This is a genomic window from Lachnoclostridium phytofermentans, from assembly GCF_000733755.1.
GTDB lineage: Bacteria > Bacillota > Clostridia > Lachnospirales > Lachnospiraceae > Lachnoclostridium > Lachnoclostridium phytofermentans_A.
Genome location: NZ_JPOF01000006.1, coordinates 1 through 57671, shown reverse-complemented (window position 1 = coordinate 57671; position 57671 = coordinate 1). Strand labels below are relative to the sequence as shown.

Annotated in this window: 51 protein-coding genes (1 of these 51 running past the window's edge); 10 read left to right on the top strand and 41 right to left on the bottom strand. The window is 35.0% G+C overall.

The genetic code is table 11. From position 1 onward, the window contains the following. On the top strand, window positions 1-107 hold the 3' end of the coding sequence (locus CC92_RS21755) for a hypothetical protein (RefSeq protein ID WP_029504704.1). It extends 424 nt beyond the left edge of the window; 107 of the gene's 531 nt are visible here — the last part of the coding sequence; its start codon lies off the left edge, out of view; it ends in the stop codon at window positions 105-107. 115 nt (window positions 108-222) lie between these two features. Here the strand turns inward: CC92_RS21755 and lepB are convergent, their stop codons facing one another. The 7 genes from lepB to CC92_RS0113590 all read right to left on the bottom strand — a co-directional run bounded on the left by lepB (window position 223) and on the right by CC92_RS0113590 (window position 5891). Further along, window positions 223-801, bottom strand: coding sequence for a signal peptidase I (gene lepB / locus CC92_RS0113620; RefSeq protein ID WP_029504703.1), 579 nt, complete (start codon window positions 799-801; stop codon window positions 223-225). 117 nt (window positions 802-918) lie between these two features. Continuing rightward, complete coding sequence (locus tag CC92_RS22800) at window positions 919-1068, bottom strand: hypothetical protein (protein WP_029504702.1); 150 nt, start codon at window positions 1066-1068, stop codon at window positions 919-921. A 231-nt stretch (window positions 1069-1299) separates the two neighbouring features. Further along, on the bottom strand, window positions 1300-1977 hold the full coding sequence (gene pyrE, locus CC92_RS0113610; protein ID WP_029504701.1) for an orotate phosphoribosyltransferase: 678 nt from the start codon (window positions 1975-1977) through the stop codon (window positions 1300-1302). Window positions 1978-2133: 156 nt separating this feature from the next. Then, window positions 2134-3036 carry a dihydroorotate dehydrogenase gene (locus CC92_RS0113605; protein WP_029504700.1) on the bottom strand — a complete coding sequence of 301 codons (903 nt, stop codon included), beginning with the start codon at window positions 3034-3036 and terminating at the stop codon, window positions 2134-2136. A 52-nt stretch (window positions 3037-3088) separates the two neighbouring features. Further along, on the bottom strand, window positions 3089-3859 hold the full coding sequence (locus tag CC92_RS0113600; RefSeq protein ID WP_029504699.1) for a dihydroorotate dehydrogenase electron transfer subunit: 771 nt from the start codon (window positions 3857-3859) through the stop codon (window positions 3089-3091). 53 nt (window positions 3860-3912) lie between these two features. Beyond that, a complete protein-coding gene (locus CC92_RS21750; protein ID WP_051650877.1) occupies window positions 3913-4506 on the bottom strand; it encodes a DUF3793 family protein in 594 nt (197 codons plus the stop codon). Window positions 4507-4610: 104 nt separating this feature from the next. Further along, on the bottom strand, window positions 4611-5891 hold the full coding sequence (locus CC92_RS0113590) for a M23 family metallopeptidase (RefSeq protein WP_029504697.1): 1281 nt from the start codon (window positions 5889-5891) through the stop codon (window positions 4611-4613). 165 nt (window positions 5892-6056) lie between these two features. Between CC92_RS0113590 and sigK the strand changes: the two genes are divergently transcribed. Continuing rightward, on the top strand, window positions 6057-6680 hold the full coding sequence (gene sigK, locus CC92_RS0113585) for an RNA polymerase sporulation sigma factor SigK (RefSeq protein WP_029504696.1): 624 nt from the start codon (window positions 6057-6059) through the stop codon (window positions 6678-6680). Between the two features lie 122 nt (window positions 6681-6802). Here sigK and CC92_RS0113580 read toward each other — a convergent pair whose 3' ends face one another. The 9 genes from CC92_RS0113580 to mtaB all read right to left on the bottom strand — a co-directional run bounded on the left by CC92_RS0113580 (window position 6803) and on the right by mtaB (window position 15410). Then, window positions 6803-8083 carry a peptidase U32 family protein gene (locus CC92_RS0113580; protein ID WP_031420409.1) on the bottom strand — a complete coding sequence of 427 codons (1281 nt, stop codon included), beginning with the start codon at window positions 8081-8083 and terminating at the stop codon, window positions 6803-6805. 203 nt (window positions 8084-8286) lie between these two features. After that, on the bottom strand, window positions 8287-9006 hold the full coding sequence (locus CC92_RS0113575; protein WP_029504694.1) for an O-methyltransferase: 720 nt from the start codon (window positions 9004-9006) through the stop codon (window positions 8287-8289). Between the two features lie 216 nt (window positions 9007-9222). Beyond that, window positions 9223-9678 carry an endolytic transglycosylase MltG gene (locus CC92_RS0113570; RefSeq protein WP_029504693.1) on the bottom strand — a complete coding sequence of 152 codons (456 nt, stop codon included), beginning with the start codon at window positions 9676-9678 and terminating at the stop codon, window positions 9223-9225. A gap of 24 nt (window positions 9679-9702) precedes the next feature. After that, window positions 9703-11502, bottom strand: coding sequence for a ribonuclease J (locus tag CC92_RS0113565; RefSeq protein ID WP_420323184.1), 1800 nt, complete (start codon window positions 11500-11502; stop codon window positions 9703-9705). A gap of 115 nt (window positions 11503-11617) precedes the next feature. Beyond that, window positions 11618-12097: a Fur family transcriptional regulator gene (locus tag CC92_RS0113560; RefSeq protein WP_029504691.1), complete on the bottom strand. Its 480-nt coding sequence runs from the start codon at window positions 12095-12097 to the stop codon at window positions 11618-11620. A gap of 560 nt (window positions 12098-12657) precedes the next feature. Then, complete coding sequence (locus CC92_RS0113555) at window positions 12658-12930, bottom strand: DUF1292 domain-containing protein (protein WP_029504690.1); 273 nt, start codon at window positions 12928-12930, stop codon at window positions 12658-12660. 104 nt (window positions 12931-13034) lie between these two features. Continuing rightward, window positions 13035-13487: a Holliday junction resolvase RuvX gene (gene ruvX / locus CC92_RS0113550; RefSeq protein ID WP_029504689.1), complete on the bottom strand. Its 453-nt coding sequence runs from the start codon at window positions 13485-13487 to the stop codon at window positions 13035-13037. A 113-nt stretch (window positions 13488-13600) separates the two neighbouring features. After that, window positions 13601-13867, bottom strand: a complete 267-nt coding sequence (locus CC92_RS0113545; RefSeq protein ID WP_029504688.1) for an IreB family regulatory phosphoprotein — start codon at window positions 13865-13867, stop codon at window positions 13601-13603. Between the two features lie 127 nt (window positions 13868-13994). Continuing rightward, complete coding sequence (mtaB, locus tag CC92_RS0113540) at window positions 13995-15410, bottom strand: tRNA (N(6)-L-threonylcarbamoyladenosine(37)-C(2))-methylthiotransferase MtaB (protein WP_081841942.1); 1416 nt, start codon at window positions 15408-15410, stop codon at window positions 13995-13997. Window positions 15411-15669: 259 nt separating this feature from the next. Between mtaB and CC92_RS0113535 the strand changes: the two genes are divergently transcribed. Next, on the top strand, window positions 15670-15903 hold the full coding sequence (locus tag CC92_RS0113535) for an HPr family phosphocarrier protein (RefSeq protein WP_029504686.1): 234 nt from the start codon (window positions 15670-15672) through the stop codon (window positions 15901-15903). Window positions 15904-16102: 199 nt separating this feature from the next. On the opposite strand, the gene thiI is transcribed toward CC92_RS0113535, so the two are convergent. From thiI to gpr, 12 genes are all read right to left on the bottom strand, one after another. Beyond that, on the bottom strand, window positions 16103-17278 hold the full coding sequence (gene thiI, locus CC92_RS0113530; protein ID WP_029504685.1) for a tRNA uracil 4-sulfurtransferase ThiI: 1176 nt from the start codon (window positions 17276-17278) through the stop codon (window positions 16103-16105). A gap of 36 nt (window positions 17279-17314) precedes the next feature. After that, a complete protein-coding gene (locus CC92_RS0113525) occupies window positions 17315-18502 on the bottom strand; it encodes a cysteine desulfurase family protein (RefSeq protein ID WP_029504684.1) in 1188 nt (395 codons plus the stop codon). A 192-nt stretch (window positions 18503-18694) separates the two neighbouring features. Continuing rightward, window positions 18695-19441 carry a 16S rRNA (uracil(1498)-N(3))-methyltransferase gene (locus CC92_RS0113520; RefSeq protein ID WP_029504683.1) on the bottom strand — a complete coding sequence of 249 codons (747 nt, stop codon included), beginning with the start codon at window positions 19439-19441 and terminating at the stop codon, window positions 18695-18697. 220 nt (window positions 19442-19661) lie between these two features. After that, the gene (prmA, locus tag CC92_RS0113515; protein ID WP_029504682.1) at window positions 19662-20660 is read right to left on the bottom strand and encodes a 50S ribosomal protein L11 methyltransferase; all 999 of its coding nucleotides are present in this window, start codon (window positions 20658-20660) and stop codon (window positions 19662-19664) included. 97 nt (window positions 20661-20757) lie between these two features. Next, a complete protein-coding gene (gene dnaJ, locus CC92_RS0113510) occupies window positions 20758-21900 on the bottom strand; it encodes a molecular chaperone DnaJ (protein ID WP_029504681.1) in 1143 nt (380 codons plus the stop codon). Between the two features lie 472 nt (window positions 21901-22372). Then, the gene (gene dnaK / locus CC92_RS0113505; RefSeq protein ID WP_029504680.1) at window positions 22373-24241 is read right to left on the bottom strand and encodes a molecular chaperone DnaK; all 1869 of its coding nucleotides are present in this window, start codon (window positions 24239-24241) and stop codon (window positions 22373-22375) included. Between the two features lie 182 nt (window positions 24242-24423). After that, on the bottom strand, window positions 24424-25080 hold the full coding sequence (gene grpE, locus CC92_RS0113500; protein ID WP_029504679.1) for a nucleotide exchange factor GrpE: 657 nt from the start codon (window positions 25078-25080) through the stop codon (window positions 24424-24426). A gap of 33 nt (window positions 25081-25113) precedes the next feature. Continuing rightward, window positions 25114-26151: a heat-inducible transcriptional repressor HrcA gene (gene hrcA, locus CC92_RS0113495; RefSeq protein WP_029504678.1), complete on the bottom strand. Its 1038-nt coding sequence runs from the start codon at window positions 26149-26151 to the stop codon at window positions 25114-25116. A gap of 285 nt (window positions 26152-26436) precedes the next feature. Then, window positions 26437-27603, bottom strand: coding sequence for a radical SAM family heme chaperone HemW (gene hemW / locus CC92_RS0113490; protein WP_029504677.1), 1167 nt, complete (start codon window positions 27601-27603; stop codon window positions 26437-26439). A gap of 183 nt (window positions 27604-27786) precedes the next feature. After that, complete coding sequence (gene lepA / locus CC92_RS0113485) at window positions 27787-29601, bottom strand: translation elongation factor 4 (protein ID WP_029504676.1); 1815 nt, start codon at window positions 29599-29601, stop codon at window positions 27787-27789. 412 nt (window positions 29602-30013) lie between these two features. Next, window positions 30014-31465, bottom strand: coding sequence for a stage II sporulation protein P (locus CC92_RS21745; protein ID WP_051650876.1), 1452 nt, complete (start codon window positions 31463-31465; stop codon window positions 30014-30016). Between the two features lie 6 nt (window positions 31466-31471). Beyond that, window positions 31472-32395: a GPR endopeptidase gene (gpr, locus tag CC92_RS0113475; protein WP_029504674.1), complete on the bottom strand. Its 924-nt coding sequence runs from the start codon at window positions 32393-32395 to the stop codon at window positions 31472-31474. Between the two features lie 233 nt (window positions 32396-32628). Here gpr and rpsT point away from each other — a divergent pair, with 233 nt between their 5' ends. The 4 genes from rpsT to CC92_RS0113455 all read left to right on the top strand — a co-directional run bounded on the left by rpsT (window position 32629) and on the right by CC92_RS0113455 (window position 36817). Then, complete coding sequence (gene rpsT, locus CC92_RS0113470) at window positions 32629-32892, top strand: 30S ribosomal protein S20 (protein WP_029504673.1); 264 nt, start codon at window positions 32629-32631, stop codon at window positions 32890-32892. Window positions 32893-33518: 626 nt separating this feature from the next. Then, complete coding sequence (locus tag CC92_RS0113465) at window positions 33519-33881, top strand: GntR family transcriptional regulator (RefSeq protein ID WP_029504672.1); 363 nt, start codon at window positions 33519-33521, stop codon at window positions 33879-33881. Then, on the top strand, window positions 33868-34767 hold the full coding sequence (locus CC92_RS0113460; RefSeq protein ID WP_029504671.1) for an ABC transporter ATP-binding protein: 900 nt from the start codon (window positions 33868-33870) through the stop codon (window positions 34765-34767). The genes CC92_RS0113465 and CC92_RS0113460 overlap by 14 nt, the downstream gene beginning before the upstream one ends. Continuing rightward, the gene (locus tag CC92_RS0113455; protein WP_029504670.1) at window positions 34742-36817 is read left to right on the top strand and encodes a hypothetical protein; all 2076 of its coding nucleotides are present in this window, start codon (window positions 34742-34744) and stop codon (window positions 36815-36817) included. Before CC92_RS0113460 ends, CC92_RS0113455 begins: the two co-directional genes overlap by 26 nt. A 195-nt stretch (window positions 36818-37012) precedes the next feature. On the opposite strand, the gene CC92_RS0113450 is transcribed toward CC92_RS0113455, so the two are convergent. From CC92_RS0113450 to CC92_RS0113440, 3 genes are all read right to left on the bottom strand, one after another. Beyond that, on the bottom strand, window positions 37013-37981 hold the full coding sequence (locus CC92_RS0113450; protein WP_031420407.1) for a Gfo/Idh/MocA family protein: 969 nt from the start codon (window positions 37979-37981) through the stop codon (window positions 37013-37015). 254 nt (window positions 37982-38235) lie between these two features. Beyond that, complete coding sequence (locus CC92_RS0113445) at window positions 38236-39492, bottom strand: HD-GYP domain-containing protein (RefSeq protein WP_029504668.1); 1257 nt, start codon at window positions 39490-39492, stop codon at window positions 38236-38238. Between the two features lie 267 nt (window positions 39493-39759). Further along, window positions 39760-40104 carry a DUF1801 domain-containing protein gene (locus CC92_RS0113440; RefSeq protein ID WP_029504667.1) on the bottom strand — a complete coding sequence of 115 codons (345 nt, stop codon included), beginning with the start codon at window positions 40102-40104 and terminating at the stop codon, window positions 39760-39762. 116 nt (window positions 40105-40220) lie between these two features. On the opposite strand from CC92_RS0113440, the gene CC92_RS0113435 reads away from it, so the two are divergent. Then, window positions 40221-40703, top strand: a complete 483-nt coding sequence (locus CC92_RS0113435) for an acyl-CoA thioesterase (RefSeq protein WP_034218494.1) — start codon at window positions 40221-40223, stop codon at window positions 40701-40703. Window positions 40704-40899: 196 nt separating this feature from the next. Here CC92_RS0113435 and CC92_RS0113430 read toward each other — a convergent pair whose 3' ends face one another. The 5 genes from CC92_RS0113430 to CC92_RS0113410 all read right to left on the bottom strand — a co-directional run bounded on the left by CC92_RS0113430 (window position 40900) and on the right by CC92_RS0113410 (window position 47880). Beyond that, complete coding sequence (locus CC92_RS0113430; protein ID WP_029504665.1) at window positions 40900-41556, bottom strand: deoxynucleoside kinase; 657 nt, start codon at window positions 41554-41556, stop codon at window positions 40900-40902. Between the two features lie 312 nt (window positions 41557-41868). After that, window positions 41869-43317 (bottom strand): hypothetical protein, encoded by a 1449-nt coding sequence (locus CC92_RS0113425; protein WP_029504664.1) that lies wholly within the window; start codon window positions 43315-43317, stop codon window positions 41869-41871. A gap of 347 nt (window positions 43318-43664) precedes the next feature. Further along, window positions 43665-45611 (bottom strand): type I pullulanase, encoded by a 1947-nt coding sequence (gene pulA, locus CC92_RS0113420; RefSeq protein WP_029504663.1) that lies wholly within the window; start codon window positions 45609-45611, stop codon window positions 43665-43667. 430 nt (window positions 45612-46041) lie between these two features. Beyond that, window positions 46042-47271 (bottom strand): glycoside hydrolase family 3 protein, encoded by a 1230-nt coding sequence (locus tag CC92_RS0113415; protein WP_029504662.1) that lies wholly within the window; start codon window positions 47269-47271, stop codon window positions 46042-46044. Between the two features lie 171 nt (window positions 47272-47442). Further along, on the bottom strand, window positions 47443-47880 hold the full coding sequence (locus CC92_RS0113410; RefSeq protein ID WP_029504661.1) for a GatB/YqeY domain-containing protein: 438 nt from the start codon (window positions 47878-47880) through the stop codon (window positions 47443-47445). A gap of 356 nt (window positions 47881-48236) precedes the next feature. Between CC92_RS0113410 and CC92_RS0113400 the strand changes: the two genes are divergently transcribed. Continuing rightward, window positions 48237-49025 (top strand): nucleotidyltransferase domain-containing protein, encoded by a 789-nt coding sequence (locus CC92_RS0113400; RefSeq protein WP_029504660.1) that lies wholly within the window; start codon window positions 48237-48239, stop codon window positions 49023-49025. Between the two features lie 310 nt (window positions 49026-49335). Here the strand turns inward: CC92_RS0113400 and CC92_RS0113395 are convergent, their stop codons facing one another. The 4 genes from CC92_RS0113395 to dapF form a co-directional block, all read right to left on the bottom strand. Beyond that, window positions 49336-50478: a polysaccharide pyruvyl transferase family protein gene (locus CC92_RS0113395; RefSeq protein ID WP_029504659.1), complete on the bottom strand. Its 1143-nt coding sequence runs from the start codon at window positions 50476-50478 to the stop codon at window positions 49336-49338. A gap of 65 nt (window positions 50479-50543) precedes the next feature. Next, window positions 50544-52964, bottom strand: coding sequence for a glycosyltransferase (locus tag CC92_RS0113390; RefSeq protein ID WP_029504658.1), 2421 nt, complete (start codon window positions 52962-52964; stop codon window positions 50544-50546). Window positions 52965-53088: 124 nt separating this feature from the next. Then, window positions 53089-54261 carry a serine hydrolase domain-containing protein gene (locus tag CC92_RS0113385; protein ID WP_029504657.1) on the bottom strand — a complete coding sequence of 391 codons (1173 nt, stop codon included), beginning with the start codon at window positions 54259-54261 and terminating at the stop codon, window positions 53089-53091. Window positions 54262-54750: 489 nt separating this feature from the next. Continuing rightward, window positions 54751-55599: a diaminopimelate epimerase gene (gene dapF, locus CC92_RS0113380; RefSeq protein ID WP_029504656.1), complete on the bottom strand. Its 849-nt coding sequence runs from the start codon at window positions 55597-55599 to the stop codon at window positions 54751-54753. Window positions 55600-55884: 285 nt separating this feature from the next. Between dapF and CC92_RS0113375 the strand changes: the two genes are divergently transcribed. Beyond that, the gene (locus CC92_RS0113375) at window positions 55885-56769 is read left to right on the top strand and encodes an AraC family transcriptional regulator (protein ID WP_029504655.1); all 885 of its coding nucleotides are present in this window, start codon (window positions 55885-55887) and stop codon (window positions 56767-56769) included. A gap of 356 nt (window positions 56770-57125) precedes the next feature. On the opposite strand, the gene CC92_RS0113370 is transcribed toward CC92_RS0113375, so the two are convergent. Then, window positions 57126-57671, bottom strand: a 546-nt coding sequence (locus CC92_RS0113370) for an ACT domain-containing protein (protein WP_031420404.1), incomplete at its 5' end; no start/stop codon positions are given.

Genomic DNA, 57671 nt, shown 5'->3' with positions numbered 1-57671 from the left:
TAAACAAATCTCAGATAAATCGTCTATCGATTTATTTAGCAATTATTACAGCACCATATATTACAATGATTCCAAGCGTTAGTTTATATAACTCTTTGCTGAAATAGACTGTCAATAAAATGAACACGTATAATAAATATTAAGTATAAGTTCAAGTATAACCTTAATTTTAAAAAAAGAGCTGCATTTCTATTTTGAGAAATGAGGCTCTTTTTTATCATACTATTTTACAAAACCAAAGGATGGTGAATATCGGAATAAAGGTTTTCCGATGATATCATCAAGCGGAACATACTTTGATTCCCAGTATCTCGCATCATCGGATAGATTTCTATTGTCACCCATCATAAAATAACAACCTTCAGGAACTAAAAATTCCATCTCTTCTTCTTGTTCCATAGGCTCTTTTAGATAAGCTTCTTCTAATGGAGTTTCCGAATGGTTAATGTAAACTTTACCATCTTTAATTGTCACAGTTTCATTCGGCAATCCAATGATACGTTTGATGTAATTTTGAGATCGATCATCTGGCCACTTAAATATTACGATATCTCCACGTTTCGGCTTTGAAATCATATAAGACAGCCTATTACCAATCAGACGGTCATCCGTCATTATAGTATTCTCCATGGAACAGGTAGGTATCTCCACCTTAATAATCACATATTTATTTACAATAAGCGCCATAATAAAACCAGCTGCAATGATTAAAATCCAACTAATAATCTCGTTACGTACTTTCTTACGTTTTTCCTCGGCTGTTAATTCTTTCTTTTCTAATTCTGGTGGATTTTTCGCCATGACAACACCTCATTTCAAGTGGAATCTATATTAAGTAAGTTACGTTCATCCTTTTAATAAGCTATTTCCTTATTTTTTAATGGGGAGTCGCAAAAACTTGTGACATCCCCACCTATTTTAGAATAATATTTCTTTTTTTCTGCTAAGTAAACGTGCTCCAGTTGTAATCAAAAATGCACCAGTTACACAACCAATGACTGTCACGCAAATTCCAACTACAAGACTACTGATACCGGCTGAATTCATTGTTTTATATACTTTCTCCATGCTAACCTCGTTTCTGGCATAAACGCCTTTTATTAACAATGCAACTTTGTGCACAGGCACAATTTGCTGGCTGAAAACAGAAATTCTCAACCTTACCTATGTTCTTACAGGCATAGTTATCTTAGTGAGCCTAAGTGATAGAGACAAGCCTTTCAACAAAGAAGTTTGCAAACCTATATCGCTTTACAACTTCTGAGTACGTAAAAATACGCAAAATAAAATCAAGTAAGATTACGCCTCTACTCCGTACTGCTCATAATAAGCATCAATTGCCTGTTTCAATTGATCATCGATCACTACTTTTCCATTATAAGGCTTCCCATATAAATGTTCAACTACTTCTTTCATTGTCACTATCGCTGTTGTCTTAATACCATAGGTTTCTTCTATCTCTTTTAGAGCACTTTTGCTACCTTTTCCACGTTCCATACGGTCCACAGATACTACCAAACCTACCACGTCAACTTTTCCCTGTGCAAAAAGAATTGGCATAGTTTCACCAATTGAAGTTCCCGCAGTAGTTACATCCTCAATAATAACAACTTTGTCACCATCATGAATCGGGCTTCCAAGAAGGATACCAGTATCACCATGATCCTTTACTTCTTTACGATTAGAACAGTATTTCACATCTTTATCAAAATGCTCACTGATTGACATTGCAGTTGCAACACTCAAAGGTATTCCTTTGTAGGCAGGTCCAAAAAGTACATCAAAATCAAGTCCGTATGCATCATGAATCGCCTTTGCATAGTACTCTCCAAGCTTTCTTAATTGAGCACCAGTTCTGTAAAAACCAGTGTTGACAAAGAAAGGGGTCTTTCTACCACTTTTCGTTGTAAAATCACCAAATTTAAGTACTCCACAATCAACCATAAATTCAATAAACTCTTTTTTGTACTGTTCCATAGTATTCTCCTTTATATTTTCCTTGTAATAATTATTGGTACTATTCTAAAAAAATCATTCATGTAAAATTTATTCTGTATCATTCTTAATTAATCCTGTCTTCTTAAAAGTAGGATTAATATAGTTTAATACAAGCAAAAATATAGTTCATTAACCTTATTTCACACACCCGATCAAATCATTGATGTCACTTATTTGATTCTTCTTCATGTAGCTTTCTATTCCCTCAATTACTTCGATCGTAGCATATGGATTGACAAAATTAGCAGTACCAACTGCTACAACCGATGCTCCTGCCATGATAAATTCAAGAGCATCTTCCGCGTTTTGAATTCCACCCATACCGATGAGAGGAAGCTTAACTGCATTTGCAACCTGATACACCATACGAACTGCAATTGGCTTTACTGCTGGTCCTGACATACCGCCTGTCTTATTTGCAAGTGCAAAAGCTCTGCGATTTATATCAATTTTCATACCAGTAAGAGTATTGATTAAAGAAAGAGCATCTGCACCACCAGCTTCTGCTGCCTTCGCCATCTCTGTAATGTCTGTTACATTAGGACTAAGCTTTACAATGACTGGCTGTTTTGAATGTCTCTTTATCTCGTCCATTATCATAGCAATCATCTTAGGATCTTGTCCAAAAGCAATACAACCTTCTTTTACATTCGGGCAAGAAATATTAAGTTCTAGTAAGTCCACTGCCTCTTCAGACAATCGTTCTACCACTTCGACATATTCCTTAACGGACTTACCGCAGACATTAACAATAACCTTAGTATCATACTGCTTTAAAAATGCTAAATCTCTTTCCACAAACATCTCTACACCAGGATTTTGTAATCCGATTGCATTTAACATTCCGCCATAGGTTTCTGCAATTCTAGGCACTGGATTTCCCGTCCAAGGTACACTAGAAACTCCTTTAGTTGTTACTGCTCCGAGACGGTTTAAATCAACAAATTCACTGTATTCCATTCCCGAACCAAAAGTTCCGGACGCTGTTGTAACCGGATTCTTAAACGTAACTCCTGCAATTGTAACTTTTGTATTCATACTTCCTCCATTCCTATGCGTGATATTTACGTTTTTCATAGTTTGTCTTAGTTTAAATTTCTATTTCATCTGCATAGAAAACTGGTCCTTCTTTACAGACTCTTTTATTATTGACATTGCTATGATGATCCTTATCCTTCGATTTGCATACACAAGCAAGACAAGCACCAATTCCACAGGCCATACGTTCTTCCATGGATAATTGAGCTATCAAATTATGTTCACTCGCATAGTTTTTAACTCCACGAAGCATAGGCGTTGGACCACATGCAAAAATCATACCATCTACAATCCCATGCTCACGCATTGCATCGATGACATTTCCTTTTGTACCAACACTACCATCCTCGGTAGCTATGATTACTTCACCATAAGACTTAAATTCATCCACTAAGAATGTTTCGGAACGATATCCAAGTACTATTTGTTTTTTTCCTGGGAGATTTTTTGCGAGTTCCAACATTGGAGGAATTCCAATGCCACCACCAATTAAGATAGAATTAGATGTATTTTCAAGGAAAAAGCCATTACCTAGCGGCCCCATTATTTCAATTTCGTCCATTTTTTTTGCTTCTGCTAGTTCATTCGTTCCTGCACCTGCAATACGAAAAACAATTCGTAACATGGTTTTTTCTTCATTGATTTCACAGATACTAATTGGACGTGGAAGTAAACGACTTCCCTCCTTACAGTAAATAGAAAGAAATTGACCAGGTTTAGAAGCCTTTGCAATAGATTCTTCCTTTAACCATATACTGTAGATCCCATCACAGAGTTTTACATTCTCCGTAATGACAGCTTTTGTTTTTTTAATTTCCGCCATGTATCACACCAAGCCTTTCCAAATGATATCCTTAACATTGTATACGATAAGTTTTAAAAACGCAACCTTTGATTTCTTAGATACCACTGGTAAACTTCTTCCTTTGCAAGATCAAAACTAGAAAATAATTCGATCGCATCCTCTACCTCTGAGTAAACCTTCCAGTATCCGGTAATTAATGAATTTTTACCACCTTCTTTCATAAAAGCTAAAATATCTTCGATCGGATAACCAAGAAATACTCCAAGCTCGTGTGGAAACGCTTTCTCCTCAAAAAAATACATTTCTAGCCTAATAGATAATCTATCAATCATTTCCGTAAGACTGTCATGGGGATAATCATATTTATCTAATAATATCCTTGCATTTCTATCATTTACTTTCTTAAACAGCATGTCCTCTTGATAGATAAGATAAACGGTAAAATCTTCTGTTGAGAATAATGGATGAATTAATAGCTGATTGCAAAGAATTAGATGAAGAAAACAACTAAACACTTCTAAATGGGCTTTTGTTTTATGAGTTGCAGTTAAACTACAGGCTGCTCTGCAATGCATTATTACTGGTGCACATGGCAGTAGCAGCCCAAGAAACATATGATTTAACTTTTTAATATTACTAGAACCGTATCTTGCTAATACTTTCATCTTAGTAAACCCTTTCTTTTATTAAATTAACTTACTACCAGTATCATAACTGTAAGTTCCCACTATATAATTTCATTTCACTCAATACATTTCTTCCAAATTCGCTAATCGTACTCTTTAATAACACCATCATTTGGCATATCTTTTTCCTCAGAATTTTCATAAGGATCACTTTCTTTCAATTCTTCTTTATTTAAGCTATTTTTATACTGTTCCACTGCTGGATCTTTCATTGAAAAAATTCTGTGGTATTCTTTTGTTTCTGAGTCTTTATAGGTCTCCGAACGATTTCGGTATAGAAACTTAGTTAATGCATACGTATCTACCCATATCTCATTGTTTCCCTCTTTTTGTGATTCATCGAAAATCAACTGTAATCCAAAATGTAGATGTGAGGTAGTAATATTATTTGTATTTTCTGTTGTACTATAACCCGTTCTTCCAAGATAACCAATAACATCACCTGCGGATACAACACTTCCTACCTTTAATTCTTTGTTATATGGAAAATTCTTACGCATGTGAGCATAATAATAATAACGCTTACCATCAAAACTTCGAATTCCAATCCTCCATCCACCATATTGATTCCAACCTATCGCTTCTATGTAACCAGATTCTACTGCAATAATCGGAGAACCTACTTGCCCCATCATGTCATGACCGAGATGAACTCTCTTATAGCCATAGCTTCTGGAAGCACCAAAATCATCATAATCATAATAATAATAATTTTTTGCTATTGGAGAAAAGCCTTTTAAACCATACCGTTTTTCCCATACCTTCTCAGGCGCTTCAGTTGGTGTTGGCGTTTCTAACGGTGTACTTGTTGGAGTTTTCATAGGTGCTGCTGTTATTTCTTTTCCATTTGTTTGCTTGCTTGACTCATACACTTCAATCTCATATTCTCCAATAAGACCTCCTAGAACCGCTTCATAGGCCTCATAATAATAAGGATAATACTTCATGTCTTTCGTAAGACTATCGATTGTTTCTTTCCCTGACAATAATTTATTCGCGAGCTGGTCCATGTCCTTTGCTCTATATTTTTTGAAGTCTCCACCATATTTCGCACCTAAGAACGATAATAATTCTACAAAATGAAGTTCAATTTCTTTGTTATGAGTATCAATATCATAATGATATGCTTTATCGAGAGCTTCATATGTTGCATTAAATTCCACCCACTTAATATATTTTTTATCAGTCGCAGAATTTATCGCTACTTCAATTGATTGATTCGTTGATTTTTTATCCCATAAAAATGTAAAACAAAGGATAAGTATTGTTAATATTTCTAAACATATTATGATATTCCCTTTTTTTCGAAACCACTGTAATCGAATAGGTTTTCTAAGTTTGAATTTTCGATAAAACGTCTTCATGAATGTCTTACTTCTCCTACCGTATTGATAACATTTTATGTACTAATGCTTGTCTTTATTCGATGATAAAAAGTTATAATTATCAAGAAATTTTAAAGGTGGAAAGGCACGCAAACTGTCCACAAGACATAAAGTAGTAATAAACCAAAGCGTTGAGGTGCCCGCTTGAAGTCGTTTCCGAAACCGCTAAGCGCCAAGGAAGAAAACGAGATGTTACTTCAATGTAAAGCAGGAAACAAGGTTGCGAGAGATACTTTAATTGAACGTAACCTTCGTTTAGTTGCGCACATTGTTAAGAAGTATAACACGCCGGATCGAGAAACCGACGACTTAATTTCCATAGGCACGATTGGGCTAATTAAGTCCATCGATACCTTTGATGCCAATAAAGGTATTCGACTTGCTACCTATGCCTCTCGTTGTATAGACAACGAATTATTAATGATGCTTCGTAGTGGTAAAAAACAGGCACGGGAAGTATATCTTTATGAACCTATCGGCTCTGACAAAGAGGGAAATGAAATAAATCTTTTAGATGTCATTGAAAGCACTGATGAAGATATTGTAGATATCTTCGAAATTCAAGAAAATATAAAACGGCTTTATACGTTTTTAAACAGTGCCTTGAATGAAAGAGAGCGAGAAATCATTGTCATGAGGTATGGCCTAAGTGGAGAGAAAGAAATCACGCAAAGAGAAATTGCAGATAAATTAGGAATAAGTCGTAGTTATGTTAGCCGTATCGAAAAGAAAGCCTTAAAAAAGCTGAAGGATTTATTCGAAGGTTAAAAAAAAGCTTGCAAGAAACTAACATACCCCCTCCTTAAAAATGAGGCATATAAAGCCTCAAAGTAGTGGATCAAAAGAAAGAGAAGGTGAAAATCATTCGATTTTCGCCTTCCCTTTCTTTTTTATTCGTTACAAGAAGTACATCCACAATCCTGATTCGAATTATCAGATTTCTCTTGAACACGTATCAAATCATATTGTGTAGTTTCTTTATCAAAAGTAACAAATATCTTTTGTTTTGGATGTGGACAACTTTCCATCTCATTTCCATCCTCATCCGTTATTTTAAGAACTTTTGTAGTAATATTCTCACCATTTGGTTTCATGATCTCGACCATATCGCCAACACTAAACTTATTTCTCTGTTCCATCTCACTTGCTCCTTCTGCGTTATGAGAAGAAACAATTCCTAAATAAGTATACTCTTTTACATAAACATTGTTGTCATATATTTGAGTATTAGAGTCTGGCTTTTGGAAGAAGAATCCTGTTGTAAACTGGCGATACGTACACTTACCAATCTCTGCCTTATAGTACTCCATATTCTCAAGATATTTATCAAGTGATTCATAAAAATCATCGATTGCTTTACGATATGTTCTAGCAACAGTAGCAACGTATAGTGCAGTTTTCATACGACCTTCAATTTTGAAACTATCAATACCTGCTGCTACTAGTTCTGGAATATATTCAATCATGCAAAGATCTTTGGAATTAAAGATATATGTTCCACGATCATTTTCAAATACAGGCATATATTCGCCAGGTCTTGTCTCTTCTACGACATGATATTTCCAACGACAAGGATGTGTGCAAGCCCCTAGATTTGCATCTCTTCCAGTAAAGTAATTACTTAAAAGACAACGTCCTGAATAAGAAATACACATTGCGCCATGAACGAAGGTTTCAATCTCTAAGTCCTCTGGAATGTTAGCACGTAACTGACCTAGTTCTTCTAAGGATAATTCACGTGCTGAAACTACACGAGCTGCTCCTTGTTTATGCCAGAACTGGTAGGTACGATAATTTGTACTGTTTGCCTGCGTGCTAATATGAAGCTCAATTTCTGGTACTATCTCTTTTGCTATATCAAAGACACCTGGGTCTGAGATAATTAGCGCATCTGGCTTTATTTCTTTTAATTCTCGAAAATACTCTTCTACACCTTTTAAATCACGGTTATGAGCTGTTATATTTGCTGTAACATAAACTTTTTTACCAAACTGGTGTGCAAACTCTATTCCTTTTTTCATATCTTCTAAGGAAAAGTTTTTTGCCTTTGCACGTAATCCGTACATCTCACCACCAATGTAAACAGCATCTGCACCATAGATAATCGCTGTTTTTAAAACCTCTAAGTTGCTTGCTGGAATTAATAATTCTGGTTTTTCTCTACGAAACATAGTTTCCTCCTGTATTTTATTAAAATATCCTTATATTTGCGCTCATTTTGCATATTTCAAGTTTGTAAAACTGATCTTTCACTCTTTAACATGCCTATTAGTAGGCTGGAAGTTTGTGCCTAGGATTACGCAGGCACAAACTTCTGTGTGAAATTAGAAATTCTTAGTCAGTGTATTTTACTGACTTAGAATTTCTTTTCACACTACCGTATCCTTGTACTAACTGACATTCCATCTCCGACTGGAAGAATCATCGTTGTTAAATCGTCCCTATGAGTCAATTCATATAAATACTCTCGCATTCTTGTATGAATCGTTCGATCTCTTCTCGTGATGCTATACTTTGATTTTGCAATACTACCTTCTTGAAGAACATTATCTGTTATAAATAATCCATTAACCGGAAGTAATTTCATAATCTCAGGGAGAAAATTCATGTATTGCCCCTTTGCAGCATCCATAAAGATAAAATCATAACAGTCTGTAAGCTCACCTAGCTCTTGCTTCTTTCCAGAAGGGTTAAAAAGTGATACTTCTTCTAAAGTAGCTGTTTTATTTAAAACTTTGAGTGCATCTATTGCATCTCCCATTACGAGTGAAATATCGGAAGCTCTTCTTGCTTTTGCTAAATTTTTCTTTGCTTCCGTAATTCTCATTGGCACCTTTTCTATAGTAGTAATATGACAATCCTCAGGCATATATTCACTAAGCAGAGAACAAGAAAATCCGACCGCAGTACCAACCTCAAGTATTTGTTTGGGTTGTTTCATAGCGAGAAAAAATTTAAGTACCGCTTGTGCCTCTTTTCGAATAATTGGTACTGCATTTTCTAATGCTTCTTTTTCCAATGTTCTTAAATACTGGGGCAGCTCTAATTCTAACGAATTGATATATGCGGTAATATGTTCGTCCACGATTTTCATGATTTCCTCCAACTCATAATTTTCAATATATTATAAATTTAATATGCAAGTCTTTTCCTCACATATTAAAACGCGCAGAGAGTGAATAACTCTCCTACACAGCAAGAAAGGACTCTCGTAGCCGCTTGAAAGGATAAACATTTCAACAACGGCTACGGTAGCCCTATAATAAAGACAATCAATAGTCCATTCAGTATTTCCTATCTTGTTTCTAACTTACGGTATTGCGTTGCTATTTGGAGAAGTTTTTGTATCTTCTTTTTTTCCTTCTTCCTCTACTTCTACTATCGAATTCTTATAATCCGTGATAACATCTAATATTTCATCATAATCCATTGAAGTGTTTAGGATAAAAGTTCCTGGATAGATGTTATACTCTTTAAACTTTGTCTTTAAGTAAAAAGAATACTTATTGACAATGAGATTACCAGCTTCTAATTTTCTAGCGACATCCATAGTAGACTCACCTTTTGCAATCTGAAATTCTGTATCGATTCCTGGCTCTGCTTCAACAGATACAGAACCGAAAAGCTGATAAGAAAAATTATATGTGATTTTTACAGCCTGAATTATGACTAATATAATCGCAATATAAAATAAGATATTTAAGAATACTCTTAGTACTGCACTTGTGATTTTTAATGCAACTTTGGTACTATCGGATTTCGCCATCTTAAGCCTCCAAACTCTCTCTTACTATACCTCCATGATGATTGGAAGAATCATCGGATTTCTCTTCATCTTTTTCCATAAGTAGTCGCTGAGAGAATCTTTAATTTCATTTTTAATCTTGCCCCAGTCAGTCATATTTTTATTTAGACATTTATCAAGGGCATCGCATACTACAGTTCTTGCTTCCTCCATCAGATTCTCTGACTCTCTGACGTATACAAAACCTCTAGAAACGATATCTGGTCCGGATAATACTTGATTACTGAATTTTTCAAGCGTTACAACAACTATAATTAGACCATTTTCAGATAAATGTTGTCTGTCACGAAGAACAATATTGCCTACATCACCTACACCAAGACCATCCACTAAGATGCCCTGTGATGGAATATGATCTACAATCTTCGCTCTATCTTCGGATAAAGATAATACATCACCAGAAGATAAAATCACTACATTATCTTTCTTTACACCCATATCTTGAGCCAATTCCGCATGACATTTCAAATGACGGAATTCGCCGTGCACTGGGATCGCAAATTTTGGTTTTGTCAAAGCATAGATAAGTTTTATCTCTTCCTGACAAGCATGACCAGATACATGGGTATCTTGAAAAATTACCTTTGCACCCTTCATGGAAAGTTCATTGATAATCTTTGAAACATTCTTCTCATTGCCTGGAATTGGTGTTGAACTAAATATAACGGTATCTCCAGGTGTAATTGAGATCTTACGGTGAATGGAAGCTGCCATACGAGATAACGCCGCCATAGCTTCACCCTGACTTCCAGTTGTAATCAATACTAACTGATCATCAGTGTAGTTCTTCATCTGTTCAATGTCAATCAAAACATTGTCAGGAACTGTAATATAGCCAAGTTCTGTGGCAGTAGAGATAATATTCACCATACTTCTGCCTTCAATGACTACCTTACGGTTATATTTCACTGCAGAGTTAATAATCTGCTGAACACGATCTACATTAGAAGCAAATGTTGCAACAATGATACGGTGTTTTGAATTCTCTGCAAATATATTATCAAAGGTTTTTCCAACGGTGCGTTCTGACATAGTATATCCCGGACGCATAACATTGGTACTGTCGCACATGAGTGCAAGCACACCTTTTTTACCAAGCTCACCAAATTTCTGTAAATCTATGGTCTCTCCAAAAACAGGAGTATAATCCACTTTAAAGTCACCGGTATGGACTATGATACCTGCCGGTGAATAGATTGCTAACGCTGCTGCATCTGCAATACTATGATTGGTACGAATAAACTCAATACGGAAGCATCCTAAGTTTATGGATTGTCCATACTTGATTACTTTACGTTTCGTAGATTTCAATAAGTTGTGTTCTTTTAATTTATTTTCGATAATTCCTAACGTAAGTTTCGTTCCATAGATTGGAACATTAATATCTTTGATTACATATGGTAAAGAACCGATGTGATCCTCATGACCATGCGTAATAACAAATCCTTTTACTTTTTGGATATTATCCTTTAGATAAGTAATATCAGGAATTACAAGATCAATTCCAAGCATCTCATCTTCTGGAAACGCTAATCCACAGTCAACGACTATGATACTATCTTGATACTCAAATGCGGTAATATTCATACCAATTTGCTCTAGCCCACCGAGTGGTATAATCTTAACGGCTGGTTTCGCATCTGGTTCTGGTGTCTCCACCGGAACGGTAAGTTCCACTTTATTATTATTCGCAGCACGCTCTACCTTAAAAGGTCTCGGCTTTCTCCTCATACGATTGCTACGATCCAGGTTATTATTTCTGCGATTCGCGCCTCCTGCATCCATCTGGCTATTTTTGCTTTCAAGGTTGTTTTCTTTACTATTTTCTTTTCCTTTCAAAATTGCACCTCCAAAATTTTATATGTAATTTCGTAGGGCAAACGTTTGGAAGTGGACATATTTATTCTTTTTGATTTTTTGCATCTTTTTCTGCAAAACTCTTGCATGCACTGCAAATACCAAATAATTTTACTTCATGATTTACCACTTGAAAATCCATGGTAGCCTCTATTTTTTGCTCCAAATTCTCTAATAAATCATCTTGAAATGTAAATACTTGCCCACAATTCACACAAATTAAATGGTGATGGTGGTGTACAGAAGTCTCCATACTGCCTTTCCCTATTTCATACCTCACATATCCATCATTCAAATTAAGTTTATCAATAAGCTTTAACTCTGATAATACCTGTATGGTACGATATACTGTGGCTAACCCAATATCAGGATACATATTTTTTACACAATCATAGATATCCTCAGCCGTCAGGTGTTCATCCGGTCGATTACTTAACACCTCTAGGATTGCGATACGTTGTGTTGTTACCTTTAACCCATTTTGTTTGAGTAAGGATTTAAAGTTTTCCTGCATATCTGTCATTCCATCACCTACTTCTCTTGCTCATTCCAATGTTACGTTTGCTTACGTGAATTTCATTCTATCTGTTACTTTAACTTTACTGATTGTTTCGATTTAATTTAATTATTTTTCTATATTTTTATACTATCTGTTATATAATTTTAACTAGTTATCACTTTTATAATTATAAGCAGAATAATATAATTTTAAGCTTTATTATTTATATATTATCTGTAATTATTAGTTTCCTATTTGTTTTACTTGATTTATTTATTTTATACTCATTTATTCTTTATTTTTATAATTTAGTTCGTATTTTTCGATTGTAAAGTTCCAATATTGTCCAACCATACTTGATTTTATAAAACACGATATAATATAATTTGTCAATTATATTATATCGTGAAAAAGTTCACTATAATGACATTATACTCCTGTTATTTATAGATTAATGACAATACAATCGCATTTGATATTGCAATCGTATTGTGATACAAACTCGTCTATATCTTGTTACATAACAAGCAATGGTAGCTGCTACCTAGTTTCATACAGAAACCTTAATGATACAAATATAAAGCTTATTCTGTTACGATATCTGTATCTTCTAATAATTCCTCGAAAACTGCTGCAATAGCTTCTAATTCGTTGTCGTCTTCCACCATATCATACACTGCATCCAAACTTTCCTCTTCTGATACATCTTTTAGAATATATGCATCCGCTTCTTCAGCGTTGATATCCTCTGTTACTAATAAATACTCTGTACCATTTAATTTTGTTTGTTCCAGAACGTAAAAGATTACTTCCTCATTGTCCTCAGTAAAGAAGCTTACTTTTCTATTATCTTCCATTTGCAATAAAATCCTCTCTTATAATAGATTCACTAGTAATATTTCCTTGCTTACTATTCCTAATAAGCACCTATTATATCACCTAAAGAGCGCATAGGGATTTCCTATAGTGAATCTATTTTATTTAATTCCTTCTTATTCGATAAATAGTCTAAATAACCTTGTAATATAAATACAGCTGCAAGTTTATCGACTACTTCCATCTTCTTTTTGAGGCTAACTTCACCAGCATTTAACACCTGATGTGCTGCTACGGTCGTTAAACGCTCGTCCCATAATGTTACCGGAAGTCCAGTTCTACGTCGAAGATGCTCAGCAAATTCTTCTGATTTTTCAGCACGTTCACCAATGGTATTGTTCATATTCTTCGGATACCCGAGTACAATTTCTTCCACTTCATATTGCTTTATTAACTCTTCAATACGTGCTAGCGTCTGACGAAGCTTAGTCTCTGACTTTCTTCGTATCACTTCAATGCCCTGTGCTGTAATTTTTAAACTGTCACTGATAGCAACGCCAACCGTTACAGAGCCATAATCCAAACCCATAATTCTCATTTCACTTATTAACCTCTGAAATCTTTCATTAATAGAAAAGTGGCAATCATGCTACTTTTCTATTAATTACAAGTGAGCAGATTACATGCCCATCCTGCATTAATTCCATACCCTTATCTTCTTTTTAAATGATTATCAATATAATAATTCATTAATTCCTCTAAAATCTCATCACGTTCGACTTTCATAATCAAACTTCTGGCATTTCTGTGGTTTGTGATATAGGTCGGATCTCCGGACATGATATATCCTACAATTTGATTTACCGGATTGTATCCCTTCTCAGTTAAAGCGAGATACACGATGTCAATAACATCCTTCACCACGATTTCTGGCTGTTTTTGAACTCTAAAATATTGTGTATTGTTTATCTCCTGCATCTCATCACGCCCTTCCCAGTCAACGGTAATCTTTAACAAACCGCAATATCCAAATATTACAATTCCATTTTTGGACCGTTCCTCTATTTGCATCTTACTAATATCATAATACAAATGTTCGGAAATTTCAATCTATTATTTCGGAAAGCAAAACATCATCATTCAAATACCCGGTAATACGGACGTTAACTAACTCATTACTTTCTAGGTTTGATGCAGGAATAGCAACCTTAACATAACGAGTAGTATGGCCAATCATATACATTGTATCCTCTATCTTCGTCTCTTCTTCCGTCAAAACAATTTCTTCAGACCCGATAAAAGAATCCAAATACGTAGTTCTCATCTTTTTTTCTAATTCAAACAAAATATCACTACGCTTCGATTTTATAGGTTCTTGCACCTGGTTTGGCATGGATTCAGCCTTGGTACCTTTTCTCTTTGAATATTTAAAGATATGCATCTGAGAAAAATTAACTTTCTCAAGGAATGTCTTGGTTTCTTCGAATTCTTCTTCTGTTTCTCCAGGGAATCCAACGATAACATCGGTAGTGATTGCGGGATTTTTATAGTACTTACGGATAATCTCACAGCGATCGTAATAATCATTCGGTGTATATTTACGATTCATTCTAGCTAGTGTTTCCTTACTACCACTTTGTAGGGACAAATGAAAGTGAGGGCATAGTTTTGATTTACTAGCAAGAGTTTTAACAAATTCCTCGGTGATTATTCTTGGTTCCAAAGAACTTAATCGAATTCTGCAAAGTCCTTTTATTTCGCTCAAGCTTAAAATAAGTGTTAGTAAGGGCGAAACACCATTCTCAGGAAGTAATGCTGCTTGTTCCTTTACGGATAGTGTTTCAAGTCCATAGGAAGATAAATGAATCCCTGTTAATACAATTTCTTGATATCCATTTTCTACTAGACGAATTACTTCTTTTTTTATTTCTTCTTCACTACGGCTTCTAATTCTTCCACGAGCGTATGGAATAATGCAGTAACTACAGAATTGATTACAACCATCTTGTATTTTAATATAAGCTCTTGTTTTTTCTGTCACAGCGGCGATAGCCAATTCTTCGTATTCATAATCCTTATCAATATCTATGACAGCATAATTGCTTTGGTTTTCATAATATTCATCTACCAAAGAAACAATCTCGTTCTTTTTATTATTTCCAATGACAAGATCAACCGTATCATCTTCTAGTAACGCTTCTTTTGCAGCCTGTACATAACAACCTACTGCAATCACTATAGAATCCGGATTATGTTTTTTTGCTCTATGAAGCATCTGTCGCGATTTTCTATCCGCTATATTAGTTACTGTACAGGTATTTACAACATAAATATCCGATAATTCTTCAAAATCAACAATCGTTGCACCAGCATCTAAAAAAAGTTGTTGCATGGCTTCTGTCTCATAAGAATTTACCTTACAGCCAAGCGTTAAAAAGGCTACCTTTTTACCCGACACATTATCATTTTTATTCTTCGTTTTGTAGATGTTACTTATACTCGTTTCGTCAATTTCTTGCATTTGTAACTACAATCCTTTCTATATTCAGGCTTATCAATAAATAAACCGATAACTATCATAAAATTTATCTTCTTTTTTTCTACACTTTGTATATTGACATTTATTTTGGTTAAATGTAGTATAGTAGTGAGAAAAGGTTTCCTGTGTATTCCAGTTATACTGGGACGTAAGGTACCATTAATTCATAGTATCCTGCGGGGTTTACACTTTCCGCTATGGACTTGAATAATACATCAACATCAATAAGGAGGAAATTCTCATGAAAACAGTTAAGATTTCATTAAATTCAATTGATAAGGTTAAGTCCTTTGTAAACGATGTTACTAAATTCGATTCCGATTTTGATTTAGTATCCGGAAGGTATGTTATCGATGCAAAGTCTATTATGGGTATCTTCAGCTTAGATTTATCTAAGCCTATCGATCTTAATATCCATGGCGATGATACCATGGATGAGATTTTAGCAATCTTAAAACCATACATCGTTGAGTAACAAAACATAATCAAACAGTTGTTATCTTATGATAACAACTGTTTTTTTATTATCAAAAAGTGTTTTTTTTAATTAATTTTATTAAATTAATTTTATCAAACTAATTTCCTAAATTAATTTCCTTAAACTATTTTCCTTAATTTAATTCCCTAAACTATTTTCCTTAATTTAATTTCCTTAAACTATTTCCCTTAGTATTTTACTTTACGGTAATTATTTCTCTTGTATTAATCGCTGTCTTCACCATTTCATCAATTTTTTCTGTCAGATTAAGCTCATTCTTTTCAATGACAGAAAGAATTGGTCTAGTTACCGGATGTTTTGCAACAAAAATTGTGCAGCAATCTTCGAAAGGAAGAACCGATGTTTCATAAGTCCCAATACGTTCCGAGATATCAATAATCTCTTGCTTATCCATACCGATCAGTGGGCGATATACCGGCAACGTACAAACAGCATTGGTTGCAGCTAGAGAATGCATGGTCTGACTTGCTACCTGACCAATACTCTCACCAGTAATCAAACCAAGACACTTATCACGATTTGCAATTTCTTCTGCAATTCTCATCATATAACGTCGCATTATGATTGTTAATTCTTCATGAGGGCATTTCTCATAAATATACAGCTGAATATCCGTAAAATTTACAATGTGAAGCTTAATTGGCCCTGTGTAAGCGGATATAATCTTAGCTAAATCCACCACTTTTTGCTTCGCACGTTCACTGGTATAAGGAGGTGCATGAAAATAAGTCGCCTCTATTGATACTCCACGCTTTGATATCATATAACCAGCAACCGGGCTATCAATACCACCAGATAACAATAACATTGCTTTTCCACCTGTACCTACCGGCATACCACCTGGTCCTTTTAAGGTATAGGAATATACATAAGCTTTGTTACGAATTTCAACTGTAATATGTTCCTGTGGTGTATGAACATCAACAGACAATTCAGGAAAGCGGTTTAATAAATAAGCTCCCATCTTAGAACAGATTTCTGGTGATGTAATTGGATACTGCTTATTACCACGTTTTGCTTCAACTTTAAAAGTAAATGGTTTACGTCCATAGAAGTTTTCCACATAATTACCAACTTCTTGTTTTACAACCTCCCAATCAGTCGTTTCAATTACTACGACTGGGCTAATTCCGGTAACACCAAACACTCGTTGCAAAGCAGCAACAGTTTCTTCATAATCAAAATCATCTGGACACTCTACAAAAACACGTCCCTGTTCTCTGGAAACCTCAAAATTTCCTAGTTTACTTAAATTAAATCTAACTTGATCTTTTAGTGCGTTCTCAAACACATGACGATTTTTTCCTTTTAGACCAATCTCTGCGTATTTTATTAAAAATGCTTTATACATGAAACCTCCTAATTGAATTGTATTCTACCATTCTATTTATTTTCTGGTATAACGTCGTAACATTGGTACTATTTCCTTTAGTACCTCGAGCGTATAATCTATTTCTTCCATTTTAGTATTGACTGAAAAGCTAAATCTGAGTGTTGAGTCTAACAAACTTTTATCTACACCGATTGCAATCAAGGAACCGGATAAGCTTGGGTGATTCGAAGCACATGCAGAACCGGAAGAAACATAGATATCCTTATCCTCAAGAGCATGTAATAGCACTTCACTTCGTATCCCTTGAAAGCTTGCACTTACTACATGAGGAGCAGTTTGCCGTACTCTTTCTGACAAGGATAAGTCTTCTCGTTCTGTATATACTGCGTTTACTGTCACTTCTGACATCTGTTGTAATCCTTCAATCAGATGAGTTTTTAAGTTATATAAATGATTGATTTTTTCTTCATGGTTCTCATAGATTTCTTTCATTGCTTGATATAAACCGGCAATTGCTGGAACATTTTCGGTACCGGAACGGTAACCTTTTTGTTGTCCTCCACCATGGATGATTGGCTTTATCTTAACTTTATCTTTGATATATAAAAATCCTGCACCTTTTGGCCCATGGAACTTATGTCCGCTAACCGACATTAAATCAATTCCTTCTTTCTTTGGAAAAATCTTAAACTTCCCAAAGCACTGTATGGCATCGGTATGAAATAAAATATCTGATTTTTTCTCTTTTACAAGTTTAGATAATCTAGCAATATCCTGTATGGCTCCGACTTCATTATTGACATACATAATGGATACTAAAATAGTATCCTCACAAATCTCATTTAATAATGCTTCCTCGATGACTTTACCATTTGAATCTACTGGTACATAGCTGATTCGAAATCCAAAATCTTCAAGCGCTATTAAAGGATTATGCACAGATGCATGTTCAAATTGTGTTGTTATAATATGTTTACCCGAACGTTGATACGCTAGTGCTGTACCAATTAAGGCCATATTATTGGATTCTGTACCTCCAGAAGTAAATACAATCTCTTTCGGTTCAACCTTAAGTAGTTTTGCTATTGACTCCTTTGCATCTTTGATGTATCGTTCCGCTTCCATTCCTTTTCGATGCATAGAGGAAGGATTACCAAAGTTAACGTATAGTGCATCTACCATGATATCGCGCACTGATTCCGATACTTTTGTAGTAGCGGCATTATCTAAATAAGCTATCATACTACCTCCAAATTGGCGTTTTGCGCCTCTTAAAACATGGAATTTTATAGAAACATAACTCCAAAACGAAGCGCAGAATCCGACGTATCTATAATATACGAGTTTCAATGAAATGTAATCTATCAACTCCATTGATTAACTCTTCCTATCAATCTCTAATTATACTTCTTAGTACCCTTTATAGAATATAACTTACTCTTCTTCCTCAAAAGTTAACATGATATAAGATAGAATTGCAAGTCCTGCTGTTTCAGTTCGAAGAATACGTTTACCAAGTGTAATTGGAATAATTCCATGTTTCTTTGCTAACTCTACTTCTTCTTCCTCGAAACCGCCTTCTGGCCCAATCATAATACCAATAGAGCTACTCTCTTTTGATTGATTGATTAATGCTCTCGTTTCCTTAATCCCACTAGCACATTCGTAAGGTAGTATAGATAAATCACACTCTGCTGCCATCTTTACCGCCTCACTGTAAGAAATTAGATCATGAACCTTAGGAATAAAGCCTCTTCCCGATTGCTTTGCAGCCCCCTCAGCTATCGCTTGCCAACGTTCTAATTTTTTTTGTTCCTTTTTCTTATCCTCTAACTTTACAATTGTTCTCTTCATCATGACTGGAACAATTTCGTAAGCACCAAGTTCTACTGCTTTTTGGATAATCAGTTCCATCTTATCTTTTTTCGGTAAGCCTTGAAATAAAATTAATTTCGCAGGTAACTCAGTGTCGGTTTTTTTCCGTTCTGTTATCGATAACAGAATATTATCTTTTTCAAACTCTGCTATTATACAACAATAATCGTTGCCTTGTCCATCACAAGCAATTAATTTTTCTCCAACTTTCATACGAAGTACATTTTTTATATGATTTACATCCGCACCATCAATGCGGATTGTTGTATCCGAAACGTTAGATGATTCAATATAAAATCGATACATTTAAACTCCCATCTGCGTGCTTTAGCACACATACAAATCAAGATGTTGAAAAGCTTGTCTTTTCAACCTAACTCCCATCTGCAAAATCACATGCAAGAATCTATCTTCTATTTATTATAGGTCTTTTTTCATACGACATTATAACACGTAACAAAAAAGATTGCTACACATAAAAAAAGTGGGGTTTTGAAAACAATTCTGTTTCAACCCACTTTTTCTTTTACTCTGGTTTTCTCGCTACGATAGAAGTCCAATCTCCCATAGTAGTTATTTCTTCTATGATAAATCCATTTTTGACAATGGCATCTTTTACTTCTTCAGCTTTCATATCAATGATACCAGAACTGATAAAATAAGCTCCTGGTTTCATAAATTCACCAATCACAGCAGATAAAGGTATAATAATGTCAGCTAAGATGTTTGCTACCACAAAATCATAGCTGTGAAGTCCTATGCGCTCGCTTAGCCCTCTGTCGTCAATAACATTTCCAGCAAATAACTCAATTCTACCTTCTGTTCTTGTCGCTGTATCCTTTGATTGACGTAGCACAGCTTCTAATTGATTTACGTCACAATTTTCCTTGGATGCACTCACTGCATTTTCATCAATGTCAATTGCAACTGCTGTTCTTGCTCCGAGTTTTCTACCTATTATGGTAAGGATACCACTACCGCATCCAACGTCTAATAATGTAGCCCCTGGTTGCATGTATTTCTTTATATTAAGAATACATAGCTTTGTTGTCTCATGAGCTCCTGTTCCAAATGCAGTTCCAGGATCAATCTCAATGATTAAGTCTGTTTCCTTTTGCTCCTCTAGCTTCTCCCAAGTTGGTTTGATGACAATAGTATCATCCACACGAAATGGTTTGAAAAATTCTTTCCAATTGTTTATCCAATCCTTATCTTCCGTTTCAGATAAAGAAAGCTTTCCACTACCAACCTCGACAAAGGTACGTAGCTCCTCTAACCCCTCCTTAATTGAAACTTCTAGGGAAGGCAAATCATCTTCCTTCTCAAGGTAAAAATTAACGATTGCAATACCGTCATCCTCACCTAATTCAGGAAGAATATCAATAAACATCTTTTTCTTCTCTTCTTCGGTAATCGGCACCTTATCCACTACTTCAATCCCTTCAATTCCAAGGGATAGTAGCATATCACAAACAAGGTCTACCGCTTCCGTCGTTGTCTCCAACGATAACTTTTTCCACTTCATGTATTTCCTCCTGGTTGCATACCTTCCCCAAGGTATAAAACATGATGTCTCATACCCTAAGTTCATTCCTGGAAGGCTATCTTTCTATTAAGGTTGATTATTTCCCAAAAAATTTCTTTTTCTTTTCTTTTGAATCCTCAGAAGTTTCCTCTGTTTTTTTACCAGTTATGGATTCTTCATATTTCTTTAACAAATCTTTCTGCTCATTGTTCAATTTTGTTGGAACTTGAACAACTAACGTTACATAGTGATCACCACGGACATCTTTATTACGCAAGGTAGGAACCCCTTTGCCACGAAGACGTACTTTTGTATCTGTTTGAGTACCTGGTTTCACTTCATATAGGACATCACCATCTACGGTGCTAATTCTTACATCGCCACCAAGTGCTGCTTGCGTAAAGGTCATAGGAGCTGTTGAGTAAATATCATAATCCTGTCTCTGAAAGATCGGATGTCTACTTACATTTACTTCAACTAATAAGTCACCACGCTCGCCACCGTTAGTACCAGGCTCCCCTTTTCCACGGATACGGATACTTTGACCATTGTCAATACCAGCAGGTACAGACACTTGAATTTTCTTCTTACGGCTGATATAACCGCTACCATAACAATCTGGACATTTTTCTTTGATTATCTTACCTGTACCACGACAATCCGGACAAGTTTGTACATTACGAACCATACCAAAAAGGGATTGCTGAGTAAAGGTTACCTGTCCTTTACCATTACACTTATGACAGGTTTCTGGTGAGCTACCAGGTTTCGCTCCTGATCCATGACAGGTTTCACATTCATCTTTTAATGAAAGCTCGAGTTCCTTCTCACAGCCAAACACAGCTTCTTCAAAAGTGATACGAATGGCAGTACGTAGGTTTGCTCCATTCATTGGACCATTGCTGGCACGAGATCTTCTTCCCCCACCAAAGATGTCTCCGAAGATATCACCAAAGATATCTCCCATATCACCCATATTAAAATCAAAGCCGCCAGCTCCGCCGCCGCCTTGTTCAAAAGCAGCATGACCAAACTGATCATATTGTCTCTTCTTCTCCGGGTCACTTAAGACAGCATATGCCTCGGATGCCTCCTTAAACTTTGCTTCTGCAGTCTTATCTCCTGGATTTGCATCCGGATGATACTGCTTTGCAAGCTTACGATAGGCTTTTTTGATTTCATCGTCCGATGCACTTTTTGAAATCCCAAGCACCTCGTAATAATCTCTCTTATCTGCCATAACTATCCTCCAACATTCACATTATCTAAACTCCAGCATCTCATATTTTACATCCTACTAAACCACCGATATGCCAGTGTAAACAAGAAAAAATCTGTTTTACGATCTTATCCTTGTCATTAATTACAGTGTAAAAAGTCATTACACTAATTTCGATAAGTGACCTCCCGTCACAATTATACATGTATTCGCAAATAGCTGTCCCACGATTACCGCCAGTAACCATAAGACAGCTTAGCATACTTCACAAGGGCAAAACTAGCACATACCTTGCTTGAATAAAATATTATAACGAAATTACAGAAAAGACGCAACCCCCAATTTTTCAAGTGCTTTTTGCTCCCAAACCTCAGTAGGAAAAATAAACATTTAGGGGTTGCAAAAAGCGTTCCTAAGTGTTTTTCCCAACTTAATTAGGAAAAAGTCACACTTAGGGGTTGCGAAAAGCGCTCTAAGAGCGCTTTTTGCTCAATTATACTTCCCTATAATCTCCATCTACTACATCATCACCTGCATAAGTTCCACCCTGTGGGTCTGCACCTGCACCTGACATATCAGGGCCTGCACCTGCTGCACCTTGTGCACCTTCATAAAGTTTTGCAAATAATGCCTGAGCACTATTCATTAACTTCTCTTTTGCAGACTTGATATCTTCAACTTCACCTTCTGACATAACTTCTGGGTTAGCTTTTGCTACTAAATCCTTTAAGTGATTTAAGTCAGCTTCCACAGCAGCTTTTTCATCAGCACTTACTTTATCGCCTACTTCACTTAATGCTTTCTCTGTCTGGAATACGATAGAATCTGCATCATTTCTAGTATCAACTGCTTCTTTACGCTTCTTATCTTGAGCTTCGTATTCTGCAGCTTCTTTTACTGCTTTTTCGATATCATTGTCAGACATGTTGGAACCAGCAGTAATTGTAATATGTTGCTCTTTACCAGTTCCAAGATCTTTTGCGGATACATTAACGATACCATTGGCATCAATATCAAATGTAACTTCGATCTGTGGAACACCTCTTCTTGCTGGTGGAATTCCATCAAGACGGAATTGTCCAAGACTCTTGTTGTCTTTCGCAAATTGTCTTTCACCCTGTACTACGTTGATGTCTACAGCAGTCTGATTATCTGCAGCTGTTGAGAAGATTTGACTCTTCTTTGTAGGGATTGTTGTATTTCTCTCTATTAATCTTGTTGCAATACCACCCATTGTCTCAATAGAAAGTGAAAGTGGAGTTACATCAAGAAGTAAGATATCACCAGCACCAGTATCACCAGCTAACTTACCACCCTGAACACTTGCACCAATTGCAACACATTCATCTGGGTTTAAGCTCTTGCTTGGCTCATATCCTGTTAATTGTTTTACCTTATCCTGAACAGCTGGAATACGAGTAGAACCACCTACTAGTAATACCTTACCAAGTTCAGATGGAGATACTCCAGCATCTCTTAATGCATTCTGAACAGGTACTGCTGTTCTCTCTACTAAATCATGAGTTAATTCATCGAATTTAGCACGAGTTAAGTTAAGATCAAAATGTTTTGGTCCTTCGCTTGTTGCAGTGATGAAAGGAAGGTTGATATTAGTTGTAGTTGCAGAAGATAACTCTTTCTTAGCCTTCTCTGCAGCTTCTCTTAATCTTTGAAGAGCCATCTTATCCGTAGATAAGTCAACACCTTCTGCCTTCTTAAACTCATCAATAAAGTAACGAGTTACTCTTTCGTCAAAGTCATCACCACCGAGTCTGTTATCACCGGAAGTTGCAAGAACTTCGATAACACCATCACCGATTTCAATGATAGAAACGTCGAAAGTACCACCACCTAAGTCGTATACCATGATTTTCTGCTCTTTTTCGTTATCAAGACCGTAAGCAAGAGCTGCTGCTGTAGGCTCGTTAATAATTCTCTTAACATCAAGACCTGCAATCTTACCAGCATCTTTTGTAGCCTGTCTTTGAGCATCGTTAAAATAAGCAGGTACTGTAATAACAGCTTCTGATACCTTTTCACCAAGATAACCTTCTGCATCTGCCTTTAATTTCTGAAGAACCATCGCAGAAATCTCTTGTGGAGTGAATTTCTTGTCATCAATTGTTACCTTGTAATCAGTACCCATATGTCTCTTAATGGAAGAGATTGTCTTATCAGCATTGGTAACTGCCTGACGTTTTGCAGGTTCACCAACAATTCTTTCTCCAGTTTTTGTAAAAGCCACTACGGATGGTGTAGTTCTAGAACCTTCTGTATTAGCGATAACAACTGGCTTTCCGCCTTCCATTACAGCAACACATGAGTTCGTTGTACCTAAATCAATACCAATGATTTTTCCCATAATATATTCCTCCTAATTTTTTATAGAAATCTATTTATTGAGGACAAGGAATGCAATAACATTCTCTTGTTCTATAAAATAACCAATTTTATTATTCTAATGTGTAACATTCTTAATAATTAGCTATTTGCATGTTTTATAAGAATGAGTTAAGTTACTTACACTTCAATGATTGGATCATGTTAATTAACCACTTTAACCATGCTGTGTCTAACAACACTTTCGCGGTACATATATCCTTTTTGGAATTCTTCTGTTACAATGTTTTCCCCATACTCTTCATCATCTGTATGCATTACTGCATTATGGAAGTCAGGGTTAAATTCTTTTCCAACTGATTCAATTTGCTTTACTCCAGCAGCTTCTAATGTAGTAACAAGCTGTTTGTAGATTTTTTCAATTCCTTGAACAAAAGCACTCTCTTTTTCCTCTTCTGTTACAGCAGCTAATCCACGTTCGAAATTATCTATCACAGGTAGGATACGTTCGATTATATCTTTTGCACCAATTTCAAACATCTGAGCCTTTTCTTTTTCTGTACGTTTTCTGAAATTCTCAAACTCTGCCATATTACGCATTAACCGATCAGTTAATTCATCAATTTTTTCATCCTTTTTATCTTTCTTATCTTTCTTCTTAAAAAAGGACTTCTTCTCTTTTAATTCATCATCCGATACAGAATCTTCTTCGCTATTCTCAGCGTCTTCAACTTCTGTGGTATCCTCCACAACTTCCGATTGATTCTCCTGGTCGACAGTTTCTGAAGCTTTATTTGCACTTGCAATATCTTTTTCCATCATGTCTTCCACTTCATCTGCCATCAGATCTTTAAAATCCATGTTATCCGCCACGTTTATGTCACCCTTCTTTCTTTATCTTTCATTGTCTTTCTTAAAAATATCATCCAACTGACACATTAGGTTTTGCAGTGTACTAACCACCCGTTCGTAATCCATTCTCTTAGGACCAATGATACCGATTTTACCATAGACACCTTCTTCAATCTGATAGGTCGCTGTAACTACCGCACAATCCTTCATAGAGTCTACTGGTGTTTCATTTCCAATGTAAACCTGTATACCACGATTTTCAGCATTAGAAACTTCATTGTTCATAAGATTTGTCAGCTGTTTCTTTTCCTCTAAAGTGTAGAGTAATTCGCTGGCTTTCTCCATGTCATTTAGTTCCGGATATTTCAATATGTTTGTAGCACCGCTAGTAAAGATCTGAACATCATCTTCTTCACTAATTGCTTGTGCAACTGCATCTAAAATATCACTAACCACGGAGCTGTGTTCTGCCGCTTGTTCCTTCATCTTACGAATTAGTGCAAGATTAATCTCACTTAAATCCAATCCTTGAAGGAACGTATTTAATACAATGTTAAGTTTTAAAAGTGTTTCCTTATCTAATGGTTCCGCAATTGCTATTATCTTATTCTTTACAATATTGCCTTCTAATACAATAACTGCTAGAATTTGAGTCATATCAACTTCTGAAACTTGAAGGAATTTAACCTTTCTAGAACGATATTGCGGTGAAGTCACCATCGTTGCATAGTTCGTATTCACAGCAAGAAGTTTTGCAACTTGTTGTAATAAGGTCTCCATCTTATCGGCTTTTTCAAGCAACATTTCTCGCATGTTTTCGACTTCAGTTACCTTATCTTTCATCATTGTGTCTACATAAAGTCGATACCCCTTATCTGATGGAATTCGTCCGGCGGAGGTATGCGGCTGAATGATGTAGCCTAATTCCTCTAAGTCAGCCATTTCATTTCGAATGGTTGCAGAACTTAGATTTAAATCTGTATATTTCGAAATTGTTCTAGAACCGACTGGTTCGCCAGTTTCTAAGTAATTACGAATTATAGCTTGCAAAATTTTAAGCTTTCTGTCATCTAACTGCATAATCCCCTCTTTCTCAAACCAAGTCCGTTTGTTTTTTCTTGCAAGTGGTTGTTGCATTGATGATACGGAATTTCGTTTTTAATACTTAGATTAGAAACTTCCGTTGATGTTGTTAGCACTCATTGAGGTAGAGTGCTAACATCTTTATACATAAAATATCACTATTAAAATCGTTTGTCAACTCCTAATTTAAGAAAATAGATTAAAAATTGCTTAGGAAACCTTATTTCTTTTGATAAAAAAGTATCTATTATTGTATTTATGGTCATTATTTTTTTAAACATCTTACGTAAGATAGGTCTCATCCAAAAGAAATTCCGTAAATACCTGATTACTTAAATCAATACCTCGATCAGTTAGAAAAACATTATCTTCTACATTCATCAAAAGACCAGCCTTTTGTAACTGAACCAGCTTATTGCCATAGACTTCCTCCATGGTAAGAGAAAATTGTCGTTTAAAATCTTTCTTACTAACACCTTCACAAAGACGTAGACCAAGAAACATAAACTCTTCCATTTCAGCCTTCTTACTAAGTTTCTCTTCTACTTGTCTAACCTTCATCGATGACTCTAAAGCCTTTTCATAACTAATTATCGTATCAAGGTTTCGATATCTTACATGATATAATAAGGAAGAAGCACCTAGCCCAAGCCCTAGGTACTCTACTCTTTTCCAATATCCGATGTTATGAAGACATTCTTTCCCCGGTTTTGCATAATTTGAAATTTCATATCGGTTGTAACCATGCGAAAGTAGTATCGTCTTTGTGTGTTCATACATTGTTCTATCAAGTATCACATCTGGAATCGCATCTTTTTCTTCCCCATGTTCCGAGTATCTATCATAAAAGGAGGTACCTTCTTCTAGGATCAGACTATAGGCAGATATATGCTCCGGTTTTAACTCTAACACTTTCTTTAATGTAGTTTCATAGGATTCTAAGGTCTGATAAGGAAGAGCAGACATTAAGTCAATATTGATATTTTGAAAACCAACTTCTCTTGCATGTTCATAATTTACCACAAATTCTTCAAAAGTATGAATTCTTCCTAACAATCTTAATTCTTCGTTATTCGCACTTTGTAATCCAAAGCTCAACCGGTTAATGCCAAGCCCTATATAGCCTTCTAACTTCTCTTTTGTAACAGTACCTGGATTACATTCCAATGTAATCTCACAAGTAGATACCACTTCAAAACTTTCTTTTATCGTATTAACTATCTGTCCCATCTGTTCTAAAGGTAAAAGAGAAGGAGTCCCTCCTCCAAAGAATATCGAGACAACTCGGTATTTTAAAGGAAGTGACCCCTGACTTTTAATCTCTTTACACAAGAAATCGGTATACTTTAACATCTCATCCTGACTGGCTGGTGCAGATAAGAAGTCGCAATAGTTACATTTTCTTGCACAGAATGGAATATGAATATAAAGTTCTAAATCTTTTTTCATTATAACTCCCTACTGCGTGTTTTCACGCATATAATCAGGAGGTTGAAAAATAGTTTTCAAATTTTCAACCTAACATCCATTCCAACGCTTTTACGCTTTTTATAATAATTGCTTATTAATACAGTAGTTTATATTGCCAGTTTAAACTTTTCTCTTTCCTTGTATGGTACGTGATACCAGTTCCTAATCTTCATCTAGTTTTAATACACTCATGAAAGCCTTTTGTGGAATCTCCACGTTACCAATCTGGCGCATACGCTTCTTTCCTTCTTTCTGCTTTTCAAGAAGTTTTCTCTTACGAGAGATATCACCACCATAACATTTTGCAAGTACGTCTTTTCGCATCGCCTTTACCGTTTCACGAGCTATAACTTTACTTCCAATGGCTGCTTGAATAGGAACTTCAAATAAATGTCTTGGTATTTCATCTTTCAACTTTTCACACATTCTTCTACCACGTTCATAAGCAGATTCTCCGTGTACAATAAAAGAAAGGGCATCGACTTCTTCTTTGTTAATTAGAATGTCAAGTTTCACTAATTCACTTGGAACATATCCCTTCATCTCATAATCAAACGATGCATAACCTCTAGATCTTGATTTTAATGCATCAAAGAAATCATAAATAATTTCATTTAGTGGTAATTCATAACGAAGAAGCGCTCTTGTGGATTCCATATATTCCATTCCCAGATAAATTCCACGTCGTTCCTGACAAAGAGTCATAATCGCTCCTACAAATTCCGTAGTAACCATAATCTCCGCCTTTACCATTGGTTCTTCCATATGTTCTATTTCAGAAGGATCTGGTAAATTCGATGGGTTTGTTATCTCTAACATTTCACCGTTGGTTTTAAAAACTTTATAAATAACACTTGGTGCAGTTGTTACAAGGTCTAAGTTATATTCTCTTTCCAAACGTTCCTGAATAATTTCAAGATGAAGAAGCCCAAGGAAACCACAACGGAAACCAAAACCAAGGGCTACTGAAGTCTCTGGTTCAAATTGAAGTGATGCATCGTTTAATTGTAATTTTTCTAACGCATCACGAAGATCTGGATACTTCGCACCATCTGCAGGATACATACCACAATAAACCATTGGGTTTACTTTCTTATATCCAGGGAGTGGAGTTTTGCAAGGGTTGTCTGCATCGGTAACGGTATCACCTACACGGGTGTCTTTTACATTCTTTAAACTCGCAGTGATATAACCTACCATTCCAGCGGATAATTCATCGGTCGGAATAAACTGTCCCGGTCCAAAGATACCAAGCTCAACAACATCTGCAGTTGCACCTGTAGCCATCATCTTAAGGGTTGTTCCCTTTCTAACAGTACCCTCCATCACTCTGCAAAAGATAATAACACCCTTATAAGAATCGTAAATAGAGTCAAAGATAAGCGCCTGTAATGGTGCATTCTTATCTCCTTTTGGTGCTGGTATCTTAGATACAATCTGCTCAAGTACTTCTTCAATATTAATACCATTCTTTGCGGAAATCAGTGGTGCATCTTGTGCTTCAATACCGATGACATCCTCAATTTCAGCAATGACACGTTCTGGATCCGCACTTGGTAAGTCAATCTTATTAATAACTGGAAAGACATCAAGATTATGATCAAGTGCCAAGTAAACATTCGCTAAGGTCTGGGCTTCAATTCCCTGTGCTGCATCCACAACTAAGATTGCACCTTCACATGCAGCAAGGCTTCGTGATACTTCATAGTTAAAGTCGACGTGTCCCGGTGTATCAATTAAATTAAAGATATACTCTCCACCGTCTTTTGCTTTATATACGGTACGCACAGTCTGTGCCTTAATTGTTATACCACGTTCTCTCTCAAGGTCCATATTATCTAACACCTGAGATTGCATTTCTCTGCTCGTAAGTAAACCAGTCTTTTCGATAATACGATCTGCAAGCGTAGATTTACCATGATCTATATGAGCAATAATACAAAAATTTCTGATTTTCTTCTGGTCAATACCTGACATGTTTTTCCTCCTGGGATTTATCACTTACATAGCTATATGATCTTCGTTACTTTTAGGGGCACTGTATAGGTTACCCACAACAACTAAGCATTCTAAACACACATAAAAAACCTCCATGCTAACTATCTATCCATAGTGACACCTATCATTGCACGGGGATTTATTACTGACATTTCATATATTGTGTAAGCAAATCTCTACATAATGATGTATTATACCATACCGAAAGTTTGCTGACAAGAAGATACTATTTGGAGCATCTAAGATGCGGTATGTATAAAAAATGTTTGGAAAGCCACAATCTAATATGGCATTCCAAACATAAATACGAATCTCTTCCTATTATTATTACGTTCTTTTATCGTTCTATACTTAGGATTAACGAAGTTGAAGCAAGTAATTCATAGTAGCTTTAAGGATTCGTTAATAACTGATCTATGATCACTGATAATGGCTCCATTGCATTATAAGCTTCTTGTACCGTATTGTTTACTGTACCGCACTCAATTAATAAATAACGTTTCGCAAGATGTTGATTATAGCGATAGTTCTTTAGATAATTTCTGCGTACAAAATCTGGGTAGAGATTACGTCCAACCAAAGCTGCCTGCAAACTAAATGCAAGATTATCCTTTAAATTCGGGTTTTCTAGTCTTTCAATTGGACCATTTTGATCTCGGCATAAGCCATTAAAAAACATAATTTGGCAGGAAACTTTTCCATTAATCGTTGCTATTCGTTTCGGTCCGCTATCTCTATGTAAATCAATTACGACTTCAATACTAGGATTCTCTGCTAATATTTTTTCAATATTCGGTCTTGCAGTGCTATAGGCATAATTCCGATTATCTTCTCCATTCGCCTTTTTATCATATGCGGTCTTATCATGGTAAACAACAAAGCCCATTTTTTCTAACAGTTCTGTTAAATAATTACCTGCTCCCACAACGGTATCCGCCTGCACTCCTGCTTTACTATCAATATACGTTTCCGATGCATGTGTATGGTAGATTAGTATTTGAGGTGCGTCTGTTCTCTTTTTTATTGTCATATTTCTCTTTAACAAATCATTGACGTTAAATAATGATTTTGTTACCGTCGTAGTGGAATCTACAATATAAAAATTATTAATTAAATAATTAACATCACTTAATTTTTCAAGAGGGTAATTATTTTTTATTAAATTACTTACTGATATCGAAGGTTCCTCAAAGCCTAGTGAGGTTTGACTATTTAATTGGCTTGAGTTGTAGTCTGGTAGCATAGATACTTCACCTTTGCTATATTCAATAATTAGCTTTTCATCAGAGGTTTCATCTTCAATATCAAGAATTTCACTTCCTACTGAATTATCATTCTTAGAATAGTTATTATTTTCTTCTTTGGCTAATTCTTCAAGACTACTATCCGTAGTTTCCGTCGTATTTTCAGACCACACTTGCTGTTCCTCCTGTGTAGAATTTCTATAATCTTCATCTATATTCTCTTTGTACTCTGCTAGATTGACATAGTCAAGCGTGTTCTCGTAGTTAATATCCTCTTCCTCATGCTGCTCATGAAGTACTTGTTTCCCTTGATGAGAGGCATAATAATTAATCGAAAAGTCTTCTGCGACCGTATGTAACAAGGTAGAATCCGATACCTCATCTCGCTTTACATAACGAAATAATTCATTACAAGAGGAGGTAGCATTTAGATAAAGTGATTCTACAAAGCTAACTCCCGCCCTCTTCGCTACACTGGTCATCTGTTCCGAGGCAAACACAACGATGCCTCGGAATATAATAAAACTTGCGACAATAATACAGCACGTTAGAATAATGCGATAAATGATGAGTTCATATCTCCTAAAACGATGCCTCATGCTTACTTAGCTCCTTCCGCAAAAACACGAATTGATTGCCTCAGATATCGTAAAGCTGATGCATTTCATGGATTCGTCAATATTTTTTGGTGTTACAAACATATTATGAAAAGATTCCTGATTGGTTACTTCTGAGAAGAAGCTTTGAACTTCATTCTGAGAAAACCCTTGACTATTTAACATATTTTCCATAGAATCTCTGATTATCGTAGCAGCGTCCACCACGGTAGGTACCCCTAGAGCAACTACTTTCACTCCAAGACTATCTTCATTTAACGCCGCCCTATTATTCCCTATTCCAGCTCCTGGACTGATACCGGTGTCACTAATCTGAATTGTGGTATTTACTCGATGAACACTACGAGATGCCAATGCATCGATAGCTAGGACAACAGAAGGCTTGGTCTCTTTCATGATACCACGAATGATTTCCACCGCTTCCATCCCCGTTTGAGCCATTACGCCTGGAGCTAATGCACTGACACAAGTCAATTTATTTCTCTTTTGAAAATCTTCCCCATATTCTTTTATCAGATGTCTGGTAACAAATAAATTATCAACAACCCATGGACCTAGCGCATCCGGAGTAACTTCTCGATTTCCTAAGCCCACCACCATTACGCCCTTTTCTCTATCTTCACCGATTAGCTTTTTAATGTATTTTCCGATTTCTTCACTGATGGAACTATGATATTCATCGTCTTTTTCTGAAAGTTTTTGTGCCTCTATGGTAATATAGGTTCCCATCGGCTTTCTCATTGCCTTAGCACCTTGTTCATCTTTGATGATAACCGTAGTTATTTTCATGTCTTTTTCTTTTAAATAATCTTCTTCTAAAACGACACCTTTTATTTCGACATCGTCGTCTTCAAAACTTTCCCTGACCTCTAACGCTAAGTCTGTCCGAATATCTTCATAACCTTTCTTCATTCCTATTCTCCTTCTATCCTATGCTGTTTCTTTCTGATTCATGACCGTGTTTTCGCATAGTTTACGGGTCATCCTGTTTTATTCTTTTACATTTTAGGATAAAATATGTATTGACAGATGAAATGTTTTATACTATGATATAACAGTATGTTCACTACAGAGCGTCCGTGTCCGGATCTATAGCGAACTTTCATGCGCATATTATAAAAGAACGTTATTTGGAGGTGTACAGATTGGCTAACATTAAGTCTGCTAAGAAGAGAATTAAAGTTATTGAAACAAAAACATTAAGAAATAAGGCAATCAAGTCTAAGGTTAAGACTTTAGTAAAGAAGGTTGAAGTTGCTGTGGCTGCCAGCGATAAAGATCTTGCTACTAAGAGCTTAAAGGATGCTGTAGTTGCTATCGACAAAGCTGCTTCTAAGGGTGTTTACCACAAGAAGACTGCTGCTAGAAAAGTTGGTAGATTAGCAAAGGCTGTTAATTCTATTGCTTAATTTATATAGTATATAATATGGGAGTGCTTCTGCACTCTCTTTTTAATATATAGGAAATCACATCGCAACTTCCTATTAAAACTCCCCGAAGGATGCGCACTCACCCTATGGGTTCGGCGCGGCAAAGTACTCGAATGATTTTTAAGCAGCATCTTGTCCTTAACACTCCATTCTTTACATTTCATTTCGAAAAACTCATAAATTTACACTCCATTACGAATTGTTCATTAATTTATATTCCACTACAAAATTATTTTTCCATTACGAATTGTTCATAATTTACAACAATACTTCTTTTTGTAATCAATCGTTTACAAATACTAGAATTGTTACCATTGTTTTAAAAAATATTAATTTTTAACTGTACCACTTGTATTAGTACAGTTAATATGATATGCTTGCTTTAGTCAATTCCATCTTGGTATACATAGGACACTAATGCTCTCTAACAGAACTACAGTGAGCAAGTGTTACATACTTAACTACATAGATAAATGCTTTTTCGTAAAAATCAAAGATTCTCATTTCACTGCTTGTTTCATCTAAGAGAATTACAAAAAATATGAAATACTTTATTTCGCATGTTACCTATGGAAAACAATTAAAATATGGAAAGGAGTTTAAGTATGTTTCAAGTAAATCTTACCTCTAAAGTTCCGATTTATGAACAACTTTCAAGAAAAATCATGGAACTTATGATGAAAGACGTTTTACATGAAAACGACCAATTACCTAGCGTAAGATCTCTAGCAAAAGATCTTGGTATCAATCCTAATACGGTACAAAAAGCTTATCAAGAACTAGAACATAATGGTGTTATCTATTCTGTTGCCGGACGTGGAAATTTTATTGCACCATTAAAAGAGAATTTACTTAAAGAAAAAGCAATGAAGAGCTTTGATGAAGCGGTGTTTGATGCACTCTCCCAAGGCTTTCAAAAAGAAGAGCTAGTAAATAGAATTGAGGTGATAGCAGATGATCGAATTTAAAAATGTTACAAAACGCTTTGGGAAAGATTTATCGCTTGATCAGATTAGTTTAACAATTGAAGAAGGTACTGCATTTGGACTATTAGGATCCAATGGTGCTGGTAAGTCCACGCTACTTCGTTTACTTTGCGGTATCTATAAGGCTGACGACGGAGAAGTCCTAATCGATGAAGCTTCTGTCTATGATAATATACAAGTGAAATCCGATATGTTCTTTATCAATGATGAAACCGTTCAATATCAAAACATGACAGTAATTGAACTAAAAGATCATTATAAAAACTATTATAGAAACTTTAAGGAAGAAGTATTTGAGCGATTGATGGAGGTAACTAAATTACCAAGTGATAAAAAGATGTCTACTTTCTCAAAAGGTATGAAACGTCAAGCTGTTTTCATTATCGGTCTTTCTTGTGGCACGAAATATCTACTACTTGATGAAGCTTTTGATGGATTAGACCCAGCAATGAGAATTATTGTAAAGCGTATTCTAGTCGATGAGATGCTCGATCGTAAGCTTACATTAATCCTCTCCTCCCATAACCTTAAAGAGGTAAATGATATCTGTGACCATGTGGCGCTCCTTCATGAAGGTAGACTACTATTCTGTAAAGATTTGCAAAGTGTATATGAAGGATTTCATAAGATTCAAGCAGCATTTTCCAGAGATTACTCTGCGGAAGATTTTGATGGGCTGTCTATCGTTCAGAGTGAGAAGCTTGGAAGTGTGATAACCATGGGGGTACGTGGTGACATAGAAGAAATCAAGACATACTTATCTCACTTTCATCCAATTCTGCTAGAAGAAATCCCTCTTACCCTAGAGGAAATATTTATCTATGAAATGGAGGCAAACGGATATGACGCAAACGGCATCGAGCACTAGCTTTTTTGGCATCAGTTTAAAAGAAAAGTTAAAAAATAAGCGGTTTTGGACCATACTAATTATTACTAACCTCCTAACCGGTCCATTGTATATTTTAAATCATTACTATTTTGACTCTCAAAGTTCGATATGGATTACTATCTTAGCATCCTTAGTGATTGGTGCCTCAGCTTTCGTAATACCATTAAGCTTTTTTGATTACCTTTATCAAAAAACAAAAATAGACGATGTTTTAAAACTACCACTTACAAGAAAACAGTTATTTATGAGTGATTATCTGAGTGGTTTAATCCTCTATCTCGTACCGATTATAGGACAGTTCCTACTCAGCATGCTGTTACTTTTATTGCGAACAACAAGATTTATTAATTCTATACTAGAATATGATGTAACAATGGATGACTCCTTCCTTAGAATGTTACGCTTGGTATTTTTTACTTATCTCTTTATCATCGTAGGCTTAATGTTCCTATACACTCTTACAGTATTTGTATTAAGTTGTGTTGGTAACACTTTTGAAGCGATAACTGCCAGTCTTTATATTAATTTATTAATACCTGGCGTAATCTACTCTGTAGGTTACCTCCTTTTAAATCGCTTGTTTGGAATCAGTTTTCGAACGTTGTTTCAACAATTACTATATTTCACTAGTCCGGGAGGTATCCTCCTCTATTGGTTTAACAATCTAAATCGATTTCTTTATAGTGGAACTGGATTATGGACTCTATTCCTTGCATTACTGATGACATTAGGGATACTTTTTATTTCCTATCGAAATTTTATAAGAAGAAAAGCAGAAAGTGTAGGCACTGGATTTGTTAACCGCATCTTCTATTACTTTATCATGGCTTCACTAACATTTTTATTGGCTGCTTTCTTCTACCAGCTGGATATAAACTTTATCACAAGCGTATCTTTATTGGCGTTTATATTCTTGACATTTGAAGTAATCACAAATAGAGGTTTTCAAAAATTCTATCGATCCATTCTTCGATTTGCAATAATATCAGCAATCACTGGTTGTAGTATATTTCTTATCGATACTACGGAAGGTTTTGGCGTTGTTTATAGAACCACAGATATCTCAAATATAAAATCTGTCTCCATTCGTTACAATGGCGTTCTTGATCCAGATACTACAGCTTATGATAATTCTATTATACTGAAAGATCCAGAGAATATAAGGGCAGTCCTAGCATTTCATCAAAGAGTAATCGATGATTATATAGTAAGCAAAATTTCAAGCGAGAATCCAAATATGGTAAGAGTTCCTGTTGAAGCAACTAAGTATAGTAACTATCCTGATTCTCAAACCACAGAAGCAATTCCAGAGGAGTATTATTATGTTTATCTTCCAACCTATGATATTGAGATATCGTTTGATGTAAAGAATGGAATCGATTACACAAGATTTTACAGCGTAAGTTTTGATCAAAGAATGTTACTGGCGTCTATCGATCTCAGTGATGAATATATTGACCAAATAGTAAAACAAAATTCCAATCCAGGATCAATAATAGTCTCGGATGTATATGATTACTCCAGCATAAGTTATCCTATGCGTAAAGAAAAGATTCAGGAATTATATCATTGTCTTGCTAGGGATATGAAGAAGTTAACCATGGAGGAATATTTAACACCATCAAAACCTACTAGATTTAAGATTGGCGAGATTCCTATACTAGAAAGTTATACTGAAACACTAGCTTTCTTAGCTGATAATTATGTAAATTTGGATACATTCTCTACAAAAACAATTTACAATAATTCTGTAGCTAATAACTTTGGTATCTTAGCCCCTATCGAAAATACAAATAGTAAGCCTTTGTATTATTATGGCTACTATTCTTACGCTGCGACATCGCCAATGTATGTTAATTCGGAGCAAATTGAACAATTTAGGGAAGAAATTATAACCTTATTAGATCATGCTCAATATCAATATATAACAACAACTCCTTGCTATCGTATTATAGTTGGAAAATGGTCTTACGTAATTCCACCAGAATATACTGATTTAGCAGAACAATTATATGATAAGTTACGTTAGTAACTAGATATGACTTCATGACGAATAAGAGCATTGTTACTACATATCATTTCGGATGTAGTAAACAATGCTCTTATATTTTGCTTCCTTAAAAATTACATTCTGTTAGTTTACCAATATCATCTAATAGGTTACGATTCAATAAACCTTGTCACTCTCTCCTATATACTAATAGGACAAACTTCTACTACCATACTACCAGCTTTTACTTTGATAAATACTATCCGTTATTTTTAGAGTTCTTAACGCTGCATCGATATTACCAGGGAAGTTACCTATTCCGTTTATTTCATTGACTATCGCCTGTTCCATCGCTAAACCAACATGAATGGAGTCCCTCGTTACTATCTCTTCTCTACCTTCTTTTGCTTCAAGAATTATTGGAGCGTCATTATGAAAAAAGTCAAAAGATATCATCCCTCTCTCACCAATAATATCAACTTGATCACGTGTGATCAAAGCATTATAACACCAATTTCCGGTACCATAAATATTATTTTCATATTGGAAATTAATAACTAAACTATTAAAATCATTGCTATTATTACCTATTCTGTTTTTCATAAACTGAAACTGCTTTACTTCACCAAACAATTCATCCATATAATCAAGGATATGGATGTCGGTTTCGGTAAATACATTTCCTCCAGATATCTCAGGTATTGCTCTCCATGCACTTGTGTCTGCAATAGGATTTACGTAACGATGGATATGAAACTGAGACACCTGACCTATTTTCCCACTATTAAGTATTTCTTTTATCTTAAGGAAGCGATTTAAACTTCTACGATAAAATGCTACATAAGCCTTTTTTCCAGCAGCTAAAAATGCTTCCTTAATTGCTAACCCTTCCTCATATGTCATTGCTAATGGTTTTTCAATCAAGCAATGCTTCCCTGCTTTCGCACACTGAATGGCATATTCCATATGTTTGTCAGGAGTAACTGCAATATATACAATATCTATCTCGTCATCTTTTAACAATTCTTCTACGCTATCATATACGATACCTTGTTGATGCCTATTTGTCCAATCTACGGCTTTTGATTTTGTACGATTCGTTAATCCTTTTAATTTTGAGTTTTCTGCTAAATAAAGACCAGGACCGTTCTTTACTTCTGTAACGTCTCCACAGCCAATCATTCCCCACGTTATTGTTTGCATTCTTTTGCTTTCCTTCCTATAGTACTTGATACTAATTTATCATATTTTGTCTGATATTCCTATACATTTTATGTTTTATTGTGTTTTTTGTACTAACTATTGTTAATAACGTTATCTCTACCAATAGAAAAACGGCAGAGTTTCTTCTGATTTCAACCCCGCCGTTAGCTTGTGATATTGATAATTTTGCATATGAAGCCAGTGAACAGAAACAAGAGAAACATAATTCATGTCCATGTTCATATCCATGAAAATTATAGATAAGTAGTAAACTTTTGTGCGATAACTTCATATTGATCTTTAATGCTTAAATACAGTCCAATGGTTTGCTGTTTTTCTGTTTCAAATTTCGCTATAATACTATTATAATTTCTTAATAGACACTCCACAATCGGTTTACTAATCTTATTATTTTCTGCATCTTTCCAAAGAATTTCTTTAATCTTATCACTCTCAAACGCATCTTTATAACTTCGTTTTCCATAGAGAGCACTTAAAATATCGGCAACTGCCACTATTTGCTGAGGTAGTGTTAAATCTTTTTTTGTAAGTCCTTTATGATACCCCGAACCATCTAGCTTTTCATGATGACGTACTGCAATCTCTAAAACATCTTGGTCTACTACACCGCTAAGTATCATCTCTGTTATACGGACATGAGCTTTCATGATCTTCATCTCTTCTTCCGACAATCGCCCAGGTGATTCTAAGATTTCTAACGGAATGGCTAATTTACCCAGATCATGAAGTAATGCCCCATAATATAAATTATGAAGTTCTACACCACTTAATCTCATTAGTCTTCCTAGTTGCCTTGCAAAATTAACAGTCGCCATGGTATGAATTACTGTATGTTCGCTACGAAAATCAATGGTATATACCAGCATTTCTAAAAAACCTTTTTTGTATTTATCAGAAAATACTTTTTTTGATAGAAACTCTGCTAACTCTTTCTTATAAGTACCATTCGCGAGCTTTTCCGTAATCTTATACTTTGCTTCCGCTCGGAAAAATAAATCAAGTGCTTTCCCTGAAAACTTGATATCTCGATATTTTACAAAGAAGTCTTTCTCCATATCATCTGGACATAAGTGCATATAAGTATCCATATGATCTGCCAAATTTAAACACTCTATGATATGTAAATATTTGCTTGATATCAAGTGATAGCGATTATATTCAATATGATGATATAAGATAATCTCAGCTTTATCTTTCATCGGGGTAAAATATTTTAAAAATAAAAAACCATAAATAGAATGTGACCAAACATCTTTTGACTCAAAATCCACGACATTTTTTACGTTTGGTTGCTTATATAAACCAATATCATGCAAGATACTTAGCATGGTGTAATCAACTAAATCGTGATCAGAATATAAGTGTTCACATTCCAACATTTTATATACGATATACCCGGTTATCTCACCATGATTGATGATTTTAGGATTTATTATACTTAATGTTCTATTAATAATTTCATTCACATTTTCACTACTTATTACATTCATATTTCACTCCAGAAACATAATCTGTGTTTGTTATTTCTAAGATAGATATTCTTGTCCTTTTCAACATAATGGTCTCTAATATCAGATTATGTTGAGGAAGAAAAAATTATCACTTAATGTCTTATTATAACACAAATTGTAAAGAAAAAAAGTAGAGAAATTAAAATACATCGTTTTAGTTTTTATTAAAATTTCATATATCTTATGGATATTTCTATCATTATTTAAAATAATTACTTATTATCTTGAATAACAGCTCATTTTGTACTACCCTGCTTTCATTTTATTCACAAGATACTCAATCATGTTGTAAATTATATACGCATCTGACTTGTATTTATATTTTATTTGAACAGAACGCTTTCCAAAGGACGCTTTTTGAAACGATTTTTTTAAGATATCCATGCATTCCTCATCATTTGTATGAAAAGTAAAATGATTTTTTGTAACTGAAAAAGCAAAAAACAAAGTACCAATTCGATAAGTTGGCATTCGAAACCATATAACAGGTGTTATATCTGGATGATTTAAATTCATATATTCTGTGAAATCAGAAATCCATTCTCTCTTTATTCCATCAAATTGATTTACATAGTTAAGGATAGAATCCAAAACATTTTCCTCCCCTACTAGACAAAAAAATATGGTTCGTGATAAGATTACATTACTATTATGCCCAAACCTGTAATGAGTATTACTTAGGTATCACGGCTGGAATGGAGAAAGTTATGAATCAAGATGAAATACAAAAAAGGGTCTTTGAATCCTTAACAGAAAAAACATATATTGTTATGCAGGCTCACATTAATGGCTCAGGGCGTTTGTTCGGTGGACAACTTCTCGCTTGGATTGATGAATTGGCTGGTATCGTAGGTATGCGTCACTCCGGAGGAAATGTGATTACCGCTTCCATAGATAATTTACAATTTAAACATGGTGCACACTTGAATGATATCGTTGTCTTGGTTGGTCGCGTAACCTATGTTGGTAACTCCTCAATGGAAGTACGAATTGACACTTATGTAGAGAACAAAGAAGGATCTCGTTATCCCATTAATCGAGCCTATTTTGTCATGGTCGCTTTAGACGAAAAGGAACAACCAAAAAGAGTCCCACGTTTAAAAATTGAAACTATGGAGCAACAAGCAGAATGGGATGCTGCAATGAAGAGACATGCTCTTAGAAATCAGAGAAAGGCAGAAGGTTATTAATTCTGTTAAATTATCGTTTTATAAAAAACTTTAGAATTGCATTATGAATCACGGAATAGACTAATTTTGCAGCCATAATTGAATAGAAGCAGAGAATTCATGTCGAAATAACATTTCTTCTCTGCTTCTATTTCATGAAATCAGGGTAACTTCCTTCCTATTTTGCACTTCTATAATTCACTTCTATTTTACATTTCTATTGTTCACTTCTTTGTTGCTTTAATTTCCATTCAACATCCTGAATTACTCGAAGACGATCTTCTTCCCTATTCACGATATCGGTATGATCGGTGTCGATAATTAGGATATCACTTGCAGTATAATAGTTCTGAACCCAGTCATCATAACCTTCCCATAGAAAACGATAATAATCAATGAGACTACTATCTAGCTCAAAGTCTCTCCCACGGAGTTTAATTCTATTCATTACGGTTTCAAAACTCCCCTTTAAATAAATCATAAGGTCAGGGGATTTTTTCGGCATTCCCTTCAATTCTTCCATCATATTATGAAGAAGTTTTTCATAAATCTCCATCTCTAGCTCTGAGATTCTACCAAGCTCCATATTTTTTCTTGCAAAATACCAATCCTCATAGATACTACGATCAAGTACATTGTTTTGATTTGCAAACGCTTGCTTTATTGATCGAAATCTTGTATCTAAAAACCATAACTGGAGTAAAAAAGGATACCGTTTTTTCTGTATCTCTTCTTCGCTGGAAGTATAAAATAACGGTAATATTTTATTTCCCTCCACGCTTTCATAAAAAACATCTGTATGAAAATATTCTCCAAGCATTGTCGCATAGCTTGTTTTCCCTAAACCTATCATTCCGCCAACTACAATCACCACTGTTCTTCCTTTCTGTTACAAAAAACTTTTATTTCTCTCTTTATATTACCATATCATTAGATCAAAATAAATACAAAACACTACATTTTGATGTTTTATCTATTTTTACCACATGATATGGTGTTTTCACTTTTTTCTAAGATAATATTCCTAATGGATTATACCATAAATAATTCTTTTTCCTAGCATTATCTTCGATTTATAAAGAGAAATATCTGTTAATAATCCTTGTAACAAAGGGAAAACATCGTGTTAATCAATCACTATAAGCATTCCCTCTTATAATGTTGTTATACGAACTTTAAGTTGTAGTTAACACTCTTCTGTAGACTCATAACGAATACGAATCTTTGGTAGCTTTGGTAGTACCGTATAGGAGTTAAGCATCCAATCAGATGCACCAGTATTCTCATTCTCACCATCTGCAGGAGGTGCAAAAATTGTTAACGCCACCTCTTTTGCGAAAAACAAAGGCTTTTTCCAAAAGACTGGCATAATATCGATACAGCTAACCCCAGGAGCTTTATAGAACCACATATCTTCAATACACATCATGAGATTTAACTCTTTTAATCCTTCTTCAAAATAAACTTCAAAGAAAACTGGATTCTTTTCTAAGTGAATTGGCATGGTGATACCTTCAGAGTCTTCACTACCTCCCCAACGTAACGTCACTGGGATATTCATCTCTTCTTTTATAGTCATTACTGGCTTAAAGAAATCATCATGAATAATTTCCTTATATTCCTGAAGTAGAGGCTGTTCAATTCCAACTTCTTTGTTATTTGGATCCGTCATTTCAAGGCCTAGTCTTCCATCATCACGGAATTGATACATTGTAAAACCGCTTAACCAACATTCCTTATCTTCTTTGATAAAATCGCAGAATTCTTTCATCATACTAGCCTGTCTGATTTGTCCAGTTACATCACCATCTGCATTAAGCTCCGACATAACCATAGGCTTAATATTACCTCCATTTAAATAGCGGAAACGATCATAACTTAATTTTGCTAGTCGGTAAGTCTCTTCTGCTGTTTTACAGTAGTGAGATGTTCCTCCTCGTTCGGCGATGTCATATGGCCAACCATAATGCAGCGTTATGTACTTATCAACAGACCAGATATCGGTTTCTTTTACTGCCTCTGTAAATTCCTTCTCTTTTAGTATCTCTGTGGCATTTTCATCCTCGATACCACCAATACAAAGAATCGTCTGCACATTAGGTGCATATTTCTTTACTATTTTATGGAAGCGCACATAAAAATCAGCAACTTCCTGGTAAGTACATCGTTTATTAAAAGAGAACCACGAACCAGTGGCTTCATGATTAATACGAAGCTGTACCCTACCAAAGGTGGTTAAATCCTTTGCTATCGCTATTAAATGCTCGTCTGTTACATGAGGATCAATGGTGAGAGTAAGAAGGACATCCTGACCATGCTTTCTTACATCTCTCATATAGGTAAATGGTTCCTCTGATAAATCACCATGTAAGCCACCCTTATAAGTAAAATAATCATCATATGGATAATCCCAAGCAAATGATACAGAATCACTTGCATGTGCTACACTCGCACGCTCTGGCCAGCCTTGGTCAAGCGGATAATAACAATACATTAAACTAATAGCGCGATGCGGACGACCTAGCTTTTGTAAGATATAATCCTGATTAACGTAACCGCCTCTCTCACTACCATCTCCCAAATCAACTGCACATTTGGCAGGTCCCATATGAATCCCATATGCTTTTTGTTCCATTAATAGTTCCTCCTTTATCTGCTTATTAATACTTTATAGACTATCTTTTGATTTCTTTGATTAGGTTGTTCCTATAATATAACTTCTGATAAACAGTATTCTTTTTAGACTGTCAGCAAGAAAAAGTACGCTTCACAGTTTCCCTTGCCGTGTATTTGATTATCAGAATAGGTTTCTTCTTATACTATATCGTATTTTTACTATGCAGAAAATGGATTATTTTCTCCTAACGAAAGGAACTATCATGGATTATATTCTACTCTTTAACTTCTTTTCTCTTATCAAGATTACTGCTTTTAAGGAAGAATCACTACTAAAGTGAAGCATTTATTCCTGAATTCAATCTTTTATTTTATAAGGACCATACAAGAGATTGGACTAACCTCTACGATTGTTCCAATAACTTTATATAGCGGCTCTACACCAGCCTTATCTCCATCTATATAGACAGTCCAATTATTCTCAGGAAGTGTTATCGCAACTTTCTCATCGGAAGCGTTATAGATAATACAAAGAGTCTTATCCTCTTTCGTACCACTTCCATTGATTAGATAGGATATGACACCCTCTTTCTCTTCTGGTAAAAAGATCAATCGTTTTACTATCTCCTCTGTAGACTTCATTCTGAGTGCCTCTTGCTCTTTCCTAAACTTAATAAGACCTAAGTAGTAAGAAAAAACATCCATTACATTCGCTTTATTTGACCACTTTATACAATTGATTTCATCAGGCGCATTATAGCTATTTTCTACAAACTCTCCCACTACTTCTTTGGACGGTTTGCTTCGTAACATTTCCTCCCCAGCTTGTAAAAAAGGGATTCCTTGTGAGGTAAAGACAATCGCAGCACACAGTTTATTCTTTTTTACTTTCTTCTCATAATTATCTTCTTTACAAGAGTAAGCTATTTTATCCCATAAGGTGTAATTGTCATGAGCGGATACATAGTTAATACACTGCGATGGAGAAAGCGCCCAAGGAGAGTCGCTATAATTCACTTTCTGATAGTCGATTTGTGGATGAAAGGTTGCACCGACTACGCCAAATTTCACACTTTCTCTTTTCCCAAAATCACCTGTTGCATACCCTTTTTCATCAGGTATAAAGACACTTCCTTTTAGACCATCTCTAATATCATCACTAAATGCTGCAATCCCTGGTAACATATTCATATTGGCTTTCATTGCTCGCTGACTCGCTGGAAGAGGACAGTCTCCACCTAGCCAACCTTCTCCGTATAGAATAATGCTTGGATCAATTTGATCTACAGCCGATCTTACTTCCTTCATAGTTTCTATGTCATGAACCCCCATCAAATCAAAGCGAAAACCATCGATATGATACTCCTTTGCCCAGTAGGTCACAGAATCAATGATAAATTTTCGTACCATCAATCGCTCGGAAGCTGTTTCATTTCCACAGGCAGAGGCATCTGAAAATTTATCACCAACTTTACGATAATAATAATCGGGAACTAATTTATTAAAATTGGAATCCTCGGTTTTCATTGTATGGTTATACACAACATCCATAATGACACGAAATCCATTCTCGTGCAGTGTTTTAACTAATGTCTTAAACTCTTTTACTCTTACCTCCCCATCGTATGGATTTGTAGAATAAGAACCTTCTACCACATTATAATTTTCCGGGTCATATCCCCAGTTAAAGGTTGAGCAGTCTTCTTCCTCTACAGAGGCATAATCAAAGCATGGAAGAAGATGAATATGAGTTACTCCAAGCTCTTTGATGTGTGATAGTCCTGTTGCTAAACCTTCGGAATTTTTAGTGCCAAGCTCCGTAAGTCCCAGTAGTTTCCCTTTTTCTTTTATACCAGAATCAAATTCCATCGATAAATCACGGATATGTAATTCATATATCACAGCATCTGTAAAAGAATCAAACTTAGGTTTTGATTCCTTGGGAAAGCCAATTGGATTTGTTTTCTCTAAATCCAAAATCAGCCCTCTTTTCCCATTCACACCAGTCGCTCTGGCATAGGGATCGACAGCTTCTTTGCTTTGACCCTCTACCGTTACAAGATAGGTATAATATACCCCTTCATAATCTCCCATAAGTGTAGCTGACCAAATACCTTTTTCCTCTTTTTCCATTACTTCTGTAGCAAAAGGTTCTCCACTGCTACCATCATGATAAAGATTCACGGTTATCATAGAGGCCGTTGGTGCCCAAACTTTTAATTTTGTTGTATGATTTGTATAACTTGATCCCAAATCAGTACCGTCATAATAATTCTGCTTTTCCCAATCACTCGATTTCCAAAACTCATTCATTTCATGAACCGTCCTTTACCTTTTGCTAAATCTCTTTTTTCACGCTTATCTACGTACAGTATCATAATTCAGTTATATCATAATACTGCATTAATTTCTATAATATTTTCGAATATATGATATTTAATTTCGAATTATTCATAATGTATTTTCGAAAATAATGATAAATGCAAAAATAAATATAAAGGCAAAATGCGCCCGTAAATTAAATGCAACGAGATAAGAGGTTCGTTTTCTCTCTGATATGTATCATGCAGCTATTGTCATTAATAATAGGTAAAATAGGTCACTAAAATATTTAAATAATTGTATTCGTAGCCTCTTTCATTAGAATATAAATATTATCCTACAGATACATCATTAGAAAAGCCTGCAAGGTTTAAAAAAACCCAAGTCCTAAGACTTGGGTTAACTCTGTTGCATGAAAAAATTATTCTATTATTCCCATATCATATTTTGCTTGTAATATTCGAAGAACAGATTCCTCAATCCGTTCCTCTGTTATCCTACCACTGTTTACCGCGTTAACAACAGCAGTGATCTGTTCCTTATAATTGGTACAGCACAGCATATCATTACCTGCCTCTACTGCTAATACTGCAGCAGCTTGATCCCCTGTGTAGGTGGTTATTGCATCCATGGATAGATCGTCTGTTATAATAAGGTTTTGAAATCCTAGTTGATTTCTAAGAACTTTATGAACTGACTCTGATAGAGATGCTGGTAGTTTATCATCCATGCATTCTACAATGTTATGAGATACTAAAACAAAAGGTGCACCAGCATCAATTCCAGCTTTAAATGGTAAAAAATCAATGTTCTGGAAGGTCTCATAATCTCTTTTATCGTATGCAATCCCGGTATGAGTATCCACATTGTTTCCGTATCCAGGGAAATGTTTTAACACAGAACCAATTCCCATTTTCTTCATTGTTTCCACTACCAATGTCACATATTTAGAGGTTTCTTCTACGTCTGTTCCAAAAGCTCTAGCGTAAATAAAGTCTTCACTTTTGTTAGGTACATCACAAACTGGAGCAAAATTTATATTAATGCCTAGTGATAACAGCAAGTTTGTTTTCTCCTCCGTATCTTTTCGTATTTCATCAAATCCCCCTTTTTTATAGAGTACACTAGGTGATTCAAATGGTTTATCCCGAAAAGCTTTGTATTTACTAACACGGTTTACCGTACCACCCTCCTCATCTACACCGATAAATGCTGGTATCTTGGAATTCTCTTGATACTTAACTACTTTCTGAGATACACTTTCTTTCGTTTCATTCTCAAAATCTCGAGCAAATAGTAAGTATCCCCCAAACTGGTATTCCTTCATAACCTCATTAGCATTTTCCTCTGGACAACGGACAAAAAACATCTGCGCTACTTTCTCTTCTATAGTCATAGTACTCATCAGACTCTTAGCGACCTGCATGCTTTCTGACATTTCCTCTGGAGGTTGTGTCGGTGTCACTGTCGGTGTATTTGTTGGCTCTATTGGCGTAGCCGTTGGTATCTTAGAAGGTTGTTCTATGTTCGGCGTTATTGTTATGTTATTCTTGATTTCATCATCCTTATCGTTTGCATTCTTACTACACGCACATAAAAATACAGTTAGCATGAGAACTAAGATGCCATATATTAATTTTGTTCTTCTCATCTTTACCTCCATCACAACGCATAATCTATATTCTTCCCATAAAAATTTATATTATTTCTTACACTTTTATGAGTTTTACTCTAATACAAAGAAAAGCATGCTTCACGACTTTTCCTTGTATTAAAGGAAAGAGTATTCCAAATATATAACACATTTGGAATACCCTATTATTTACTCACAGAGATTTGCAACCACCTGATTAATTACTTTACCATCTGCTTTCCCCTTCAGTTCTTTCATGACTACTTTCATGATTTCCCCTTTGTTTTTTGTTGCCACAACTTCAGCAAAGTTAGCTTGAATAAACACTTTAACCTCATCTTCACTCATAAGCTTTGGTGCATATTCATGAATGACATCATAGCGAGCTTGATACTCTGCTTTAAGATCTAGTCTCTCAGCAGGACAGGTATCCAATTGCTCCTTTGCTGTCTTTAATTCTTTTAAGATTACACGGTCTACAAGTTCTTCCGTGATATTATCACGATGACCTTCATCAATCGCTACCTTTTTAATTGCGGAAATCAGAGAAGAGATACTATCTTTTCTACTCTTATTTCTCTCTTTCATTGCTGTTATCATATCTTTTTGTAATGTTTCAAATTGCATTGTTTTCCCTCCTTTACAATTTAATGTTATTGTACTTCCATTGCAAGGAAGCTGTCAACGGTCAATTCAAAAACTAATCTTCTTCTTGCTACTTAATTCTTATATGAAATAGAACGATCCAATCGGAATTGTATGTCATTTATTCATCATTCTTGTCGAATTGAATATATTGATCTTAGGGAGTATTATACTCTACTCTTACAAAAAGTCTGTGAAAGGAATGAGTATGAAAAAAAATCAAGACAAAGTGATTGGGATAAGCAAAATATATCAATTCGGAGATATGTTATGCAAGAGGCTACAAATGAAAGATAGAATAGCCTTTGGTATTAACTAAAAAGGAGAGTGGCCTTATTATGATAGAATTTGAAGTAAATAACCGTTATTTTAAACTTCCGCCATATCCTTATCACATAGAAACCTTTGCACTCTTTGGATCGTATATGAATGAGGAATTTGATGAACTAAGTGACATTGATATGTTAATTATCATCGAGGATTGTTCAAGGCAAAGATTATTGTATAGAAAGCAACAACTTGCTAAGGCTCTTCAGGTGCCTATAAATTGGTTATCCGTTTATACGAAACGGTCATTTGCCAATATGTGCGCTCATGGCGATTATTGGTGTTGGAATCTAAAACTATATGCAAAAATTTACTATTCAAAATCAGATTTCATTTATCATGCTTTTGATACACTAACTCCAAATGTTGAGGTACTACGCCTTATGTATTATGACATTGAGTCTATCGAAGAGGAATATCAAAATTTCATTGATCATAGAGTCTCTGCCGAGGAATTACTGAACTTAATTGCTCACTATACTAGAAATGCATGCATCCTTCTATGTTATCTTAATAAAGTTGTTGACTTTAAGAAATATTCACCAGCAAAACAATGTTATACATTTACAGATATAACAATGCCATTCACCTTTGAAGATTATGAAAAGTTATACCAACTAAAACGAGCCTATAAGAGTAATTCTCAGTCCTTCCGATATAGGATAGGATACCATTATGCATATTGGTGGTATGAAAAATATCATGAAATGTTTAATATCGTTGTTGAAAAAGCCAACGAGATATTGCAAGACGATTTTGTTAGTCCTTTAATATCCTTTGTACCTAATGAAAGAAAATAAGTACTAAATTTTTTCACACTCTATTGAGTAGTGAAAATGATAATTAAGTCCCTCCAATACATGGCTTAGCAAACGAACCAAATCATCTTCTGGAACTTATCCCTCAAGATTTAATGTTAAAACCAGTTGATAACTGTCCTGAAAAAAAGTATAATTTTTATGGTTGATTAAGTTATTTATCATAAGTTAATTATACTAGAGGGCTCCGATGGAGCCCTCTTCTTATATAAATAGATAAAAAATGAGTTGCTACAAAACTAACTTAATTAGTTAGTTTTGCAACAGCCCCATCTTTTTTACTTTAAGCTTATTATTTTCTTACCTCCGAAGCAATTCCTAATTCTCTCTTTAAAACATCCTGCGATTGCTTTTTTTGGCTATCCCATAATTCATGTACCTTATCAAAATGGTAATCCACTTTATCAGGATTTGATGGAAGCTTTGCTGCATCGTTGATTAAGTAATCCGTTAATTCTAAGGTATTAAGAAGATGTACCATTCTCTCCGGATATTTTTCATGAGGTATCGTAAAGAATTTACGTTGATAAATAATTGCAAATACCGTTGCATGGAAAGAGTTCGTCACTACATATTCCGCATTCTCTACAAGTCCTATAAACTCTTCCACTCCCGCATCATCAAAACGTCCTAGTTCATTGCTATAGCGTTTATCAGGACGATTATGAATGACAGGAAGTCCAGTAAGCTTCGATAGTTTTTCTGCAATAGGACGAACTTGATTGTCTGCGTTAATGACATGAACAAAAATATACCCCTTTTTATATCTTGATGGCTTCTTTAACCTATCAAAATCATTCACGTCAAGCAATAATGTAGGGTCTACTACCACGTCAATCTGCTTGTCCGTAAGTGGAGTAAGCATCTCTTTGGCAGATTCTTCTCTTACCGCAATAGAATCAAAGTTTTTTAAATAGTGTCTAAAAAACTCTTTTTCATAATCTTTTAATTCAGTCTTTCCAACGCTGGAAGCAAAGGATAGTTTCCTTACCGGTCCTTTGGTAAAATTTAAGAAAAATGTCCTATTTAATCCACCGGTAATTGCGCCGTTCCATACCTGATCACTACCAGTAATTAAGATATCATAGTTATCTCCCACCTTGGAATCTACAAGTTCCTGATAACTATGATAACATTTTGTTGTATGCAATTGATTCGCGATAAACGATTCAAACTTTTTATATTTACGATTTGCATGAATGCCCTTTTTCTTTATATTAAGCCATAAAGCAGAACGTAGTTTTCGGAATCTTTTTGCATTCTTTAATCCTTTATATAAATTAAGTGGCTTATATAACGTATCAATGCAGTCCAGTCGAAGATTAATAATATCAACTTCATAGCCTAATTTTTTTACATATTCTTGTAGCCCCCATGCTTGTAGCATACAACCATAATTGTGTGCTGAGGAGATGGTTACAATTCCAACTTTCATGTTTCTTTTTGTACCTCCGTTATCCTTCCTACTCACAGGTTTCCTTTTGTATCTTACCGATCCAACTATTTCGTATTAGGAACACCAATCAGTTCTTCAAACTGCTTTACAATGGATTGGTTATATTCGGTAAAAGAGATATTAAGCGGTTTTACCTTACCTTCTAAGAATTCTTCCATCCCTTTTTGCAATCCTTTTTCACTGTTTTCTACCAGATAACCCTGATGTTCTCTGATAAAATCACCAGAGCCCGGGATATCTGTTGCTACAATTGGAACTCCTAAAGTGTCTGCTTCCAGTAATACCAGCCCCAGAGGTTCGCGATCGGAAGGTAATAGGAACAAATCGCATTGTTTTAGTATAGTAAATGGATTTGAAGTTGATTTAACGATATAAATATCGTTAGCACATTCTAATTTTCGCGAAAATTCTACCGTTTTTTGGAACAAAGTACCATAACCACCGATAATAATCAGCTTTGTATTCGGGTGATTCTTATGAAATTCATTGAATGCAGACATTAGTTTTAGGTGTCCCTTTTCCGGCGAAAATCTTCCGATAGTTATAAATTTCATGGAATCACCTGCTAACATCTTCGTAAAGTCTTCATATGGTACGGAAAGTTCTGTTTCCTCCTCCATAAGAAACGGAAGTTTAGCTTTTTCTAAGATTCCATCCACATTGTGTGCATTTTGTAAAACAACTACCTTATCCATAAAGTTACCGATTTTCTTAATGGAGTCTTTTGTTGCTTCACTAACCGCTATAATCTTATCATAGCTTTCAAAGGCATGCTTAAGAATATTAAAGTGGAAATTCTTCTTTTCCTTATATTCTTCGTACATATCATTATGTGCAAAGATAACTTTAGAAGCTTTCGACTGTTGTAAATACAAGGTAATATCCGGTGCATATCCTGTAAATTGTACAATCTCATCAATTCGGACATTGTGAAAACGCTTATCAAAATCCCGCTTATAAAGACGATTCATACGCTTTTGTAAAAACTTAGAATCCTTATTAAAACGATAATATAGCTTATGATAAATCGCCTCCATCCATTTCCATTCAATCGTACTACCACAAAGTGGCATGAAACCTGTATTCGCTGGAAGAGCCGATAACCGCATCGGGCAATTAGTAAATTGGTTCTGCTTAAAAAAGAAATAGTAATTAGCTTTCTCTTTGTCAACCAAACTCATGAGATTTAATAAAGAGGTAGTGATACCGTTCATTGCTAAGTTTGAGCAATACACAAGTATGTTAGGATTTCCGTTTCCCTTTACTTTTTCTTCTTTACAAACCTTTTCAGAAAGAAAAACATGTCTTGCGATTCTATTTGCTGCATCAATATTATCATAAGTACAGTATTTTTCTAAAAACTCTTTATCATCATATGTCTTAGGCTTCTTTAACTCCTCACTTAACTCATTCACATTCTCAGCCTGTGGAAAAGGAAGGGAATCAAGAGGTATGTAAAGGCCTCGTTCATCCAGATAATCTTTACGATCATAGGTAAATAAAATTATTTTCTTTCTAGCATTAGCAAAATCGAAAAACACACTGGAATAATCCGTAACCAGAACATCCGCAGAATTTAAAAACTCATAGGTTTCATAGCCTTCTGGAAATGGTTTGATGTGTTTATACTCACTAAAATCAAAACAGGCTTGCAAAAACACATGGAATTTTACATAAAACACCTGATTATCCTCAAGAAGTTTATCAAGCATTGCAAAGATACAAGAACACGCTTCCACTTGTTCTGTATTATTGCTTTCGGTCAGAGTACCACGCCAAGTAGGCATATAAACAATCACTTGTTTCTCTGTTAGTTTTAATTCTTTCCGAATTATCTCTGCACGTTTTTTTTGATAAAACGCCGCATTCCTTGGATATCCTTCACAGAGTATATTTCCTTGGTATGTATTTTCAAGATAATACGCATGAATCATCTTTTCTTTCATATAATCGTTTGGATATAGTAAGTAATCTGCGATTTGAAAATTCTTTTGAATATTTCCCATCGCAAAAGCACGATTCGAAACTTCATATCCCATATGTTTTAGAGGTGTCCCATGCCATGTGTTTAAATAAATCTGTTCTGGTCTTTTGTAAAACCAAGTAGGGAAACTAGTATCATTTACTATATACTTAGCAGTAGCTAACATCTCTAGATATTTTTTAGAATTCATAGTAACAAGTGTAACATGATTCATCTGATACTTATCAAGCAGCTTTTGAATTCTATCTTTACTGGATAAGTTCACATTAAGATAACATTGAAACTTAGAATACTCCTTGTTACTTAATTCTTTCAGTAAATAAAATATATTACCCGCTAAATCAGCTCCTGCCTTTGACTCAAACAAAATCGCAGTTTCCTTTATTGGTTTCTTTCGTTTGCTCAAATAATATGAATTTCGATTGCAAACCTTTCCCGTGGTTATCACCTTAGAAATTTTGCCTTTTATATTAAAACTCATTGATTTATTCCTCGCTATCCTTTGGTTACTTATATTTTATATCTCACCTATTATATAATAAATAATAAGGTAATACAATCGAATTAACGTCAGATATCGACCAAATTCTACAGCAGTAGTAAACTCAAAGAATACCCGACCACATAATCTCCAAAGTATTCCAAAGTGGAACTGCATCCCATAAATCTATTTTTACATAAGGTATAAAATACGCTACAACAAACTGTTCCTTTTGATCAATTACCAGATTGCATCTACCTGATCCCTCATGTCCATAGGTGTCTTCAGAATAAATAAAATCATCATTGAAACGCTTGTCCGGACCTAGTCCATATCTACGATACACTCCATTTTGTCCCCAACAATAGTCCTTTACGTGTTCTTTGGTATAAGTTCTTGTCATTTTCTCAATTGTTTTCCTTCCAATAACTCGTGTTCCATTGTAATACCCCCCTAGGGATAACATAGTACCAAACTTAACCAGGTCTTCTGGCGTGGAATATAAACCGCTTCCTCCTGGAGGAATTAAGTTCCATAGATTTTCTTTGTTTTCTATTTTGTTTATAGAACTTTCTTGAGCTTCCATTAATCTTGACCTTTGATATTCGTTATAAAACGTTGTACGTGAAATTGCATCTATCGGTAACGTATAAAAACTGCTTGTCATCTCACAAGGTTCAAGTATATTCTTATGTATAAAATCTGTCAGCTTTTCTCCGCTGATTCTTTGAATAATTTCCCCTAAAATATGAAAACCAAACGTGGAATATCCCCATTGCATTCCCGTTTCAAAGTAAAGTCCGGATTTTAGCGAAGCCTTAATCCAGTTTCTACCACCAGAAGAAAATTCCTTATCAATGCATTCATAGACATTAGGGCAACCATTGCTTGGAAGAGTGCCGTAGTCTACTCCAAATCCTGAGGTATGACTTAGTAGATGAGTTAATGTAATCTGATGGAAGGGTGGTTCTAAAAACTCTTCGATAAAATCACTTACTGGTTGCGACAATCGAACCTTTCCATCCTCTACGAGACGAAAGAAGGCGGTTGCTGTAATAAACTTGGTAATTGAAGCAATTGGAAAGATAGAATCTGTTTTTAATGAATTTTCTTGCATTGTTCCGTTTGAAAATCTTCCGAGAGCATTTTTAGAAAAAAACTTTCCGTTTCTTGCCATACAATAACTTGCTCCGTATAATACATCTTTATCAATTTGCTCACTAAAAAAATGATCTAAAACAGTAATTCTACTTTCCTCATATCCAGCTTCTTCTGGTGTCACATAGGTTTGACTCATATATAGTCCTCCTTCTCCTTCATAAGACTATTATATACCATTATATTCCATTCAGAAAGCACTTTTCTAATACATTACTTTCGCTAATAAGGTTCGCAATTTCTTCCTAATTTACACTCTTAAAGAGATTTCCTCATGAGCTTTAAGGTTCAAACGAATGCAATAAGGGTCAAAACGAATGCAACTGACAGTTTATATATAAACATATAAATGAAAGAAACCTAATTTATAGGAGCATCAATTTATAATAAATGTAAGGATTGTGAACTGTTTTATATACAACCTCAATTTTTATTATAAACCTAATTAGCCCTATGTCCTTTTGGTACGTGCAAAGCACCTTGCACTCCAAATGCTTGACATAGAGCTAATACATTCTCTACAAAATAGGTTCATTCTTAATATTGTAAAATAAATTTCCAAAAAATGCACTTTACTTATTCATCACAAGAGAAATTATCAAAGTGTGCTTTTTTTTATAAAGCACGATTATAGTTCTTCTATAAAAACATCCGCAGTTATAATTTTTCCAATACGCTTTACATGACTTGTCATGTAAGTCATACCATCTTCTTCAATTTCTACTTCTACAGTGCCGCCAGGCATATGAACTTTGACCTTACGATCTGTTAGCCCTAATTTATAAGCAACATTAGCGGCTGCACAACTGCTGCTACCAGAAGATAAAGTATAACCAGCACCACGCTCATATATTTCAATCATGATTTCTTCCCGATTTAATACTTTCATAAACTGAACGTTGATTTTATTTGGAAAATGCTCATCACATTCAATTATTTTACCTAAACTTTTCACTTCTGTCTTAACTAATTCGTCTCTTAAAATTACACAGTGTGGATTTCCAATGGTTAGGCAGGTGGTAATTACCTTCTGACCTTGAAACTCCATTGCTTCTTCAATCACTTCTCTAGACTCACCTGTTACAGGAATTTCATCACTCATGTAGGATACTTTACCCATTGCTACATTCAGAGTACCATTTTTATCGTTGGTATAATGAATTTCAATTGGTCCTCCTAAGGTATGAATAGTAATAACATCTTCCGATACATACTTATGATCTCTTAAAAACTGTGCAAAAATACTGATTCCATTACCACTTTTCTCTGCTTCGCTTCCATCCGGATTAAAAATACGTACATAGATTCCATCTTCCTTTTCGTAAGGCCCCATTAAAATACCATCAGAACCTACCCCAAAGTGACGATCACATATTTCACGGATTTGTGAACCCGTTAATTCATATTCAAACTTTTTTGTATCAAATACTAAATAATCATTTCCATTCCCGTGATATTTTTCAAAGATAAATTCCATAGTTTAACCCCTTTCGATTATGTATCCCATTCAAATAATCTCACCTATCATAATCTTCTTTCTTAATTGCCCTATTTCTAGAGCTCACCTATATAAAATTATAAATATCTATTACTACACTAAAATATTACCATCATTTCTTTTCTTACTTATATGATACACAACATGTTTTAACTTAAACATATCTATTTCTGCTTGATATATTGCATTTTCTGTTCTTTTATATTATCATTAGGATAGTAATTTTATATTGAGATGAAATAGGAAGGATAGACAAGAAGTAGCATGGAACAAAATAACAAACGTGGTTACCTGAATGACCAGTTTCGGTTTTTTCATTTAAAAGATTCCCATACAGCACCAATTGAGTATCATTATCATGATTTTCAGAAAATTGTCATCTTTTTCTCTGGTAATGTCACTTATATGGTTGAGGGTAAGGTTTATCAATTAATGCCTTGGGATATCCTACTAATTAATCATCATGAGATGCATAAACCAATCATTCAACCGGGAGTACCATATGATCGCATTATATTATGGTTGAACCGTGAATTTTTAACGCAGGATTCCTTAAAGCAGTATCATCTTGATGATTGCTTTCAGGAGACAATTGCAAAAAAAAGTAATCTTTTACGAACCGAAGCGAAATATAGAATGAAGTTCTCAAATCTCTTACATGAACTTGAAGATTCTTTTCATTCCAAAGAATATGCGAATGAGCTTTATACTAATACACTCTTTTTACAACTCATGATCGTGATGAATCGAATGCAAGATTCTGCCCCACTCATGGAAACACAATCAAGCATACAATCCAATAAACATGTAGATTCCCTTATTTCTTATATTTCAGAGAATCTATCTGGCGATTTAAGTATCGATGCATTATCAAATGCTTTATACTTAAGTTCCTCCTATCTTATGCATAAATTTAAAGAAGTGACTGGAACATCACTCCATAATTATATAACAAAAAAGAGACTTACAAATGCATTAGAATTAATGAGGGAGGGTACACCAATTACAACCGCAAGTTTACAGAGTGGTTATAGCGATTATTCCACCTTTTTACGTACATTTCGTAAAGTGTATCATTGTACGCCGACGGAGTACTTAACTGGGAAGTTGCAATCCTCTCCTTTTCAAGGGCAAAATTATCGAGAGTAGACAATCCATTATTTCGGGACTAAAAAGAAGACCTCCTATGTCAGTTTTATAAAAACTTTCATTAGGAGGTTTTGCATAATAGATTATGTTCTATTCAGAGAAAGGCTTCGTTTGAAGATTGACATTTGTAGCTACACACTTTAAAAGGGCTTGTTTTTGTAAAATCTTTTATTCCTTTATAAGCTTTTAGTTGCGTATTTCGTAATCAAACATACGAAATATCAAGCGTAAGACCTCTAATACATACATTGATAAAAAAAGGGCTTTAGCCTAAGTAGATTATTCTACTGGACCAAAGCCTAATCTTTAATTATTCTAAATCTCTAGAGTCGTTTGGTTTCTTTTAAAAATAAGCTTTATAATCTTGAGGAAACAAATATATCATAAATTGCTTTTATCGCAGCTTCAAAATCTTCATTTCGAACACCAATAATGATGTTAAGCTCACTAGAACCTTGGTCAATCATCTTAATATTAATATCGGAATGTGCCAAAGCAGCAAAAATTCTAGCAGCGGTTCCACGCATTGCCTTCATACCTCGTCCTACTACAGCAATCAGTGCAAGATCGGCTTCCATATCGATAGAATCAGGCTCAGCAAGCTTATGAATACCTGCTAATACCTTCTGCTCTTTCTCTTCAAACTCAGATTGATGAACGAATACAGTAAAGGTATCAATACCAGAAGGTACATGCTCAAAAGAGATGTTATGCTTCTCGAATACTTCAAGCACCTTTCTTCCAAATCCAACTTCGGTATTCATCATAGCTTTTTCAATGTTAATTGCACAGAAACCCTTCTTACCAGCGATACCAGTAATCGTATACTTTGGCTTATGACAAGTAGATTCAACAATCCAGGTACCGTTGTCCTCTGGTGCATTGGTATTTCGGATGTTGAT

Excerpts from the sequence above, each read along its gene's own strand:
- CC92_RS0113415 (WP_029504662.1), bottom strand. The coding sequence starts at position 47,271 with ATGAGAAGAACAAAATTAATATATGGCATCTTAGTTCTCATGCTAACT.
- CC92_RS21750 (WP_051650877.1), bottom strand. The coding sequence starts at position 4,506 with ATGAAAGTATTAGCAAGATACGGTTCTAGTAATATTAAAAAGTTAAAT.
- CC92_RS0113435 (WP_034218494.1), top strand. The coding sequence starts at position 40,221 with ATGAATCAAGATGAAATACAAAAAAGGGTCTTTGAATCCTTAACAGAA.
- thiI (WP_029504685.1), bottom strand. The coding sequence starts at position 17,278 with ATGTATAAAGCATTTTTAATAAAATACGCAGAGATTGGTCTAAAAGGA.
- CC92_RS0113605 (WP_029504700.1), bottom strand. The coding sequence starts at position 3,036 with ATGAATACAAAAGTTACAATTGCAGGAGTTACGTTTAAGAATCCGGTT.
- pyrE (WP_029504701.1), bottom strand. The coding sequence starts at position 1,977 with ATGGAACAGTACAAAAAAGAGTTTATTGAATTTATGGTTGATTGTGGA.
- dnaK (WP_029504680.1), bottom strand. The coding sequence starts at position 24,241 with ATGGGAAAAATCATTGGTATTGATTTAGGTACAACGAACTCATGTGTT.
- ruvX (WP_029504689.1), bottom strand. The coding sequence starts at position 13,487 with ATGAGAATTATGGGTTTGGATTATGGCTCTGTAACGGTTGGCGTTGCT.
- CC92_RS0113575 (WP_029504694.1), bottom strand. The coding sequence starts at position 9,006 with ATGAAAATCGTGGACGAACATATTACCGCATATATCAATTCGTTAGAA.
- CC92_RS0113580 (WP_031420409.1), bottom strand. The coding sequence starts at position 8,083 with ATGTTTCGTAGAGAAAAACCAGAATTATTAATTCCAGCAAGCAACTTA.
- CC92_RS0113385 (WP_029504657.1), bottom strand. The coding sequence starts at position 54,261 with ATGAGTCAAACCTATGTGACACCAGAAGAAGCTGGATATGAGGAAAGT.
- hemW (WP_029504677.1), bottom strand. The coding sequence starts at position 27,603 with ATGAAAAAAGATTTAGAACTTTATATTCATATTCCATTCTGTGCAAGA.
- lepB (WP_029504703.1), bottom strand. The coding sequence starts at position 801 with ATGGCGAAAAATCCACCAGAATTAGAAAAGAAAGAATTAACAGCCGAG.
- hrcA (WP_029504678.1), bottom strand. The coding sequence starts at position 26,151 with ATGCAGTTAGATGACAGAAAGCTTAAAATTTTGCAAGCTATAATTCGT.
- CC92_RS0113555 (WP_029504690.1), bottom strand. The coding sequence starts at position 12,930 with ATGGAAGATAATAGAAAAGTAAGCTTCTTTACTGAGGACAATGAGGAA.
- CC92_RS0113400 (WP_029504660.1), top strand. The coding sequence starts at position 48,237 with ATGATAGAATTTGAAGTAAATAACCGTTATTTTAAACTTCCGCCATAT.
- CC92_RS0113460 (WP_029504671.1), top strand. The coding sequence starts at position 33,868 with ATGATCGAATTTAAAAATGTTACAAAACGCTTTGGGAAAGATTTATCG.
- CC92_RS22800 (WP_029504702.1), bottom strand. The coding sequence starts at position 1,068 with ATGGAGAAAGTATATAAAACAATGAATTCAGCCGGTATCAGTAGTCTT.
- CC92_RS0113395 (WP_029504659.1), bottom strand. The coding sequence starts at position 50,478 with ATGAAAGTTGGAATTGTAACCATCTCCTCAGCACACAATTATGGTTGT.
- CC92_RS0113520 (WP_029504683.1), bottom strand. The coding sequence starts at position 19,441 with ATGTATCGATTTTATATTGAATCATCTAACGTTTCGGATACAACAATC.
- gpr (WP_029504674.1), bottom strand. The coding sequence starts at position 32,395 with ATGAAGAAAGGTTATGAAGATATTCGGACAGACTTAGCGTTAGAGGTC.
- CC92_RS0113425 (WP_029504664.1), bottom strand. The coding sequence starts at position 43,317 with ATGGAACAAAAAGCATATGGGATTCATATGGGACCTGCCAAATGTGCA.
- CC92_RS0113600 (WP_029504699.1), bottom strand. The coding sequence starts at position 3,859 with ATGGCGGAAATTAAAAAAACAAAAGCTGTCATTACGGAGAATGTAAAA.
- CC92_RS0113590 (WP_029504697.1), bottom strand. The coding sequence starts at position 5,891 with ATGAAGACGTTTTATCGAAAATTCAAACTTAGAAAACCTATTCGATTA.
- CC92_RS0113570 (WP_029504693.1), bottom strand. The coding sequence starts at position 9,678 with ATGGCGAAATCCGATAGTACCAAAGTTGCATTAAAAATCACAAGTGCA.
- pulA (WP_029504663.1), bottom strand. The coding sequence starts at position 45,611 with ATGAATGAGTTTTGGAAATCGAGTGATTGGGAAAAGCAGAATTATTAT.
- CC92_RS0113545 (WP_029504688.1), bottom strand. The coding sequence starts at position 13,867 with ATGCAGGAGATAAACAATACACAATATTTTAGAGTTCAAAAACAGCCA.
- mtaB (WP_081841942.1), bottom strand. The coding sequence starts at position 15,410 with ATGCAAGAAATTGACGAAACGAGTATAAGTAACATCTACAAAACGAAG.
- CC92_RS0113390 (WP_029504658.1), bottom strand. The coding sequence starts at position 52,964 with ATGAGTTTTAATATAAAAGGCAAAATTTCTAAGGTGATAACCACGGGA.
- dnaJ (WP_029504681.1), bottom strand. The coding sequence starts at position 21,900 with ATGGCAGATAAGAGAGATTATTACGAGGTGCTTGGGATTTCAAAAAGT.
- CC92_RS0113525 (WP_029504684.1), bottom strand. The coding sequence starts at position 18,502 with ATGATAGCTTATTTAGATAATGCCGCTACTACAAAAGTATCGGAATCA.
- CC92_RS21745 (WP_051650876.1), bottom strand. The coding sequence starts at position 31,465 with ATGAGGCATCGTTTTAGGAGATATGAACTCATCATTTATCGCATTATT.
- CC92_RS0113375 (WP_029504655.1), top strand. The coding sequence starts at position 55,885 with ATGGAACAAAATAACAAACGTGGTTACCTGAATGACCAGTTTCGGTTT.
- CC92_RS0113565 (WP_420323184.1), bottom strand. The coding sequence starts at position 11,502 with ATGGATGCAGGAGGCGCGAATCGCAGAAATAATAACCTGGATCGTAGC.
- CC92_RS0113455 (WP_029504670.1), top strand. The coding sequence starts at position 34,742 with ATGACGCAAACGGCATCGAGCACTAGCTTTTTTGGCATCAGTTTAAAA.
- dapF (WP_029504656.1), bottom strand. The coding sequence starts at position 55,599 with ATGGAATTTATCTTTGAAAAATATCACGGGAATGGAAATGATTATTTA.
- CC92_RS0113465 (WP_029504672.1), top strand. The coding sequence starts at position 33,519 with ATGTTTCAAGTAAATCTTACCTCTAAAGTTCCGATTTATGAACAACTT.
- CC92_RS0113535 (WP_029504686.1), top strand. The coding sequence starts at position 15,670 with ATGAAAACAGTTAAGATTTCATTAAATTCAATTGATAAGGTTAAGTCC.
- lepA (WP_029504676.1), bottom strand. The coding sequence starts at position 29,601 with ATGTCAGGTATTGACCAGAAGAAAATCAGAAATTTTTGTATTATTGCT.
- grpE (WP_029504679.1), bottom strand. The coding sequence starts at position 25,080 with ATGGATTTTAAAGATCTGATGGCAGATGAAGTGGAAGACATGATGGAA.
- prmA (WP_029504682.1), bottom strand. The coding sequence starts at position 20,660 with ATGAAGTGGAAAAAGTTATCGTTGGAGACAACGACGGAAGCGGTAGAC.
- CC92_RS0113450 (WP_031420407.1), bottom strand. The coding sequence starts at position 37,981 with ATGCAAACAATAACGTGGGGAATGATTGGCTGTGGAGACGTTACAGAA.
- CC92_RS0113560 (WP_029504691.1), bottom strand. The coding sequence starts at position 12,097 with ATGACAGATATGCAGGAAAACTTTAAATCCTTACTCAAACAAAATGGG.
- CC92_RS0113410 (WP_029504661.1), bottom strand. The coding sequence starts at position 47,880 with ATGCAATTTGAAACATTACAAAAAGATATGATAACAGCAATGAAAGAG.
- CC92_RS0113445 (WP_029504668.1), bottom strand. The coding sequence starts at position 39,492 with ATGAATGTAATAAGTAGTGAAAATGTGAATGAAATTATTAATAGAACA.